The organism is Streptomyces tritici (assembly GCF_048500665.1).
Lineage (GTDB): Bacteria > Actinomycetota > Actinomycetes > Streptomycetales > Streptomycetaceae > Streptomyces > Streptomyces tritici.
In genome coordinates this window covers 3,181,204-3,222,500 of record NZ_CP183183.1, presented here as the reverse complement: position 1 = coordinate 3,222,500, position 41,297 = coordinate 3,181,204, and the positions used below count along the sequence as shown (strand labels likewise).

Below are 41,297 nucleotides of genomic sequence, written 5' to 3'. Positions count from 1 at the left end.
AGTACCTGAAACCGTGTGCCTACAAGCCGTGGGAGCGTCGGGATCTTCGGATCCTCGTGACTGCGTGCCTTTTGAAGAATGAGCCTGCGAGTTTGCGGTGCGTTGCGAGGTTAACCCGTGTGGGGAAGCCGTAGCGAAAGCGAGTCCGAACAGGGCGATTCAGTAGCGCGCTCAAGACCCGAAGCGGAGTGATCTAGCCATGGGCAGGTTGAAGCGGAGGTAAGACTTCGTGGAGGACCGAACCCACCAGGGTTGAAAACCTGGGGGATGACCTGTGGTTAGGGGTGAAAGGCCAATCAAACTCCGTGATAGCTGGTTCTCCCCGAAATGCATTTAGGTGCAGCGTCGTGTGTTTCTTGCCGGAGGTAGAGCACTGGATAGGCGATGGGCCCTACCGGGTTACTGACCTTAGCCAAACTCCGAATGCCGGTAAGTGAGAGCGCGGCAGTGAGACTGTGGGGGATAAGCTCCATGGTCGAGAGGGAAACAGCCCAGAGCATCGACTAAGGCCCCTAAGCGTACGCTAAGTGGGAAAGGATGTGGAGTCGCAGAGACAACCAGGAGGTTGGCTTAGAAGCAGCCACCCTTGAAAGAGTGCGTAATAGCTCACTGGTCAAGTGATTCCGCGCCGACAATGTAGCGGGGCTCAAGCGTACCGCCGAAGTCGTGTCATTGCAGCAACAGGGCCAACGCCCGCTGTGATGGGTAGGGGAGCGTCGTGTGCCGGGTGAAGCAGCCGCGGAAGCGAGTTGTGGACGGTTCACGAGTGAGAATGCAGGCATGAGTAGCGATACACACGTGAGAAACGTGTGCGCCGATTGACTAAGGGTTCCTGGGTCAAGCTGATCTGCCCAGGGTAAGTCGGGACCTAAGGCGAGGCCGACAGGCGTAGTCGATGGACAACCGGTTGATATTCCGGTACCCGCTTTGAAACGCCCAATATCGAATCAGACGATGCTAAGTCCGTGAAGCCGCCCCGGAGCCTTCGGGCAAAGGGGAGTGGTGGAGCCGACGAACCAGATCTGTAGTAGGTAAGCGATGGGGTGACGCAGGAAGGTAGTCCAGCCCGGGCGGTGGTTGTCCCGGGGTAAGGGTGTAGGGCGTTGTCCAGGCAAATCCGGACAGCACATAGCCTGAGACCTGATGCCGAGCCGATTGTGGTGAAGTGGATGATCCTATGCTGTCGAGAAAAGCCTCTAGCGAGTTTCATGGCGGCCCGTACCCTAAACCGACTCAGGTGGTCAGGTAGAGAATACCGAGGCGTTCGGGTGAACTATGGTTAAGGAACTCGGCAAAATGCCCCCGTAACTTCGGGAGAAGGGGGGCCACACCTGGTGATCGGATTTACTCCGTGAGCTGGGGGTGGCCGCAGAGACCAGCGAGAAGCGACTGTTTACTAAAAACACAGGTCCGTGCGAAGCCGTAAGGCGATGTATACGGACTGACGCCTGCCCGGTGCTGGAACGTTAAGGGGACCGGTTAGCTGACTTTCGGGTCGGCGAAGCTGAGAACTTAAGCGCCAGTAAACGGCGGTGGTAACTATAACCATCCTAAGGTAGCGAAATTCCTTGTCGGGTAAGTTCCGACCTGCACGAATGGCGTAACGACTTCTCGACTGTCTCAACCATAGGCCCGGTGAAATTGCACTACGAGTAAAGATGCTCGTTTCGCGCAGCAGGACGGAAAGACCCCGGGACCTTTACTACAGTTTGATATTGGTGTTCGGTTCGGCTTGTGTAGGATAGGTGGGAGACTTTGAAGCAGCCACGCCAGTGGTTGTGGAGTCGCCGTTGAAATACCACTCTGGTCGTGCTGGATGTCTAACCTGGGTCCGTGATCCGGATCAGGGACAGTGTCTGATGGGTAGTTTAACTGGGGCGGTTGCCTCCCAAAGGGTAACGGAGGCGCCCAAAGGTTCCCTCAGCCTGGTTGGCAATCAGGTGTTGAGTGTAAGTGCACAAGGGAGCTTGACTGTGAGACCGACGGGTCGAGCAGGGACGAAAGTCGGGACTAGTGATCCGGCGGTGGCTTGTGGAAGCGCCGTCGCTCAACGGATAAAAGGTACCCCGGGGATAACAGGCTGATCTTCCCCAAGAGTCCATATCGACGGGATGGTTTGGCACCTCGATGTCGGCTCGTCGCATCCTGGGGCTGGAGTCGGTCCCAAGGGTTGGGCTGTTCGCCCATTAAAGCGGTACGCGAGCTGGGTTTAGAACGTCGTGAGACAGTTCGGTCCCTATCCGCTGTGCGCGTAGGAATATTGAGAAGGGCTGTCCCTAGTACGAGAGGACCGGGACGGACGAACCTCTGGTGTGCCAGTTGTCCTGCCAAGGGCATGGCTGGTTGGCTACGTTCGGGAGGGATAACCGCTGAAAGCATCTAAGCGGGAAGCCTGCTTCGAGATGAGTATTCCCACCTCCTTGAGAGGGTAAGGCTCCCAGTAGACGACTGGGTTGATAGGCCGGATGTGGAAGCCCAGTAATGGGTGGAGCTGACCGGTACTAATAGGCCGAGGGCTTGTCCTCAGTTGCTCGCGTCCACTGTGTTAGTTCTGAAGTAACGAACTCGCCATCGCCGGCTTGAGTTCAACTTCATAGTGTTTCGGTGGTCATAGCGTTAGGGAAACGCCCGGTTACATTCCGAACCCGGAAGCTAAGCCTTTCAGCGCCGATGGTACTGCAGGGGGGACCCTGTGGGAGAGTAGGACGCCGCCGAACAATTCTTCGCCTCAACCCCTGGACCTGGTCCGGGGGTTGAGGCATTTTTGCGTTCATGTGCGTTTCCACCGCGCCGGCGGAGTTCACCGGCACCACCTTGTACGCGGGACGGCAGACCCATCCCGAGCACGGGCTGATCCACGTCCTGGGCTATCAGAACACCGCCGTGAATCACGCCGACGGACCGAACGCGATGCTGCTGCATCTGCCGGCCGTGGGAATGACACCGCAGAATTTCGTGTCCGTGGGACAGCACGCCGACATCCTCAGCCGCATGGTCGAGGCCGTCCGGCCCCCGGTCGCTTCCGACGAGGCCGACGACGGCATGGCGTGGATGGGATACGACGAACCGCCCGCCGTGCACGTCTTCGAGCACGACGTCTACACCGTCGTCCTGGCCCAGGACCCCACCCTCGTCCCCGCCGCCCTCGCACAGGTCCCGTTCCACAAGCGCCCGGTGCTGTCGCCGGAGCTGTTCGCGTTCTACGCCGAGCACTACCCCGACCACGCCATCGCCGTCTGCTGCTTCGACAACGCCCAGGCCCGGCACGCCAAGCCCCTGCTCGTCTGGTACGAGCCCCTCGACGCCGACGAGTTGTGGCTCCCGGCCCTCGACTGCCACACCGGCTCCGCCCCCGACCTCGACGCCCGCGTCCCGACCGACCACTGGCTCCTCTTCGGCAGCGACGAGGCGCCCGCGGACTGGGGCGTGCCCGTCTCGTACGGGCCCAAGCTGCGGCACGCGCTGGAGCGGTACCTGCCGGGGCGGGTGGTCGGCACGTACTGCGACGAGCCGCTGCCCAACGGGGACTTCGTCCTCCGGCACGACGACCTGCTCGCGGGCAGGCTCGACGCCGTCCGCCGGGTCGGGCCCGCGGCGAGCCGCCCCTAGGATCCCCGCATGCAGAACCACGCCGACCGGCCCTCCACCGAGGACATCCTCGCCGCCGTTCCCGGGCTCGCCCCGTACGCCCGTCCCGCGACGGTGTTCCTGCCCGAGAAGGGGGAGCCGGGGGTGCGGGAGAGTTCCGTCGGCGGGCCTCTGCTCTGGCCGGCGGACGAGCCCTGGCCGTGCTGCTCGTACGGCGACGAGCAGGGCGGCCCCGGGGAGCTCGACGCCTCGGCCATGGTTCCGGCCGTGCAGGTCTTCAAGGAGGACGCCCCGGGGCCGTGGTGGCCCGACGGGGTGGACGTCTTCCAGTTGCTGTGGTGTCCCAACGCGCATCTCGATCCGCCGCCGCCGCACGAGGACGCCTCGCCCGTGGTCGAGGTGCGGTGGCGGCGGGCGGCGGACGCCGTCGACGTGCTCGTCGAGCCGCCGGCGCCGGTGCGGCAGGAGGACGAGGACTACGGGTTCTCGCCGCGGGCCTGCACGCTCACGCCGGTCCCCCTCGTCGACTTCCCGTCCACGTACGAGCTGCCCGACGCGCTCGTGCCGGCCGTCGAGGCGCTCGTGGCGCGGACCGGGGACGAGGGCTCGGACGTCGTCACGCGGGTGGCCGGGTTCAAGTTCGGCGGCTGGCCGTCGTGGGGGATCACGGATCCGTACGAGTGCCGGTGCGACACCTGCGGCAGCGTCATGCGGCTGCTGTTCACCGTCGCCAGCCATGACGTCGCCCGGATCACCGTGGGGCGATGGGGTGACCTGCGCGTGTTCGCCTGCCCCGAGGACGTCATGGGGCACGGGTACTGGTTCGACGTCCAGTAGGCCGGTGCGGGCGTCCAGGGCGGGGGCGCGTACGGGCCGTCGCGGAAATGGGTTTGTCGGCGTGTGCGCCCGCCGGTGAGGATCGGCGGATGAACGACTACCTCATCCGCACCGTCCGCGCCGACGAGTGGCGACAGGCCCGTGCGATACGGCTCGACGCGCTGCGCGATCCCGCCGCCCCGATCGCCTTCCTCGACACGTACGAGGCGGCCGTCGACCGGCCCGACGAGGGCTGGCAGGAGTGGTCCGGCCGGGTGGCCGAAGGCAGTACGAGCGGGCGGCAGTTCGTCGCCGAGGCTCCCGACGGCAGCTGGGCGGGCACGATCACCGTGCTCGTCGAGCGGCCCTCGGACGAGGTGCGGTTCGGCGAGCCGGCGAAGGCCGACCAGACGCACATCGTCGGCGTGTACGTCCGCCCGGAGGCCCGGGGCGCGGACAAGGGCGTGACCGAGGCGCTGTTCCGGGCCGGCGTGGAGTGGTCGTGGTCGCTGCCGGAGCCGGTGATCCAGCGGGTGCGGCTGTACGTCCACCAGGACAACGAGCGTGCCGCGGCCTTCTACCGGCGCTTCGGGTTCGTGGCCACGGGGGAGAGGGTGGCGATGCCGGGGACGGACGGTGTGTGGGAGCTCGAGCACGAGATCCGGCGGCCGGCCGCCTGAGGTGGTTGACTGGTCCCCGAGTGCGGTGGCGGGTCGAACTCGGGCGCCGTGGAGGAGTTGAGGCCGGAGGATCCGGCGGCGATCGGACCGTACCGGCTGTCCGCGCGCCTGGGGGCGGGCGGGATGGGTCGGGTGTACCTGGGCCGGTCGGCCGCCGGGCGGCGGGTCGCGGTCAAGGTCGTACGTCCGGAGTACGCGGCCGATCCGGGGTTCCGGCAGCGGTTCCGCCGTGAGGTGGAGGCGGCCCGCGCGGTCGGCGGCTTCTGGACGGCGCCGGTGGTGGACGCGGACCCGGAGGCGGAGGCGCCGTGGGTGGCGAGCGCGTACATCGAGGCGCCGGACCTGGGCCGGCTCGTCGAGACGCGCGGGCCGCTGGGGGAGCCGGAGCTGCGGCACCTGGCGGCCGGGCTCGCCGAGGCGCTGGAGGCGGTGCACCGGGCCGGGCTCGTGCACCGGGACCTGAAGCCCTCGAACGTGCTCGTCACGTCGGACGGACCCCGGGTCATCGACTTCGGCATCTCCAAGGCCCTGGAGGGGGCGACGCAGCTGACCGGCTCCGGAACGGTGGTCGGCACGCCCGCGTTCATGTCGCCGGAGCAGGCGACCGGGGAGGCGGTGGGTGCGCCGAGCGACGTGTTCGCGCTCGGCTCGGTGCTGGTGTTCGCCGCGACGGGGGAGGGGCCGTTCGGGACGGGCAGCGCCCCGGCGCTGCTGTACCGGGTGGTCCACGACGCGCCGCGCCTCGACGGGGTTCCGGAGGGGCTGCGCGGGGTGCTGGGGGCGTGCCTCGCCAAGGACCCGGCCGCGCGGCCGACGCCGGCGGAGCTGTTGGGGCTGCTGGGTGTGGGGGCGGACATGGACCTGGACGCGGGCGTGGACGGTGGCGAGCCGAGGGAGCCTCTGCGGTCGTCGGAGGGCCGGGGTGCGGCGCGTACCGCCGTGGCGACGGCTCTCGCGTCACCCACCCCCGCGCCGCCGGAGCCGTCGCCCGCCGCGCGGACGGAGGTGCCCCCGCAGCCCGCCCCCAGGGGCGGTGACCGGCAGCGGGTGGAGATCCGGGCACGGCTCGCCCGGCGGCCCGGTGACAGGATAAGCGGCTGGGGATACCAGGCATTTGGGCTGGTGGCTGCCATGTCCGGGCTGGCCGGCGTTTCCAGCTGGCATTCGGACGTACTGCCCTACCTGGTTATCGCCTGTGGGCTCGGCCTCATCGCGTACGGGTACCTCGAGGGCGAGACGGGCCCCCTGCCGGAGACCGCGCTGTGGGTGAACGGCTGGGGGCTGGGCTTCGCCTTCCGCAAGGCGTCCTGGAACACGCCGTGGGGCGATGTCGCCGAGGTGGCTATGGAGCTGCGGCCCGGCAAGGACGACCAGGTGGTGTGCGTCGTGCTTGTCGTACCGCAACCGGGCAGGCCCCTGCCGAAGGTGTTCCGCGAGCGAGGCCACGCCGGTACGGCCGTAACGGCGGTGCCGTTCCAGAACCGGGACGCCGCCCGTCCTCAGGTCACGCGTCTCGACGCGGCGCTGCACCGTCACGCGGCGGGGAAGTACCGCCGCGACCCGTCCCTGGCCGCGCTCGTCGACTTCTGAGCCGCTGATACGTCAGAGCTGGGGCAGCGGCTGGGTCCAGCGGGAGCGGGCCTGTTCCTGGGAGCGGAGGAGGGCCACCGTGGGGAGGCCCCGGTCGTGGCCGTCGGTCAGGAGGTCCGGGAGCTGCGGCAGGGGGGCCACCGCGGCGACGTCGTCGAGGACGAGCGTCAGTGGTGGGTCGAGCCGACCGTCGGATGACCGTGCGGCCATGCGGCGGCCGTGCTCGACCACGCTTGCGGTGAGGGCCGTGAGCAGCGGCATCGCGCCGGGGCGGGTACGGGGGTCCTCGATCGGTTCACCCACCACGTAAAGGGTGCCCCCTTCGCGTACGAATGATTCCAGGACGAGCGCATCGGCTCGGTTCGGCGTGCAGGCGTCCCGGATGTGCACCGACGACAGCGCGGACAGCGCCCGTGCCGTCAGTTCCTGCGCGACGTCGCGGCGTTCGGCGTGCGCGGTCAACTGTGCCTCCAGCAGGCCCGCGTAGCCGCTCGCCGCCTTCGGGTGGGTACGCAGGATGCGTACCGCCTCGTGGGCGCCCGTGCCCTGCGCCCAGCGGTGCAGCTGCTTGAACGGCCGGCCGTCCACCGCGGCGGCGTGCAGCCAGCAGCGCAGGAGCGTTTCCGCGGTCTCCGCCACCGCCGCGTCGAGCCGCGACGGCGGCCGTACGGGCGCGAGCAGCGCGGCCGCGCGTTCCTGCGCCGTGGCCGGGTCCTCGCAGCCGCTGATGGGCGCCCAGTGGAGCCGGGCGGGGGTGTCGCAGAGGTGCCCGGGGTCGTAGAGGAGGACCGGGCCGAGCTTCGCCCGCGCGTCCTTCGTGTCGTCCCAGAGGCTCGTGTCGGACGTGACGACGAGCGCGGCGCCCTCCGCCTCCTGCACCGCCCGCAGCGCTGCCGGCCGCCGCGCCGCCGCCGCACCGTAGACCAGGCGGGGCGCGCGGGGAGCGGGGAGGAGGGGGGCGGGGACGGCTTCGTACGGGGCGTCGGGGACGGGAGTGGGGGTGGGTGCCGGTGCCGGTGCCGGCGCTGCGGGCTGTGCCTCCGGGGCGGGGGCGGGTTCCGCAGCGCGTACGGGTTCCGGCTCGCGTGCGGGCTCCGGGGCGCGGACGAGTTTCTCGTCGCGTACCGGCGCGGGCTCCGCGTCCCGTACGCGCTCCGGCGCCGGGGTTCCCGCGCCGGTCTTCGTGGCCGCCCGTGCGCGGACCGCTCTCCAGCGGGCCACCGTGCCCAGGGCGAAGACGCCCAGGACCGTGGCGAGCATCAGCTCGCCGATCAGCAGGCCCCAGAAGAGGCCGTAGCCCGAGAGCTGGCCCGGCGGGGTCGTCGGCCAGGCCGCCGCCAGGTCGCGCGGGTCGCCCAGGAGGGCGCGGGCGGCCAGCGGGGTACGGGTGAAGGTGACCCCGTCCGGCCAGGCGCCGTGGGCGAACAGGCCGGCGAGGCCCGTCGCCGTCCAGATCAGGACCGTGAGCGCGACCAGGAAGCCCAGCAGGGCGACCAGCAGGCCGTCCGGGATCCCGCCGCCCTCGCGCCGTTCGACGTTCCGTTCTCCGCGCCGTTCCACCGCCACCGCCGTACCGTCCCGTGCCGTCCCCGTCTGCCTGTCCCGGCGCCGGTTCGCCTGCCCCTGCGCCGTTCGCGCGCCCCCGCGCCGTCCGTCGCTCGTCTACGCCACCGTCGACTCGGAGGACTCGCCGAGTTCCGCCCGCTGCTGCTGTTCGATCAGCGCGGCCCGGCGTTCCGCCTCCCACTCCGCCGCGCGGACGTCCTCGGGGAGTTCGAGCGGGGAGGACTCCGTCATGGCCCGGTCCGTGTAGACCAGGGGCCGTTCGGCCTCGGTGATCAGGTGCTTGACCACCTGCACGTTGCCGTTGACGTCCCAGACGGCGATGCCCGGGGTGAGCGTCGGGATGATCTCGACCGCCCAGCGGGGCAGGCCGAGGACCCGGCCGGTGGCCCGTGCCTCGTCCGCCTTCTGGGCGTAGATGGTCCGGGTGGAGGCCATCTTCAGGATCGCCGCGGCCTCCTTCGCCGCCGCGCCGTCCACCACGTCGGAGAGGTGGTGGACGACGGCGACGAAGGACAGGCCGAGCCGCCGCCCGAACTTGAGCAGCCGCTGGAACAGCTGCGCCACGAACGGGCTGTTGATGATGTGCCAGGCCTCCTCGACCAGGAAGATGCGCTTCTTCCGGTCGGGGCGGATCCAGGTGTGCTCCAGCCACACGCCGACGATCGCCATCAGGATCGGCATCGCGATCGAGTTGCGGTCGATGTGCGAGAGGTCGAAGACGATCAGCGGCGCGTCGAGGTCGATGCCGACGGTCGTCGGCCCGTCGAACATGCCGCGCAGGTCGCCGTCGACGAGCCGGTCCAGGACGAGGGCGACGTCGAGGCCCCAGGCCCGTACGTCGTCTATGTCGACGTTCATCGCCTCTGCCGACTCGGCCTCGGGGTGGCGGAGTTGCTCGACGATGTCGGTGAGGATCGGCTGCCGGTCGGTGATGTGCTCGTTGACGTACGCGTGCGCCACCTTCAGCGCGAAGCCGGAGCGCTCGTCGAGGCCGTGGCCCATCGCGACCTCGATGATCGTCCGGAGCAGCGCGAGCTGGCCGGTGGTGGTGATCGACGGGTCGAGCGGGTTGAGCCGGATGCCGTCGTCGACGGCGACCATCGGGTCGAGCCGGATCGGCGTTATCCCCAGCTCCTGGGCGATCAGGTTCCATTCGCCGACGCCGTCCTCGCCCTGGGCGTCGAGCACGACGACCTGCCGGTCGCGGAAGCGGAGCTGGCGGAGCACGTACGTCTTCTCCAGCGCCGACTTGCCGTTGCCGGACTCGCCGAGGACGAGCCAGTGGGGCGCGGGCAGCTGCTGGCCGTACAGCTGGAAGGGGTCGTAGATGTAGCCCTTGCCGCTGTACACCTCGCGTCCGATGATCACGCCCGAGTCGCCGAGGCCGGGTGCGGCGGTCGGCAGGTAGACGGCCTGGGCCTGCCCGGTGGACGTCCGTACCGGCAGCCGGGTCGTCTCGACCTTGCCGAAGAGGAACGAGGTGAAGGCTTCGGTGAGGACGGACAGCGGATCTCGCATCAGGATCAGGGCCCCTATCAGCGCTAGGCCGCGCTCAGCGGCGGATGCCGGTCGCGAACGGCAAGGTGTTCACAAAGGCCCGGTGGTGCTCGCGGTCGCACCACTCCAGCTTCAGATACGACTTGCCGGCGGAGGCCCTGATCGTGCGCTTGTCCCTGGCCAGGGCCTCGGGGGAACGCGACGACACAGTGATGTACCCGACGAGGTTGACTCCTGCCGCGCCGCTGGCGAGATCTTCACCCCGCTGGTCGAGCCGGCCGTGCGCGGCGATGTCGCGCGGGTCGACGGTGCGGTTCATCTTGGCGGCGCGGTTGGCCTCGGCCTCGTCGTTCGTCTTCTCGGTGAGCATCCGCTCGATGGCGACCTCGGTGGGTTCGAGGTCCATGGTGACGGCGACGGTGCGGATGACGTCGGGGGTGTGGACGAGCAGCGGGGCCAGGAAGTTGACGCCGACGGGCGTCATCGGCCACTCCTTCACCCAGGCCGTGGCGTGGCACCAGGGGGCGCGGGTGGAGGACTCACGGGTCTTGGCCTGGAGGTACGTCGGTTCGACGGCGTCCAGTTCGGCGGGCCAAGCGTTTCGTTTCGTCATCGCCTGGATGTGGTCGATGGGGTGGTCAGGGTCGTACATGGAGTGCACGAGGGACGCGAGGCGGGACTGGCCGAGGGGCTGGCGGACGCGGATGTCGGCCTCGGCGAGCCGGGCGCAGATGTCGGTGAGTTCGCGGGCCATGACGACGGCGAGGCCGGCGTCCTGGTCGAGCTTCCTCGCGCCGGTGGCCTGGCGGGCGGCGCGGGCCATGGCGTTGGCCTCGGCGGCGAGTTCGCGGGTGTAGTGCATGCACGCGACGAGGTAGGCGCGGTGCTGCTCGCTGGACGTGGACACCATGGACTGCAGCTGCTCGTAGGACTGCTGGAGCCAGGCGGGGGCGTTCGGGTCGCCGCGCTGGGCGACGTCCTTGGCGTGGGCGTCCGGGTCGGCGGGCAGGGTGCGGGCCAGCATCTGGAGGCGGGTGACGAAGCCGTCGCCGTTGGCGACGTGCTTGAGGAGGGTGCCGAAGCGGTCGACCAGGGCCTCCTGGTCCTCGCTGTCGCGCAGGCCGACGCCGGGGCCCTCGATCTCGATGGCGGCGGTGACGGTGCGGCGGTCGGCGTGGAGCAGGACGGCGATCTCGTCGGGGCCGAAGGGCGCGGAGAGCCAGTTGATGCGGCCGATGCCGGGCGGGGGCCCGATCTCGACCTCGCGTCCGTCGAGGCGGGTGCCGGCCTCGACGGCGCCGGAGCGGTAGGCGGTGCCCTGCTTGAGGATGCGCTTGTAGCTGCGGTTGATCTCGAACCACTTGTAGAAGGTGCGGCGCTTGTACGGGACGTACACGGCGGCGAGCGCCAGCATCGGGAAGCCGGTGAGGAGCACGATGCGCAGGGACAGGACGGGGACCAGCAGCCCGCTCATCATGCCGAGGAACGCGCCCGCGATGATCAGCGCGATCTCGCCGGTCTCGCGGTTCTTGCCGACGATCGCGTTCGGCCGGGCGCGGCCGATGAGATACGTGCGGCGGGGCGCGACCGAGTGGGACTGGGTCGTCAACGCCCTCCACCTCCTGTGCTTCCGGTGCTGTTGCTACTGCGGTTGCTGTGCGGGGTGCCCGCGGTCGGGGCGGTGCCGCCGCTGCTGCGGCGGGGTGGCGGCGGGGGTGCGGCGGAGGGGACAGATCCGCCGCCGCCCCCGCGGCTGCTGTGGGCGGCGACGCCGCCGGTGAGGGGGTTGGCGGGGCGGGTGTTGCCGGCGTTTCCGCTGTTGTTGCCGCCGCCGTTGTCGCGGGTGCTGTGGGTCTTGATGCCCTGGGAGACGAGGGAGGCGGGGGAGGAGATGACCGCGGCGGCGGCGTTCTCGCCGGCGCGGTGGAGGCGGTTGTTGCGGGAGGCGACGATCTCGTCGCCGAAGCCCGGGACGAAGCGGTAGATCATCGCGGAGGCGAAGATCGCAAGCAGGATGATGGCGAGGCCGGAGACGACGGCGGAGAACGCGTCGGGGCCGGTGCCGGAGGAGAGCGCGCCGGCGAGGCCGAGCACGATGACGATGACCGGTTTGACCAGGATCACCGCGATCATGATGCCGGCCCAGCGGCGGACGTGGCCCCACATGTTCTTGTCGACGAGGCCGGAGTAGACGACGACGCCGAGGAGGGCGCCGACGTAGAGCAGGACGGCGCGGAGGAACAGCTCGAGGAACAGCACGCCCGCGGCGAGGACGGTCACCAGGGACACGATGATCAGCATGATCGGCCCGCCGCCGATGCTGTCGCCCTTCTGCAGGGCCTGCTTGAAGCTGCCGAAGAAGACGTCGGTCTGCTGGTTGGTGCCGGACGCGATCACTTCGGTGACGGCGTCGGTGGCGGAGACGACGGTGTAGAGGATCAGCGGCGTGAACGCGGAGGCCAGGACGGTGAGCCAGAGGAACCCGACGGCCTCGGAGATGGCGGTGGTCAGCGGCACGCCGCGGATGGCCCGCTTGGCGACGGCGAGCAGCCAGAGGAGGAGCGTGAGGAAGGTGGCGGCGGCGAAGACGACGGCGTAGCGGGCGAGGAAGGCGGGGTTGGTGAAGTCGACGTCGGCCGTCTCTTTGACGGCCTTCGCCAACGCGTCCACGATCGCCACGGCGGCGTCGGCGCATCCCCGGGCGAGGGAGGTGAGGGGGTCGAGGGCGGAGGTGGGGTCGGGGGCCGTGGTGGTGCCGCGGCCGGGTTGGCCGTTTTCGCAGTACTCGCGTGCAGGTCCGGCGATGAGCGCGCATGGATCGTTGCTGGCGCCCGGGGACGGGGTGGGCGTCGGGCTGGGGGCCGCGGCAGCCCTCGAAGCGAGAGAGAACGCGGCGACCTGGACAGTGACCAGAGCGGCGAGAGCGGAGCGGGTACGCCGCGGGCTAGCGGGCATACGTGAACCCCCCGAATTCCTTGACCGCGTCGGCGATCTCCTCGGACCCGGACACCGGGTTGTCTCCGGTCACGGGCGTCGGACCCGTCTTCTGGCTGGTGGACACGACCTTCCAGTCGGAGTCGGTCCACTGCAGCTTGAAGCTCACGGTGAACCAGCTGCTCGTCACGGGCTTCGTGGACTGCTCACCCGTGAGGCCGAACAGGCCGACGCACCAGACGTCGATCTCCGCCGTGTCGCCGCCGAACTTCTTCACCTTCGCCCCGGTCGGGACCGTGCGGTTCACGAACGTCGCGCCGGCGGGTGCACTGCCGTCGGCGTTGAGCCCGATCTGAGAGAGGAATGCCTGCGAGTAGTCCGCGTCGAAGCCGGACTTCAGGGTCTCCATCGCGCTCGGGTGCGCGAGTGAACGCACGATCTCGTGGCGGCGCTCCGTGTTGAACATGCCGTCAGAGCCGAGCGCCACCGCGTAGTTCGCCGCCGCGCTCTGCGCGCCCTGTTCGTCCTTCGCCCAGCCCTTGCCCACCGGGCTCACGCCCGTGGCGGAGGTCGGGGCGGCGGCGCCGGGGTTCTTGGCGTTCGGGGTCGCGGCTCCGTCCGCCTCCCCGTTGCCCCGGTTGGCGAAGGCGATCGCGGCGATCAGGAGGACCACCACGCCCACCACCGTGATCAGCGAGCGCGAACCGCGCCCCGCGGGGCGGCGCCCGCCGTACGGGTCGCCGGTGGCGCCCTCCGGGAGGCGCGTACGCGTCTGGCCCGCGCCGCCCACACCGCCCTCGTAGCCGTCGTTCTGGTCGCCGAGGCTCATGCCGGGTACGCCCCCTCAACCCTTCGCGGGTTCGACAGTGGTCGTGCTGCTCTCACGGTGCGGTGACTGGACATCAGGGGCGGTCAGACAGCCATTCCGTACACGATGGTGAACAGCGTCCCCAGCGACCCGATGATGAAGACGCCGGTCAGGCCCGCCACGATGAGGCCCTTGCCCTGTTCGGCGCTGAACGTGTCCCGGAGGGCGGTCGCACCGATGCGCTGCTTGGCCGCGCCCCAGATCGCGATGCCGAGGCAGATCAGGATGGCCACCGCCATCACGACCTCGATCATCACACGCGCCTCGTTGCCCAGGCTTCCGAAAGGCCCCCAGTTGGGAGCGATTCCGCCGATGATGGTGGTGATGTCGCCCTTCTCGGCCGCCAGGTACATGTAACTCACCGCCCCTATTGGGTAGTTCGTCGCCCCTGCCGGATGGCATGGGTCATCGCCCTATCTTCGCTGATGAAACCGCCCGCGTGTGACGGCTTGGCCGCTCTCTTTACCCGATCCCCGCACATTTGACCGAGCCCGGTGCGCTGACCTGCGGTGGCGCGGGCTGGTTGTATGCGAAGACGCGTATCGTCACTCTGTGTATCACGCAGGGTGACTCCGGGCAATCACTGTCGTTGTTACACCTCAGGGCGTGTGCACGCCCGGGAGAGGCCTTCGAGGGGGCATTCGGCGCCGGCGTCCGGCGGCGGTTTTCGGAAGGGGCGGGCGGTGGAAACCGGGTGGTGGCGGAAAGGTGATTCTTGTGGGGCTCGGACCTCTCGCGAGAACTTGGCCGTGCGCTCGACTGGTTGAGCGCGTGACGACCGAGCACCACGACCGAGGGGGAAAATCATGCGCAAGATCGCGACGGCTGCCGCAGGGCTGTCTCTCGCCCTGGGGGCCGGACTCGCCACGGCACCTGCCGCGCATGCGGCGACGCCTTGTCCCAGTGGCGCAGTCTGCATCCGCGAGACCGACGGCTCGATCCTGAGCAGGAACATCTTCTACAGCTACGGCTACCACAACCTGTCGAACGTCACCGGCTACCGCGTCATCGTCAACAACCAGACCGGCGGAGCGGGCTTCCAGGTCTGCTACGAGTACAACGGCGGCAACTGCTCCGACGTCGCCCGCGACACCGGCGAGTACGCGCCGTACAACATGACGCCGATCGACTCCGTGGTCCTCGTCCGGTAGGTGTTCCGTACCGGGATGCTCTGGTGCGTGCGGCCGTCGCTTCGTCGGGAGCGGCGGCCGCACGTGCGTCGGGGCGTTGGGGTGTCGGGGTGTCGGGGCTGGGTTCTCGGGGCGGAGGTCGCTCGTGGGCTTCTGGTGCGGCCGCCCTCTTTCCGAGTGTGGCCCCCGGAGCCGGGCCGTCAAGGGCGCTCCTTGCGTCGCGTCGCTTCGCGATTCCGCTGTCGCTCCACCCTTGACGGCCCGACTCCGGGGGCCTTTTCCCACTCGGAGGGCGGCCGGGGGGTGGGGGTCCGCGCAGGGGGCCTCCGACACTCCGGCGCCGTGGGCGGCCGCCGGCCCGGTGGACGGTGTTGCGCGGCAGTGGAGTGGGGTGCCCATTGCCGTCTCGGCGGCCTGACGGCCGTCGCGGGGTGCGGTGCATGCCTCGCTGGTCATTGCCGGTGGGGGGCCGGGAGTGCGTGCGGGCAGGCGGTGTGGGCGAGTGCGGGGCGTCAGTCTTGTTGCCGCTGGGGGGACGGCCAGGTGGCACGCTGGGGCTGGCCGGCGGGACGGAGGTCGACCAGATCGAAGCCGTACTCGTGGCGGACGAGATGTCGGACCTGGCCCTGGACCGAGTCCCGTACGAATCCGACCCAGCCCACCGTCGTGCCGTACTGCAGCAGCCACGTGACCACGTCCATCGTCACCCCGAAGTCGTCCTCGTGGACGCAGGTCCGGACGGTCAGGGCCCACGGTGCGCTGCCGTCCCGACTCGGCTTGTCGAGCGCACGGACCAGCAGGGAGACATCGGCCCCGTCGAACCCTGGGCTCGCCGCCCCACCGGCGAAGGCCTGCCAGGGACCGCCCCACGACTCCCAGTCCGTCGCATGCAACTCCGCGGGCCTGTCACCTTCTCCCAGGAGCCATCTCAGTTCCAGAAGCACCGGCTCGGGCAGGTCCGGCACCAGGTCCACGGCCAGGAACAGGTCGTAGTAGTCACTCATGCCGGGGACCCTAAGGCCAGCGGGGGGAGAGGCGGAGGGCGACTTTTCGGTGCCACTAACGCGGGGAGTTGTGGCTCCTGAGTCACACGGGTTTTGTTGCGTCACTTCCGTACCCCGACAGGGCCTTGAGAGCACAGAAAAGTTTGGGGGAGGCTCCCTTCCCCGGTCCGGGGTGCGGCTGCTGGGGTGGGTGTGGCGTGAGGGGTGGCCTCCCTGCCCCACCGGGCAGTGACCAGCGGGGCATGAAGCGCTCCCCGCGACGGCCCCCATGTCGCCGAGACGGCAATGGGCACCCCACTCCACTGCCGCGCCCCCAGCCACCCACCCAGCCCGACAGCCGCCCACGCACGCCAGGAACAAAGCGCGCCCCTGCGCGGACCCCCGCCCCCGGCCGCCCTCCGAGTGTGAAAAGGCGGGCGGAAGGGGTGGGTCAAGGGTGGAGCGACAGCGGAATCGCGAAGCGACGCGACGAAGGAGCGCCCTTGACGCGCCCCTTCCGCCCGCCACACTCGGAAAGAGGGCGGCCGCACCAGAAGCCCACCGGAAACCTCCGCCCCGAGAACCTCACCCCGGCTGCGAAGATCGTCCGTCGCACGACGACGAACGACGAAGCACGGGGTGAACGGACTTGAAGTACTGCAGCACGGGAGTACGAGCGACCGCGCTTGTGGCGCTGGCGGTGTTCGCCGCCGCCTGCGGGGGCGGTGGCTCCGGCTCGGCAGACCGCGAGCCGCCGGCCACGGGCGGTACGACCTCCGCCCCGGGCCGTGCGTCGGGCGGCTCCCCGACGGGCAAGCAGTCCGGCAGCGGCAAGGAGTCCGGCAGCGGCGGCGAGGAATCCGGCAACGGCGGGTCCGGCTTCGCGACCGTCTTCGACACCGAGGCGCGCTTCGTGCAGGCGTTTCCGGCGCCGTCGGCCATGGCGGGGTGGACGCCGGACGGGGGGTCCGTGGACCTCGACGAGGCGCCCGCCGGTCCGGCCGAGTGCCTTCCCGCGGCGGAGAAGCACTGGGACTGTCTCGCCACCGCCGACGGCAAGGCCGAGTACGAGGCGTTCGGCGAGGAGGTGGACTTCGAGCTCTACGCCTACCCGGACCGCAAGACCGCCCAGGCGGCCTGCCGCCACGAAAAGGCGTGGTCGAAGGGCTACGCGAAGGCGCAGGTGGGCGCCGTCCCCGGTGCCGAGGGCCACGCGTACTACCGCAACGTCGGTGGCGAGGACGGCCTCTACGTCGCCCTCTGCCTCGGTACGGTCATCGCCGAGGTGACCCTGGCCGGCCCGAACGGCGATCTGGACCCCAAGTCGGCTCACATTTTCTCCCGGATGTTCGTCGAGAACATCAGGAAGGCCGCCGCGGCGCCCTGAGGGCGTCGGGGGCGGGGGTGGCGCGACCCGGCCGTGGAAGGTCGGGATCGCGCCATGCATCGGCACGGCTCTTTCGTGCCGCCTGCCCCGGGTGGTCCTCTTGCGCCTGGCTCGACATCGTCACACAAGCAACATCAACCACTCACGCAACATTCACAGGGGAGGAAAGACCATGTTCACGCGCAAGCTCACCCCCGTCTCCGCCGCCGCGGTGGCCCTCGGCTCCACCCTGCTCCTCGCGCCCGCCGCTTCCGCCGCCTCCGCCGCGCCCGCCGAGGCGACCGCGACCTGCCGGACGGTCAAGGACAGCGCCCGGTTCGGGGCCTCCTGCTTCGACGCCGGCCTCTACCGGGCCGTGGCCCGGTGCGCCGACGGCAGCACCGTGGCCGGTCCCTGGGTCCGCGACCAGTCGTGGTCGTACGCCTACTGCAGCAGCGTCGGCTCCACGGTGCTCGGCGGTTACGTCCAGACGGCCTGATCGCCCGACCGGCCCCCGCTCAGCCGCCCGTCGTGCCCACGCACGCCTCGTTGCCCTCCGGGTCCGCCAGGACCCAGTGGCCCGGGGCGTGCTCGGCCGACACCAGGGTGCCCCCGGCCGCGAGCGCCGCGGCGATACGGGCCTCCGCCCGGTCGTGGGGCACCCACACGTCCACGTGCACCCGGTTGCGCTGCGGGCGCGGCGCGTCCATCTGCTGGAAGTAGAACGGCGCGCCGCGGCCCTGCGGGTCGACCAGGTCCTCCGGGCTGCCGGCCCGGTCCTCGTAGCCGAGCAGTGCCCGCCAGAACGGCGTCACCTTCCCGGCGTCCAGCGCGTCGACCGTGACCTGCACGGTCTGTACGGCCGACGGGTCCGGCCGCGCCCCCAGCTCGCGCGCGAGGGCGGAGATGCGGCGCGCCAGTCCGATGTACTGCCGCGTCAGCCCGTAGTAGTCCTCGGTCAGCGTGATCAGACGGACCGTCACGCCCTCCCGCCGCAGGTCGACGTCCGGGCCCTCGCCGATCCGCGCGCCCAGCTCCGCCACGAACCGGGCTCCCGCCGCGAACGAGCCCGTGCGGAAGTACGCGCACGCCCCCTCGCCCAGGACTCGCCAGTCCTCCGTCCCGGCGGCCTCGTGGAACTGCCGTGGCCGGATCCGTACGAGGTCGTCCCCGAGGTCGTCCCCGACGGGGTCCACCAGGGGGTCCACGAGGTGGTCGAAGTCGCCGTTCCGCGCGCCCCGGGCGAAGGCATCCCCACGCCGCCCGCGTCGTCGTCACCACCGACTCCGAGCCCGACTCCGAGCCCGACCCCGAGCCCGACCCCGGCTGCCCACCTGGCTCCCCCTCCACGTCCCGCAGGCTCACCACGTCCCCCGGCCCCTCCACCACCCCGACCCCCTCCACTCCCTCCACTCCCTCAGCCCCCGCCCCGCCCGCCCGAAGGGCGTCCAAAAGCGCGCGGAAGCGGGCGCGGGTCGTGGTCAGCACCGCACCGGCCGGGGCGTCGGAGGCGGTGAGGAGCAGCCGGCCGTCGTCGGCGGGGGCGACGAGGACGCAGGCGGCGTCCTCGTCGCAGAAGGACGACTTCTGCCAGGTCTTCGTGGTCGTCATCGGGTTCCTCTCGCACAGCGACGGTTTCCGGTCCGTGGACGGCGCATGAACAGCCGCGGCCAAGGTACGCACCCGACACGGGAGTTGGCAGCTCGCGCGTTACGTTGGCGGGGTGACGGACATCGAATCGCGGATCGACACCACCAGGCCCCACACCGCCCGCATCTGGAACTACTGGACCGGCGGCAAGGACAACTACCCGGTCGACCGTGAGGCCGGCGACCGGATCCGGGAGCTGCACCCCGGGATCGGGGAGTACGCCAAGGCCGACCGGCTGTTCCTCGGGCGGGCCGTCCGGCACCTGGCCGCCGAGGCCGGCATCCGGCAGTTCCTGGACATCGGGACCGGGCTGCCGAGCGCCGACAACACGCACGAGGTCGCGCAGCGCGTCGCGCCCGAGTCCCGTGTCGTGTACGTGGACAACGACCCCCTGGTCCTCGCCCACGCCCGCGCGCTGCTCGTCGGCACGCCCGAGGGGCGCACCGACTACCTGGACGCCGATCTGCGGGACGTCGACGGCATCCTCGCCGCCGCCTCGAAGACGCTCGATCTGTCCCAGCCCGTCGCGCTGATGCTGCTCGGCGTCGTGATCTTCATCGAGGACGACAAGGAGTCGTACGCGGTCGTCCGCCGGCTGATGGACGCCCTCGCGCCCGGCAGTCACCTCGTCCTGTCCCACACGGTCACGCACCCCGGGATGCCGGACGTCGACGCGGCGGTGGCGTTCTGGAACGAGCACGGGACCCCGAAGCTCACGCAGCGGACGCCGGCGCAGATCGCCCGGTACTTCGACGGCCTGGAGCTGCTGGAGCCGGGCGTCGTCTCCTGCTCGGCGTGGCGGCCGGAGTCGCCGGCGGCCGATGTGGCGATGTACGCGGGCGTGGGGCGGAAGCAGGCCCCCCGGTAGGCCCTCCAGCAGGCCCCCCAGCAGGCCCTGAGTACCTCCCGGCCCGCCGTCTGAGTACCCGTACCGACGCGCCGTGCCCCCGTTCCGCGGTGTCATGGCGGCATGACGACGAAGCAGTGGGACGCCGTGTACGCCCGGGCGCAGTGGGCGGCGCAGCGCAGGGCGCCGCGGCGGCCGGAGGAGCGGGACGCGCAGGCGTGGACGCCGTCGCTGGCGGTGGGGGCGGTGGCGCTCGCCGGGTTCGGGCTCGTCCAGCTGGTGTACGGCTTCTCGGCGATGGCCACGGATTCCTGCGGGCCCGACCACTGCCCGCCGGGCGTCGCGTGGCCGCTGACGGCGATGTCGCTGGGGTACTTCGGGATCTTCGTGCTGACCCCGCTCGCGATGCTCGCCGCGCTGGCGCTGCCGTGGCGGATCCGGTGGCGGCGGGCCCGGATCGTGGTGGCCTCCGTGGGGCTGTTGCCGCATCTGACGGTCATTCTGAGCCTCGTCGCGCTTCTGGCCTTCGGCTGACCCTCCTGCCCGCCTATTCTGGGCGGGATGGACTGCCAAGACCCTAGGGGTGGTTGACGGTGCGTAGGGCGTGGGTCGTCGCCGGTGTCTCGATCGGCGCCTGCCTGAGCTTCGTCGCTCTCCTTCTGGTCGGCACGTACTCGGCCGCCGCCGGGCTGATCGGCGGCGCGGGCGGCGGCAAGAACGGGACGGTGGCGCTGGCGAAGGGCGCGGTGCCGGCGGCGTACCAGGCGCTGGTGCAGCGGTGGGGGAATCTCTGCCCGGCGATCAATCCGGCGCTGCTGGCCGCGCAGCTGTACCAGGAGAGCGGCTGGAACCCGCGGATCGTCAGCCCGGCCAACGCGCAGGGCATCGCGCAGTTCATCCCGGGCACGTGGGCCTCGCACGGCATCGACGGCGACAAGGACGGGGACCGGGACGTCTGGGACCCGAACGACGCGATCCCGAGCGCGGCGTCGTACGACTGCGAGCTGGCGGGGTACGTGAAGAACGTGCCCGGCGATCCGACGAACAACATGCTGGCGGCGTACAACGCGGGCGCCTATCGGGTCATCAAGTCGGGCGGGGTGCCGCGGATCCGCGAGACGCAGAACTACGTGCGCATCATCCGGGAGCTGGAGAAGAGCTTCGCCCGGCCGGTGGGCCGGATCGAGCCGTCCCGGCAGGCCGCCGGCGCGATCTACTTCGCGCAGCAGAAGCTGGGCACGCCGTATCTGTGGGGCGGCAACGGCACGCCGGAGCAGGGCGGCCGGTTCGACTGCTCGGGGCTGACGCAGGCCGCGTACCGGACGGTGGACATCGAGCTGCCGCGCGTGGCCAACGACCAGTACAACGCGGGTCCGCATCCGTCGCGGGACGAACTCCTTCCGGGGGACCTGGTCTTCTTCTCGGACGATCTGAGCAATTCCCGGGCCATCCGGCACGTGGGGCTGTACGTGGGCGGCGGATACATGATCAACGCGCCGTACACTGGGGCCGTCATCCGGTTCGACAAGATCGACACGCCGGACTACTTCGGCGCGACGCGGGTCACCAAGGACGGGGCCGCGGCGCTGCCGACGGGTCTGCCCCGCGCGTGACGCGGGTTCGGGCCCGCGGTGCGGGACTCTCCGTGAGGCGCGCCCCTGAGCTGCGACGACACATCACTCTTCGATAACGTCGCGGTGATCTTTCGGGGGACGGTGGAACGTCTGAGCGGAGCGCCTCGTTCCCTGTTCTGACCGACCGTATCCGAATCCGACCTCGGGGGCCGGACTACAAGGCAAGGGGCCGCAGCAGATGGCTGGACTCGCATCGGACGGTTCGAACCCCGATGTCAGCCTGCTCTTCGACATCAACGGGCTCGCGAGGTCCGCACCCCCGTGGTTCGACCGGGTCATGGAGTTCACCGGCGAGTGGGGCATCATGCTCGCGATGGTCCTGGTGGGCCTGGGCTGCTGGTGGAGCCTGCGTCGCCGCGGTTCGCTCGCGGACTCGGTCTCCGGGCTCGCCGGGCTGATCTGGGCGCCGCTCGCCGCCGGCGTCGCCCTGCTGGTGAACATCCCCATCCGCGGTTTCGTCGAGCGGCCCCGCCCGTTCCGGGACCACGAGGGGCTGGAGGTGCTGATCGGCGGGAAGACGGACTACTCGTTCGTCAGCGATCACGCCACCCTGGCCATGGCCCTGGGGGTCGGACTCTTCGTGGCGCACCGGAAGTTCGGCGTCGCCGGGATCGCCCTGGCGCTCGCCGAGGGCTTCTGCCGCGTGTACATGGGCGTGCACTACCCGAGCGACGTCATCGGCGGTTTCGCGCTGGGCACGGCCGTGGCGCTGCTGCTGGCCCCGCTGGCGCTGGCGCTGCTGACCCCGCTGGTCTCGGCCGTGGCCCGGTCGGGCGCCGCCGGGCGGCTCGTGCGCTCCCGTGGGGCGGACCGCCGGGCCGTCGCCGGGACGGTCGGCATCCCCGAGCCCCGTACGGAGGGGCCGGGCAGCGGGGAGAACGGCCTGGCGGCCTGAGGGGCCGCCCCCGGTCTCAGAGCCGGTCGGGGGCCATCAGAGGCTGATTGCTGTGCGGCGGCGCCACGTGCGCCGCCGCGTCCGTTCGCGCCCGTTCCCGTGATCTGCGGGCCGGTCCCGTCCAGCCGCAGCTGCAGCGGGCGAGCGCGAAGGAGCCGCGTTCCGTAGTGGTCGTCTCATGGCGGGGCTGGTCCTGCACGTCTCCACGGTACTGCGCGTGACGGCGACCCCAGGCCGTCGTTAGGACGGCTGGGTGGGTTCGGGCAATCCGCAGGACCGCGTTGGGGGTTGGCAGGCGATGACAGAGCAGCAGCACAGGCTCAGGAGCGCGGCGCTGGCCGTCGCCGCGGTGGTCGGGGCGTCGGTCCTCGGCGGTTCGCTCAGCGGCTGCGCGGACGGCCGTGCCGACGCGCGCACCGGGGAGGTGGACCCCGTGCGGGCGGTACGGGACGCCTCGGCGGCGCTGTCCCGGGCCGGTACGTCGAAGGCCCGGACGTCGATGGAGATGGCGGCGGGCGGCACCCGGGTGACGATCCGCGGCGAGGGTGCGTACGACTTCCGGCAGCGGGTCGGCCGGCTGAAGGTGGTGCTGCCGCAGGACGCCTCCGGGGCGGAGGAGCACCGGCCGATCATCGAGCTGCTCGCGCCCGGCGCGCTGTACATGAAGAACCGCGGCGCGGGGGTGCCGGCCGACAAGTGGGTGCGGATCGACACCCACGAGCTGGTCGACGGCAACCTCGTCACCGGCGGGGCGACCGACCCGGCCGCCGCCGTCGAGCTGCTGCGCGGGGCGTCGGAGGTGCGGTACGTGGGCGAGGCCGAGCTGGCGGGGGTGAAGGTGCGGCACTACCGGGGCACCACGGACCTCGCGCGGGCCGCGAAAGTGGCTTCGCCGCAGGTCAGGGGGGCGCTGGCGGCCGCGGCGAAAGGGTTCGCCAGGGACGAGGTCCCGTTCGACGCGTACCTGGACGAGGAGGGGCGGCTGCGGAAGGTGCGGCACCGGTTCAGTTATCCGAGCCAGGGGCGTACGGTCGCGGTCGCGTCGACGACGCTGCTGTACGGCTTCGGCTCGCCGGTCGAGGTGCGGCTGCCGCACGCGCGGGACATCTACGCCGGGCGGATCGAAGCCTGAGGCACGTGCCGGGGCGGCGAGCCGGGCGGGACTTTCCGGGCCTCCCCAGGGGGCCAGGGCGCAAATGGTCCGGACGTGCCATGCGCGGTGCGTGTCGTGCTCCCTACGCTAGGAGACCGCACCGCAGGCCGGCAGGAAGAGGTGAATGCGCGTGGCTCCGCCCCCTTCGACCATAGTCCTGGACCACGATCACATCGCCCTCGCCGAGATCGAGCTGTGCGGCGAGCTCATGATCGCGGCCTCCGCCGCGGACGGGGAGCGGCTCAGCGCGGACCGGATCGACGAGGTCCTGCGCGTGGTCCCCGACCGCGTCGCTCCCGATCGCGTGGTCCCCGACCGGGTGGTCCCCGGTCGCGTCTCCGCGTGCCGCGCCCTCGCCCGGGATGGCCGGATCTAGCCGTCCCCGGCCGTGTCGGGCGCCCGCGGCGCGCCTCAGGTGCGCATCATGCGGGCGATGGCCTTGGTGGCCTCCTCGACCTTCGCCTCGATCTCGTCGCCGCCGGTGCGGGCCGCGTCGGCCACACAGTGCCGCAGGTGCTCCTCGAGGAGCTGCAGCGCGAAGGACTGCAGGGCCTTGGTGGAGGCGGACACCTGCGTGAGTATGTCGATGCAGTAGACGTCCTCGTCCACCATGCGCTGGAGGCCGCGGATCTGGCCCTCGATCCGGCGCAGCCGCTTGAGGTGCTCGTCCTTCTGCTTGTGGTAGCCGTGCACTCCGTGGGCGTGGTCGGTGGGCTCGACGGCCTCGGGGGTGACCTGGTCCGCCTCGGTGGTCGTCATCGCGTCCTCCCGCTGTCCAGAAAGGGGGGGTATACCCCTCGTGGGTATATGGTACCGGGCCTGGCGAAAAGCGGCCGGGGTCCCGTACAGATCACTGTGCCTGATGGGCGACACTGAAAGACGCCGGTTAGCCGTGGCCGGATGATGCGCCTAGCATCAGCCTGACCGAAACCCAGCACCCCGAGGACCCCTTGTGCGCTTTCGTCTGACCCCCAGGGAGACGAGCTTCTACGACATGTTCGCCGCGTCCGCGGACAACATCGTCACGGGCTCGAAGCTCCTGATGGAACTGCTCGGTGCGGAGTCCTCCGCCCGGGCCGAGATCGCGGAGCGGATGCGGGCAGCGGAGCACGCGGGCGACGACGCCACCCACGCGATCTTCCACCAGCTGAACTCCTCGTTCATCACGCCGTTCGACCGCGAGGACATCTACTCCCTCGCGTCGTCCCTCGACGACATCATGGACTTCATGGAGGAGGCCGTCGACCTGGTCGTCCTCTACAACATCGAGGAACTGCCCAAGGGCGTCGAGCAGCAGATCGAGGTGCTGGCCCGGGCGGCGGAGCTGACCGCCGAGGCCATGCCGCACCTGCGGACGATGGACAACCTCACGGAGTACTGGATCGAGGTCAACCGGCTCGAGAACCAGGCCGACCAGATCCACCGGAAGCTGCTCGCCCACCTCTTCAACGGCAAGTACGACGCCATCGAGGTGCTCAAGCTGAAGCAGATCGTCGATGTGCTGGAGGAGGCGGCCGACGCCTTCGAGCACGTGGCGAACACCGTGGAGACCATCGCGGTCAAGGAGTCCTGAGGCGTCGTGGACACCTTTGCTCTGGTCGTGACCATCGGTGTCGCGCTCGGCTTCACGTATACGAACGGCTTCCACGACTCGGCCAACGCGATCGCGACCTCGGTCTCGACGCGGGCGCTGACCCCGCGGGCGGCCCTGGCGATGGCGGCGGTGATGAACCTCGCCGGCGCCTTCATGGGCAGCGGGGTCGCCAAGACCGTCAGCGAGGGCATCATCCAGACGCCCGAGGGCAGCAAGGGGATGGGCATCCTCTTCGCGGCGCTGGTCGGCGCGATCGTGTGGAACATGGTCACCTGGTACTTCGGCCTGCCCTCGTCCTCGTCTCATGCGCTGTTCGGCGGCATGGTGGGCGCGGCGCTGGCCGGCGGGATCGACGTGATCTGGTCGGGTGTGGTCGAGAAGATCGTCATCCCGATGTTCATCTCGCCGTTCGTCGGTCTGATCCTCGGCTACCTGGTCATGTGCGTGATCCTGTGGCTCTTCCGCAAGGCCAACCCGCACAAGGCGAAGCGCGGCTTCCGTATCGCCCAGACGGTCTCGGCGGCGGGCATGGCGCTCGGCCACGGCCTGCAGGACGCGCAGAAGACCATGGGCATCGTGGTGATGGCCCTGGTGATCGCGGACGTCGAGCAGGCGGGCGACGAGATCCCGGTGTGGGTGAAGATCGCCTGTGCGGTGATGCTGTCGCTGGGCACGTACGCGGGCGGCTGGCGGATCATGCGGACGCTGGGCCGGCGGATCATCGAGCTGGACCCGCCGCAGGGTTTCGCGGCGGAGACGACGGCGGCGTCGGTGATGTACACGGCGTCCTTCATGTTCCACGCGCCGATCTCGACGACGCACGTGATCACCTCGGCGATCATGGGCGTCGGCGCGACCAAGCGGGTGAACGCGGTGCGCTGGGGCGTCGCCAAGAACATCGTGCTCGGCTGGTTCATCACCATGCCGGCGGCGGCGCTGGTGGCGGCGGCGAGCTATTTCGTGGTGAAGCTGTTCTTCGGCTAGCGACGCCGGTCCGGGCCGCGGTCCGGGGAACGCAAGTGGGCCCGGTTCCCCTGTGGGGGAGCCGGGCCCTCGTCCTGCGGTGGCACCGCCATGCAGCACCGCAGGACGGCCACGCGGCCAGGCCGCATGGTGTCTCTTAGCCGAAGCGGCCGGAGATGTAGTCCTCGGTCGCCTGGACGGACGGGTTGGAGAAGATCCGCTCGGTGTCGTCGAGCTCGATCAGCTTGCCGGGCTGGCCCACGGCCGCCAGGTTGAAGAAGGCGGTGCGGTCGGAGACGCGCGCGGCCTGCTGCATGTTGTGCGTCACGATGACGATCGTGAAGCGCTCCTTCAGCTCGCCGATCAGGTCCTCGATCGCCAGGGTCGAGATGGGGTCGAGCGCCGAGCAGGGCTCGTCCATCAGCAGCACGTCGGGCTCGACCGCGATCGCGCGGGCGATGCACAGACGCTGCTGCTGGCCGCCGGAGAGGCCGGAGCCCGGCTTGTTCAGGCGGTCCTTGACCTCGTTCCAGAGGTTCGCGCCCTTGAGGGAGCGCTCGACGATGTCGTTGAGCTCGGCCTTCTTGTAGCTGCCGTTGAGCCGCAGGCCCGCCGCCACATTGTCGAAGATCGACATGGTCGGGAACGGGTTCGGACGCTGGAACACCATGCCGACCGTGCGGCGGACGGCGACCGGGTCGACACCCGGGCCGTACAGGTTCTCGTCGTCCAGCATCACCTTGCCCTCGACCCGGCCGCCGGGGATGACCTCGTGCATGCGGTTGAGGGTGCGCAGGAAGGTGGACTTGCCGCAGCCGGAGGGGCCGATGAAGGCCGTCACGGAGCGGGGCTCGACGGTCATGGAGATGTCGTCGATCGCCTTGTGGGAGCCGTAGTACGCGGAGAGGCCGCTGACGTCGATTCGCTTGGCCATATCAATCACTACTTCCAGAGTGCCGCGTCAGCGGCCGGTCTTGGGGGCCTTCCAGCGGGCGATGCCGCGGGCCACCAGATTGAGGATCATGACGAAGGCGATGAGGACGAGCGCGGCGCCCCAGGCGCGGGCCACGGCGGCGTCGGTGCCGACCGCGTACTGCTCGTACACGTACAGCGGCAGGGAGGACTGCGCGCCTTCGAAGGGGTTCGGGTTGATGAGCTTCGTACCGAACACGAGGAGGAGGACGGGGGCCGTCTCACCGGTGATGCGGGCGACCGCGAGCATGACGCCCGTGGTGATGCCGCCGATCGCGGTGGGCAGGACCACCTTCAGGATCGTCCGCCACTTCGGGACGCCGAGGGCCAGGGAGGCCTCGCGCAGCTCGTTCGGGACGAGCTTCAGCATCTCCTCGGTGGAGCGCACCACGACCGGCATCATCAGGATGGCCAGGGCCATCGCGCCGGCGAACCCGGAGGGGCCGAAGCCCAGGATCAGGTTCCAGGTGGCGAGGATGAACAGACCCGCGACGATCGACGGGACGCCCGTCATGACGTCGACGAAGAAGGTGACCGCGCGGGCGAGCTGCCCGGTGCCGTACTCCACCAGGTAGATCGCGGTGAGCAGCCCGATGGGCGCGGCGATCACGGTGGCGATGAGCACCTGCTCGATGGTGCCGAGCAGCGCGTGGTAGATGCCGCCGCCGGCGTCGGCGTCGAGGACGCCGTTCATCGAGTGGGTCAAGAAGTACGGGTCGACGACCTCGATGCCCTTGCTCACGGTCGTCCAGGCCAGCGAGAGAAGCGGGACGACGGCGAGGATGAAGCAGACCCAGACGATGCTGGTGGCCACCCGGTCCTTGGCCTGGCGCCGGCCCTCCACCTTGGCGGTGACGGCGAACGTGGCGAGGACGAAGAGCAGCGCGGCGATCAGGCCCCACTGGAGGCGGCTGTGCCAGCCGGCGCCGAGGCCGATGCCGATCGCGGCGGCGACGGAGCCGGCGGCGACGGCGAACGGGGTCCAGCGCGGCAGACGCGCGTGGCTCAGCGGGTCGTGGACGACGTCGACCGCGGGACGGTCCTGTACGACGGTCATGCTGTGCCTCCTTCGTTCGCTTCTCCGCCCGCGCGGCGCAGAGGTGCGGCTGTCGTCCCTGTCTGCGGCCCGGTGGCCGCGCGTGCGTCGCTCACGCGTTGGCCCCCGAGTACTCCTTGCGGCGGGCGATGATCCAGCGGGCCGCGCCGTTGACCAGCAGGGTGATGGCGAAGAGGACGAGACCGGAGGCGATCAGCGCGTCACGGCCGAACTCGTTCGCCTCGTTGAACTTGGAGGCGATGTTCTGGGCGAAGGTGCCGCCGCCCGGGTCGAGCAGGTGGCCCGAGATGACGAAGCTGGGGGAGAGCACGACGGCGACGGCCATGGTCTCGCCGAGTGCGCGGCCGAGGCCGAGCATCGAGGCGGAGATGATGCCGGAGCGGCCGAACGGCAGCACCGCCATGCGGATGACCTCCCAGCGCGTGGCGCCGAGGGCGAGGGCGGCCTCTTCGTGCATCCGGGGGACCTGGAGGAAGACCTCACGGGTGACGTTGGTGATGATCGGCAGGATCATGATCGCCAGCAGGATGCCCACGGTGAACAGGGAGCGGGCGGGGCCGTCGCTGGACTTGTCGAAGATGTACGTCCAGCCCATGTACTCGTCGAGCCACTTGTTCAGGCCGTCGAGGTACGGGACCAGGAAGATCGCGCCCCAGAGGCCGTAGATGATGCTGGGCACGGCGGCGAGCAGGTCGACGACGTACGCGAGCGGGGCGGCGAGCTTGCGCGGCGCGTAGTGCGAGATGAACAGCGCGATGCCGATGGCGATGGGCACCGCGATCGCCATGGCGATGATCGAGGAGACGATCGTGCCGAAGACGAGGACGGCGATGCCGAAGACCGGCGGGTCGCCGGCCGGGTTCCACTCGGAGGTGGTGAGGAAGTTCGTGCTGTCCTGCGAGATGGCGAGGACGGCGCGGTAGGTCAGGAAGACCGCGATGGCGGCCATGATCACCAGCAGGGTGATGCCGGAACCGCGGGAGAGACCGAGGAAGATCCGGTCTCCGGGGCGGGTGGCGCCCTGGGGGCGCTCGTTCTCTGTCGGTGGTGGTGTCGTCGTGGTCGTAACCATGGGACTCTCCGGTCTGCGGAACCCCGGGGGGTTCCTGGCGGCGGTGCACCGGATACCGGGGCCGGCCCGTCAGGGGTGCTGGACGGGCCGGACCCGGTCGGGAATCAGGACAGGGTCGGGACGATCGCGCGGACCTTGGCGGCGATCTCCGCCGGGAGCGGGGCGTAGCCGGCCTCGGCGAGGACCTTCTGGCCCTCCTCGCTGACCGTGTAGTTCAGGAACGCCTTCAGGGTCGGCAGGGTCTCCGCCTTGTTGCCCTTGTCGCAGGCGATCTCGTAGGTGACGAGCATCAGCGGGTAGGCGCCCTCGGCCTTGGTGGCGTAGTCGAGGGACAGGGCCATGTCGGAGCCGGTGCCCTTGATCTTGGCGGCGGCGATGGCCTTGGAGGCGTTCTCCGGGGTGGCCTCGACCGGGGCGGAGGCGCCGGTGTTCAGCTTGACCGTGGAGATGCTGTTGGAGGTGGCGTAGGAGAGCTCGAAGTAGCCGATGGCGCCCTCGGTGCCCTTGACGGAGGTCGCGACGCCGGAGGAGCCGTTGGCGGCCTGGCCGCCCTGGGCGGGCCAGGACTTCGACTTCGGGTCGTGCTTCCAGTCGGCCGCGGCGGCGGTCGAGAGGTACTTGCCCAGGTTCTGGGTGGTGCCCGACTCGTCGGAGCGGTGGAAGGCCTGGATGGTGGTGGCCGGCAGCTTCGCGCCCGGGTTGAGCTTGGCGATCGCCGGGTCGTTCCACTTGGTGATCTTGTTGTCGAAGATCTTGGCGATGGTGGAGGCGTCCAGGACGAGGTTGTCCACGCCGCTCAGGTTGTAGCCGATGGCGATCGGGCCGCCGACCATCGGGAGGTTGACGCCCTTGCCGCCCTTGCAGATCTTCTGCGACTCGGCGACCTCTTCGTCCTTCAGGGCGGAGTCGGAGCCCGCGAAGGCGACCTGGCCCTGGTTGAACTTGGTGATGCCGCCACCGGAGCCGATGGCCTGGTAGTTGACCTCGACGCCCGAACAGGCCGCCTGGAAGTTCTTGACCCACAGGTCCATGGCGTTCTTCTGGGCGGAGGAGCCGGCGGCCAGGAGCTGGCCCTTGGCGCCGTCGCACTTGATGTTCGACGCCGCGGTCGTCTTCTTGTCGCCGCCGTCGGCGCCGCCGGTGTTGTCGTCCGAACCACACGCCGACAGGACCAGGGCGCCGGAGACGACGAGGGCACCGATCGCGGAGGCGCGAAGCCCGTTCTTGCGCGAAAGCTTCACTTTTCGGGTGTTCCTTCCAGAAGCCGCCCGCCTCGGCCTTGGTGCCGGGGCTTTCCGTGGCGGCGTGTGTCGGGGTCGGTGTGACGGCGCATGCCGTTCACCTCGTACGGCCGAAATTAGGCAGAACAGGTGAAGCGGTCGACGGAGGAGAGTGAACGGCAGGTGAACCGTGCTGTAAGGCCGGGTGCCGCCGGTCACCGCCGGTCCGGCGCGTGCGCCGGGCCGCTCCCCGTACGCCTCCTCTTCAGCGTGCGACGGAGGCGGGCAGGGCGTCCAGCAGGTCACGGTCGCGCGCCTGGGTGAGGCGGCGGCGGGCGGCGGCCGGGGGCAGCCAGACCAGCCGGTCGACCTCATGGGTGGGCGTGAAGACACCGCCGAGGGCGCGGGCCGCCCAGTACTCGACCTCCTTGGGGCGCCCCGACGCGGTGTAGCGGATCGTGGGCAGGCGGGCGCCCAGCGCGCACGCCTGGCCGGTCTCCTCGCGGACCTCGCGCAGGGCGCACTCCTCGGCGCTCTCGCCGCGCTTCCGCTTGCCCTTGGGGTGCGACCAGTCGTCGTACTTCGGCCGGTGGATCAGGGCGATCTCGACGCCCCCGCCCGCCGCCGGCCGCCACAGCACACAGCCGGCGGCCAGGACGGGGGCGGGGGCGGAGCTCATGAGACGGTCGCCGCGGCCCGCTGCCAGGCCCGCTGGAAGGCGAAGCGGGCCGCCTCGACCTCGTGCCGCTGGTCGGCGTGGAGCACGCCGAGCGCGTACGCGGTGGCCGGGGCGATCCGCGGGGTACGCGCCGCCGTGGCGGCCGCGGCGGCGGCCTCGGCGGCGTCCCGGTGCCGGTCCAGGGCGCGGCCCGCCTCGTACAGGACCGGGTCCGCGGCGGTGTCCGGATGCCGCAGGGCCTCCAGGGCGTACCGGTGCAGCCGCAGCAGCTGCCGGGCCTGGTGCCAGGGCGCGTCCTGCGCCTCCCCGGCGGCGAGCTCCAGGGCCTCCGCGTTGTACGGGTGCGCCGCGCGGGCCAGCGGCAGCGCGGCGACCGCGTCGGACAGGCGCCGCTCCACGACCTCGGCCGGCGCGTCCAGGACCTCGGCGGCCGGGGCCGAGCCGGCCGGGCCCAGCGGCACCTCGGAGGCCAGCAGCGCCACGGCGTCGGCGACCGCGTGGAAGCGGGACGAGCCCAGGGCCTGCAGCGCCGCGGAGTGGGCCCGGGTCCGGGCCAGGGTGAGCTGCCGCTCCAGGAGCGCCCCGGCCCGTGCCGCGCCGACGGTCAGACCGTGCGCGCCGCCCTCCGCGGCGCGGGCGGCCGGTACGGCGCTGCCGTCGGCGCCGGCGCTCCCCGCGCCGCCGGCGCCCGACAGGCGGGCCAGCGCGTCCACGAGCCGGACGAGCCGTGAGGTGCAGGCGTGCTCCAGGGCCAGGGTGCCGGAGAGCCAGGCCAGCTCGGTGCGCAGGCCGTCGGCCCAGCCGGGGTCCAGGAGCACCCGGAAGGTGTGCAGGGTGCCGCTGATCCGGCGGGCCGCGCCGCGCAGCGCGCGGGCGGCCTCCTCGGCCCCGGCCGTGTCCGCGCCGCTCTCGGCGTGCAGCCTCAGGCTGCGCAGGAAGTCACCGGCGCGGGCGTGCAGGTACGGGGCGAGCACCTCGCCCGCCGTGAGGTCCCCGGCGCCGGGGTGTCCGGCGCCGGGGTGCCCGCCGCCCGGGTTCCCGGCCGTCGGGCCCCGGGGCGGAAGCGCCGTCGGCTCGCCCGCCGTGACGTCCCGGGCCGTCAGGTCCCGGCCCGCGAGGTCCCGCGCCGTGAGGTCCCGTGCGGTGAGCCGTCTCGCCGTGATCCCTCCCGGCGCCGGTTTCGCCGCCGTCGCGTCCGGGGGGTATTCAGGGTTGTGCACGCCGGCGCCTCCGCGCGTCGATGAGCATCTCCTGGACGTGCCGCAGCGGCTGGCCGTCCGGGTCGGTCGCGTGCCGCGTCCAGTTCCCGTCCGGGCCGAGGTGCCAGGAGGAGGTGGTGTCGGACATCCCGGTCTCCAGGAGCCGGGTGAGGGCGGCCCGGTGGGCCGGGTCGGAGACCCGGACGAGGGCCTCGATACGGCGGTCCAGGTTGCGGTGCATCATGTCGGCGCTGCCGAGCCACACCTCCGGCTCGCCGCCGTTGCCGAAGGCGAAGACCCGGGAGTGCTCCAGGAAGCGGCCGAGGACCGAGCGGACCCGGATGTTCTCCGAGAGGCCGGTGACGCCGGGGCGGATCGCGCAGATGCCGCGGACCCAGACGTCGACGGGGACGCCGGCCTGCGAGGCCCGGTAGCAGGCGTCGATGATCGCCTCGTCGACCATCGAGTTGACCTTGATGCGCACGTACGCGGGGCGTCCGGCGCGGTGGTGGGCGATCTCCTTGTTGATCCGCTGGATCAGGCCGTCGCGCAGCGACTTCGGCGCGACGAGCAGCCGCCGGTAGGTCTCCCGGCGGGAGTAGCCGGAGAGCCGGTTGAACAGGTCGGACAGGTCCGCGCCCACCTGCGGGTCGGCGGTGAGCAGGCCGAGGTCCTCGTACAGCCGGGCGGTCTTCGGGTGGTAGTTGCCGGTGCCGACGTGCGAGTACCGGCGCAGCGTCTCGCCCTCCTGGCGGACCACGAGGGACAGCTTGCAGTGGGTCTTCAGGCCGACCAGGCCGTAGACCACGTGGCAGCCGGCCTCCTCCAGCTTGCGGGCCCACTTGATGTTGGCCTGCTCGTCGAAGCGGGCCTTGATCTCGACGAGGACGAGCACCTGCTTGCCGGACTCGGCGGCGTCGATGAGCGCGTCGACTATCGGCGACTTGCCGGACGTCCGGTACAGCGTCTGCTTGATCGCGAGCACGTCCGGGTCGGCGGCCGCCTGCTCCAGGAACGCCTGGACGGAGGTGGAGAAGCTGTCGTACGGGTGGTGCAGCAGCACGTCCCGCTCGCGCAGCGCGGCGAAGATGTCCGGAGCGGAGGCGGACTCCACCTCGGCGAGGTCGCGGTGGGTGCCGGCGACGAACTTCGGGTACTTCAGCTCGGGCCGGTCCTGCGAGGCGATGCCGAACAGGCCGGTGAGGTCGAGCGGGCCGGGCAGCGGGTAGACCTCGGACTCGGAGACCTTCAGCTCGCGGACCAGCAGGTCCAGCACGTACGGGTCGATCGACTCCTCGACCTCCAGGCGCACCGGCGGGCCGAAGCGGCGGCGCAGCAGCTCCTTCTCCAGGGCCTGCAGGAGGTTCTCGGTGTCGTCCTCCTCGACCTCCAGGTCCTCGTTCCGGGTCACCCGGAACATGTGGTGCGCCAGCACCTCCATGCCGGGGAACAGTTCCTCCAGGTGCGCCGCGATGACGTCCTCCAGGGGGACGTAGCGCTGCGGGGAGGCCTCCAGGAAGCGGGTGAGCAGCGGCGGGACCTTGACGCGGGCGAAGTGCCGGTGGCCGCTGACGGGGTTGCGCACGACGACGGCCAGGTTCAGGGAGAGGCCGGAGATGTACGGGAAGGGGTGCGCGGGGTCGACGGCCAGCGGGGTGAGGACCGGGAAGATCTGCTGGCGGAACAGCGTGAACAGGCGGGCCTGTTCCTTCTCGGTGAGCTCGGGCCAGCGGATCAGGTGGATGCCCTCGTCGGCGAGGGCCGGGGCGACGTCCTGCTGGTAGCAGGCGGCGTGCCGGGCCATCAGCTCGCGGGAGCGGGTCCAGATCAGGTCGAGGACCTCGCGGGGCTGCAGCCCGGACGCGGAGCGGGTGGCGACGCCGGTGGCGATGCGGCGCTTGAGGCCGGCGACGCGGACCATGAAGAACTCGTCCAGGTTGGACGCGAAGATCGCGAGGAAGTTCGCCCGTTCGAGGAGGGGCGTGTTCGGGTCCTCGGCGAGTTCGAGGACGCGCTCGTTGAACGCGAGCCAGCTGCGTTCGCGGTCGAGGAACCGCCCCTGGGGGAGTTCCGCCCCCTCGCCGTCGTCCTCGTAGGCGTCGGGGTCGGCGTCGAGATCGGGCTCCAGGTCGGACACCCGGCCGTTGGGGTTGACGGCGTGCGGGCGGTGCGCGGCTATGGAACCGATCGACGGCTGGGCGGTCGGCTGGGCGGAGTTCTGGACCGGGACCTCGGCGGGCTGCTGGCTCATGGCCCCATTCTTCCGCGCGAAGGGGTGAACGAGCGCGTCGGAGCGGGCCGTGGTGGAGGGAAGTCTCCCCAGGGGGAGGTCGGGCACGGCGGGCTTCATTGAGTGAGCGTCGCAAGCGCGTCTGAATGGCGGGTGACGACGACATGTCGTGACGGCGACCGCGGGCGGGGCCGCGGGGGCCACGAGGCCCCCCGCGACCCGCTGCGGGTCGCCTCAGGCGTGCCGCTTCCGGAGCACCCGGAAGGCGGTGTACAGCGCGAGCGCGGCGAGCGCGAGGCAGATGGCGGTCTCGACGAGCTGGATGGGCCAGAAGTGGGAGGCCGGGTGGTACTCGATGAAGTCGGTGACGCCGCCTCGGTCGGCGAGGCACTCGCGTACGCCGTCCGGCCTGGCCGCGAGGCAGTCGTCCCAGCGGAGGCGTTCGCCGGAGGCGGTCAGCATGCCGGCGTCCAGCGCCCAGTCCTTGGACGCGCGCAGCGACAGGTCGTGGCCGGTGAGGAGGCGGGCGGGCCACAGGCCCGGACGCGCCCAGGCGAGGACGGCCAGCGCCGCGCCGGTGACCAGTGCGGTGACGCTCATGGCGAGGACGGTGCGCCGGACGAGCATGCCGGCGGCCGCGCCGACGGCGAGGCCGAGCAGAGTGTGCGCCACGGGCACGACGCCGTGCGAGGCGAACATGATCGGCTCGTACCAGTACGTGGGGTAGTCGTGTGCGGGACCGGTCGTCCAGGCCCAGTAGAAGACCGCGCTGAGCAGCGGAACGCCGACGAGCGCGAGCACCCCGGGCACCGCCAGCTTGGCCGCGAGCCAGCGGGACGGGCGCACGCCCTGCGTCCAGGCCAGCTTGTACGTCCCGGACTCCAGTTCCCGGGCGAGCATCGGGCCCGCGACGAAGGCGCCGAGCAGCGCGGGCAGGGCGAGCATGCCGAGGGCCGCGTACTCGACGACGTGCCGGACGGCCCACTGGTCGTCGAGGTAGTCGCGGGTGGGCTGAAAGCACTGCTGCTTCTCGCTGCTCACCGTGCAGCCCGCCGCGCGCAGCGCCTCGGCGGCGGCGTCCGACCACAGCCGGGAGGTGACGAGACCCACCACCGCGATCCCGGCGAGCGCCAGCGCCACCCACAGGGCCTTGCGGTGCTGCCGGACCGTCACCCAGGTCGGGCCCTTCAGCGTGACCAGGCTCATGCGGGGGCTCCTTCGGGGGTGCGGAGGTGGGCCAGGAGGAGGTCCTCCAGGGTGGGTTCGGCGGTCTGCCAGGGGCCTTCGACGGGGCCCTCGTGGCGGACCAGCGCCGTGAGCTGACGGCCCGTCGTGCGGGCGGAGACGACCGTGTGCGGGGCGAGGTCCGCGACCGGTCCGGTCAGCAGCGTGTGCGCGGCGAGGAGGTCGTCGATCGGGCCGTCCAGCCGGACGCGGCCCCCGTGCACGAGGAGCAGGTGGTCGCAGACGCCCTCCAGCTCGGTGAGGATGTGCGAGGACATCACCACGCTCGTGCCGTGCTCCGCCGCGTCCGCCATCAGCGCGCCCATGAGCTCGCGCCGGGCCAGCGGGTCCAGGTCGGCCATCGGCTCGTCGAGGAGCAGCAGTTCCGGCCGCTTGCCGAGCGCCAGGGCGAGGGCGAGGCGGGTGCGCTGGCCGCCGGACAGCGCGCGCACCTTCGCGTCGGCGGGCAGTACGGCGGCGATGGCGGCGGCCGCTCCGTCGTCCCAGCGCCCCGGGTTCAGCTCGCGCCCCATGCGCAGCGTCTCCGCGACGGTGAGCTGCCCGTACAGCGGCTTGTCCTGGGCCACGTACGCGATCCGCTCCCGGGCGGGCGCGGCGATCCGGCCCTCGGTGGGCCGCAGCAGTCCCGCCGCGAGGGCGAGCAGTGTGGACTTGCCGGCGCCGTTGTGCCCGACGAGGGCGCAGATCCGCCCGGTGGGCAGGGTGAAGCCGCAGTCCTTGAGCGCCCACCCCCGGCGGCGGCTGTAGCGCAGGCCGAGGCCCTCGGCCTCGATGACCGGTGCGGTCATTGGTCGTCCCCCTTGAAGTGCTGTTCCAGTACGGAGGTGAAGAGCGCGGCCACGTCCTCCCGCTCCAGTCCGGCCGCCCGGGCCCGGCGCGCCCAGTCCGTCAGCTCGGCCCGCAGGGGCGAGTCGGCGGCGCCGGCGGTGCCGAGGGTCGCGCGGACGAAGGTGCCGAGGCCGCGGCGGGCCTCGACCAGGCCCTCGCGCTCGAGCTCGCGGTACGCCTTGAGCACCGTGTTCGGGTTGACGGCCGTCGCCTCGACGACCTCGCGCGCGGTGGGCAGGCGGTCGCCCGGCTCCAACAGGCCCATGCGCAGGGCCTGCTTGGTCTGCTGGACGATCTGGAGGTAGGTGGCGACGCCGCTGCGCCGGTCGATGCGGTACTCGACCATCCCTTCCACCACCCTTTCACTAATCGAATAGTGAAAGGGTGGTGGAAAGGAGGGGGCGGTGTCAACCGCCCCCCATCGCCCGGCCCTTGGGGTCGTCCGTCCCCTACGGTCGTCCGTCCCTACGACTCCGTGCGGTACATCAGGTCCACCTCGTGCGTCGCGAAGCCCAGGCCCTCGTACACCCGCACCGCCGCCGTGTTGTCCCCGTCGACGTACAGCATCGCCGTCGGCAGCTGCTGCGCCGCCAGGTGCCGCAGTCCGATGGCGGTCAGAGCCTTCCCGAGGCCGCCGCCCTGCGCGTCCGGCAGGATGCCGACCACGTACACCTCGCCGAGCTGCTCCTCCGCGTGGACCTTCGTCCAGTGGAAGCCGACCAGCCGGTCGTCCTTCTCCGCGAGGAAGAAGCCCTTCGGGTCGAACCACGGCTCGGCCATCCGGTCGTCCAGGTCCCGCTGGGTGAGCGAGCCCTGCTCGGGGTGGTGCGCGAAGGCCGCCGCGTTGACCGCGAGCCACGCCGCGTCGTCCTGGCCCGGGACGAAGGTGCGGACCGTGACGCCCTCGGGCAGCACCGGCTCGGGGATGTCGAGCGGGGTCAACGGGCGGCGCATCTGGCGCAGTTCCCGGAACAGGGTCAGCCCGAGGACCTGGGCCAGGTGGCGGGCGGACGCCTTGCCGCCGTGCGCCCAGACCCGCAGGCGCTTGCCGGAGGCCGCGAGCAGGGCGCTGCCGAGGGCCCGGCCGTGCCCGCGGCCCCGGTGGCCGGGGTGCACGACGAGCTCGGCGGCCGGGGCCTCGATCGGGTCGGTGTCCTCGAGCTGCGCGTAGCCGCGCAGTTCGGGGCCGACGGTGAGCAGGAGATGGCTGATGCCCTCGCGCCTGCCGTGCCGCAGATACAGCCGGCCCTGCTCGGACACGGCATGCACCCCGTCGACGCGGTCGGCCTCCGCGAGCAGGTCGAGGACCTCGTCGATCTGCTCGGGGGAGAGCGCGTCGTAGGTGCGGATCTGCCGCCCGGGCTCCAGGGCCGGCGTCGGATCAATCGTCATGGGTACGAGCCTACGGCGACCGGCCGGTCCCGTCGGCGAAGCGACGGAACGCGAGAGGCAACCTCCTCGTAACCTGCCCACCCCTGTTGCGCTACGCGCGTTGACTCTAGGCTGCATCGCTGGGCCGAGAGTCAAGCGACGCCGCACAAGGGGCGCGGGGGCCCAAAAGGGGAGACATGGCTACGAGACAGAAGAAGAACAAGGCGGTCCGCCGGGCGCTGGCCGTCGGGGCGGGGCTCGCCACCGCGGGCGCGCTCGTCGCGGCGCTGCCCGCCGGGGCCTCGGACACCAAGGGCGGCGGCGGGTACGGCCACGGTCGGTACGTCGACGTGCAGCTGCTGTCCTTCAACGACCTGCACGGCAACCTGGAGCCGCCGACCGGCTCGGCCGGCCGCCTCACGCACCTCAACGAGGACGGCACCACCAAGACCATCGAGGGTGTCGGCGGCGTCGAGTACCTGGCCACCCACCTGCGGCAGGCCCGCCAGGGGCACCCGTACTCCGTCACGGCCGCCGCGGGCGACATGATCGGCGCCTCGCCGCTGGTCTCGGGCCTGTTCCACGACGAGCCGACCATCGAGGCGCTGAACAAGCTGAAGCTCGACGTCAGCTCGGTCGGCAACCACGAGTTCGACGAGGGCGCGCGCGAGCTCGCCCGGATCCAGAACGGCGGCTGCCACCCGACCGAGGGCTGCTTCGAGGAGGGCAGGACCTTCGAGGGCGCCGACTTCCCCTACCTCGCGGCCAACGTGACGGACGAGAAGACCGGCCGTCCGATGCTCGACCCGTACTTCGTCTGGGAGAAGGACGGCGTCCGGATCGGCTTCATCGGCGTCACCCTGGAGGGCACGGCGAACATCGTGTCCGCCGAGGGCATCAAGGGCCTGAAGTTCGGCGACGAGGTCGAGACGATCAACAAGTACGCCAAGGTGCTGGAGCGCAAGGGCGTGAAGTCGATCGTGGCCCTGCTCCACGAGGGCGGCGCGCCGGCCTCGGGCGCGTACAACTACGACTGCGACAGCCCGGGCCCGGGCGACGGCATCTCCGGTCCGATCGTGGACATCGCGAAGAACGTCACCCCGCAGGTCGACGCCCTGGTGACCGGCCACACGCACCAGGCGTACGCGTGCACCATCAAGGACCCGGCGGGCAAGCCGCGCACGGTCACCTCGGCGGCCTCGTTCGGCAAGCTGTACACGGACACGACGCTGACCTACGACCGCCGTTCGAAGGACATCGTCCGCACCGCCGTCGCCTCCGCGAACCACGTCGTCACCCGTGACGTGGACCCGGCCGACGACATGAGCGACCTCATCAAGCGCTACAAGGCGCTGGCCGCGCCGATCTCGGGCCGTCCCGTCGGGCACATCTCCGCGAGCATCGACAACCCGCAGCCCGACCCCAAGGACCCGGCGATCGGCATCGAGCGGCCGCTCGGCAACCTGATCGCCGACGCGCAGCTGGAGGCCATGGCCCCGGCCGACAAGGGCGGCGCCCAGCTCGCGCTGATGAACCCGGGCGGCATCCGGATGCCCCTGACGTACGCGCAGTCCAACGGCGAGGGCGACGGCGTGGTGACCTACGGCGAGGCGTACAACGTCCAGCCGTTCACCAACATGATGTGGGCGGTCGATCTGACCGGCGCCCAGCTGATCACCACCCTGCAGCAGCAGGTGAGCGGTGCGAACCTGGGCTCCCCGAAGATCCTGCAGGTGTCGAAGAACTTCACCTACACCCTGGACCTGACCAAGACCGGCGCGGACCGGATCGTGGTCGACTCGGTGCGGCTGAACGGTGAGGCGATCGACCCGGCGAAGACCTACCGGGTCGCGATGAACGAGTTCCTGACGGGCGGCGGCGACGGCTTCGCCGTGCTGAAGGAGCACAAGAACAAGCTGGTCGGCTCGTCCGACCTGGACGTGTTCACCGCCTACCTGGGCGCCCACTCCTCGGCGAGCGCCCCGCTGGCGCCGCCGGCGCTGGGCCGCATCACCATCGTGAAGTAAGGCGCTGTGCGCAGGGGGCGGCGGACCGTTTCGGCGGGCCGCCGCCCCTTTCGCGGCCGCACGACCCTGGTCGGGATTGACGCGTACGCGTCATACTCCGCGCATGGACCGACGACGCTTCCTCGCGGGAGCCGCGGCAGTCTCCGCCTCCGTCCTGCTCGGGGCCCCGTCCGCACGGGCGGCCGTCTCGACCCAGGACTGGATGGCCGGCCACGGCGACCCCACCCCGCTCCAGCGGCTCACGATCCCCGGCACCCACGACTCCGGCGCCCGCTTCGGCGGCTGGTGGAGCGAATGCCAGAACACCACCATCGCCCAGCAGCTCGCCTCCGGAATCCGGTTCCTCGACATCCGCTGCCGGGTCACCGGCGGCTCCTTCGCCATCCACCACGGCGCCTCGTACCAGAACATGATGTTCGGCGACGTGCTCGTCGCCTGCCGGGACTTCCTGGCCGCCCACCCGTCCGAGACCGTCCTCATGCGCGTCAAGCAGGAGTACTCCACCGACTCCGACGCCACCTTCGGCGCGATCTTCACCGACTACCTCGACCGGCGGGGCTGGCGCCCGCTGTTCCGCATCGGCGACACGCTCCCGCTCCTCGGCCAGGCCCGGGGCAAGGTCGTCCTCATCGCCGACAACGGCGGCCTGCCGGGCCTGAAGTGGTGGGACGGCGCGGCCCTCGCCCTCCAGGACGACTGGAACGCCCTGCCCAACGACAAGTACCCCAAGATCGAGGCCCACTTCCGCAAGGCCGTCGAGCAGCCCGGCAGGCTCTACATCAACTTCGTCAGCACCTCGGCGTCCCTGCCGCCGCGCTGGAACTCCGACAACCTCAACCCGCGCGTCCACGGCTTCCTCGACGGCACGGCGAGCGGCTGGAAGGGGCTCGGCATCGTCCCCATGGACTTCCCCAACACCCGCTCAGGACTGGTCGAGTCCCTCATCCGCCACAACTGACGGCGGCGGCGTCGGCGCCCCCGGCAGGCGGACGGTCGCCACCGTGCCACCGCCCTCCGCCGGGGCCAGCGCCACCGTCCCGCCGGACCGCTGCACCGTGCGCGCCACGATCGACAGGCCCAGCCCCGAACCGGGCAGGCTGCGCGCCGACGGCGACCGCCAGAAGCGGTCGAAGACGTGCGGCAGCTCCTCCGGCGCGATGCCCGGCCCGTGGTCCCGCACGGTCAGCACCCCGGCCTCCGTCAGCACGACCTCGACCTCGCCGCCCGGCGGCGAGAACTTCACCGCGTTGTCCAGCACGTTCACCAGCGCCCGCTCGAGCCCGGCCGGCTCCGCCCGCACGTACCAGGGCGCGATTTCCGTGACGAAGCTCAGCTCGGGCCCGCGCAGCCGCGCCCGGCCGAGCGCCGAGCGCAGCACCTCGTGCAGCGCCACCACCTCCAGCGGACCCGGCGCCACCGCATCCGGCCGGGCCAGCTCCTGCAGGTCGCCGATCAGCGCGGCCAGCTCCGTCATCTGCGCCGTCACCGAGGCCATCAGCGCCCGGCGGTCCTCCCGCGGCAGCGCCCGCCCGGTCTCCTCGCTGCGCGCGAGGAGTTCGACGTTGGTCCGCAGCGAGGTCAGCGGCGTCCGCAGCTCGTGCCCCGCGTCCGCGATGAGCTGCGCCTGCCGGTCCCGCGACGAG

General features: G+C 71.0%; 38 protein-coding genes, 2 rRNA genes and 1 pseudogene (2 of these 41 only partly in view). 19 read left to right on the top strand and 22 right to left on the bottom strand.

All coding sequences use genetic code 11. From position 1 onward, the window contains the following. The 6 genes from ACNJ93_RS14795 to ACNJ93_RS14770 form a co-directional block, all read left to right on the top strand. A 23S ribosomal RNA gene (locus ACNJ93_RS14795) occupies window positions 1-2,525 on the top strand (it extends 590 nt beyond the left edge of the window). A gap of 75 nt (window positions 2,526-2,600) precedes the next feature. Further along, window positions 2,601-2,717, top strand: a 5S ribosomal RNA gene (rrf, locus tag ACNJ93_RS14790). Between the two features lie 55 nt (window positions 2,718-2,772). Next, complete coding sequence (locus ACNJ93_RS14785) at window positions 2,773-3,609, top strand: hypothetical protein (protein WP_418957883.1); 837 nt, start codon at window positions 2,773-2,775, stop codon at window positions 3,607-3,609. Window positions 3,610-3,618: 9 nt separating this feature from the next. Next, window positions 3,619-4,425 carry a hypothetical protein gene (locus tag ACNJ93_RS14780; RefSeq protein WP_418957882.1) on the top strand — a complete coding sequence of 269 codons (807 nt, stop codon included), beginning with the start codon at window positions 3,619-3,621 and terminating at the stop codon, window positions 4,423-4,425. Between the two features lie 89 nt (window positions 4,426-4,514). Continuing rightward, on the top strand, window positions 4,515-5,084 hold the full coding sequence (locus ACNJ93_RS14775; RefSeq protein ID WP_418957881.1) for a GNAT family N-acetyltransferase: 570 nt from the start codon (window positions 4,515-4,517) through the stop codon (window positions 5,082-5,084). A gap of 48 nt (window positions 5,085-5,132) precedes the next feature. After that, a complete protein-coding gene (locus tag ACNJ93_RS14770) occupies window positions 5,133-6,674 on the top strand; it encodes a serine/threonine-protein kinase (protein ID WP_418957880.1) in 1,542 nt (513 codons plus the stop codon). Window positions 6,675-6,686: 12 nt separating this feature from the next. Here the strand turns inward: ACNJ93_RS14770 and ACNJ93_RS14765 are convergent, their stop codons facing one another. The 6 genes from ACNJ93_RS14765 to ACNJ93_RS14740 all read right to left on the bottom strand — a co-directional run bounded on the left by ACNJ93_RS14765 (window position 6,687) and on the right by ACNJ93_RS14740 (window position 13,892). Continuing rightward, window positions 6,687-8,234: a type IV secretory system conjugative DNA transfer family protein gene (locus tag ACNJ93_RS14765; protein ID WP_418957879.1), complete on the bottom strand. Its 1,548-nt coding sequence runs from the start codon at window positions 8,232-8,234 to the stop codon at window positions 6,687-6,689. A 102-nt stretch (window positions 8,235-8,336) separates the two neighbouring features. Continuing rightward, entirely contained in the window at window positions 8,337-9,758 is a 1,422-nt protein-coding gene (locus ACNJ93_RS14760) for an ATP-binding protein (RefSeq protein WP_418957878.1), read from the bottom strand. A 34-nt stretch (window positions 9,759-9,792) separates the two neighbouring features. Next, complete coding sequence (locus ACNJ93_RS14755; protein ID WP_418957877.1) at window positions 9,793-11,346, bottom strand: SCO6880 family protein; 1,554 nt, start codon at window positions 11,344-11,346, stop codon at window positions 9,793-9,795. After that, window positions 11,343-12,692 carry a hypothetical protein gene (locus tag ACNJ93_RS14750; RefSeq protein WP_418957876.1) on the bottom strand — a complete coding sequence of 450 codons (1,350 nt, stop codon included), beginning with the start codon at window positions 12,690-12,692 and terminating at the stop codon, window positions 11,343-11,345. Before ACNJ93_RS14750 ends, ACNJ93_RS14755 begins: the two co-directional genes overlap by 4 nt. Further along, the gene (locus ACNJ93_RS14745) at window positions 12,682-13,500 is read right to left on the bottom strand and encodes a hypothetical protein (RefSeq protein WP_418957875.1); all 819 of its coding nucleotides are present in this window, start codon (window positions 13,498-13,500) and stop codon (window positions 12,682-12,684) included. The genes ACNJ93_RS14750 and ACNJ93_RS14745 overlap by 11 nt, the downstream gene beginning before the upstream one ends. Window positions 13,501-13,583: 83 nt before the next feature. Beyond that, window positions 13,584-13,892, bottom strand: a complete 309-nt coding sequence (locus ACNJ93_RS14740; RefSeq protein ID WP_406865364.1) for a hypothetical protein — start codon at window positions 13,890-13,892, stop codon at window positions 13,584-13,586. A 453-nt stretch (window positions 13,893-14,345) separates the two neighbouring features. Between ACNJ93_RS14740 and ACNJ93_RS14735 the strand changes: the two genes are divergently transcribed. Continuing rightward, a complete protein-coding gene (locus ACNJ93_RS14735; protein ID WP_418957874.1) occupies window positions 14,346-14,690 on the top strand; it encodes a hypothetical protein in 345 nt (114 codons plus the stop codon). Between the two features lie 491 nt (window positions 14,691-15,181). On the opposite strand, the gene ACNJ93_RS14730 is transcribed toward ACNJ93_RS14735, so the two are convergent. Next, window positions 15,182-15,673 carry a hypothetical protein gene (locus ACNJ93_RS14730; RefSeq protein ID WP_418957873.1) on the bottom strand — a complete coding sequence of 164 codons (492 nt, stop codon included), beginning with the start codon at window positions 15,671-15,673 and terminating at the stop codon, window positions 15,182-15,184. 628 nt (window positions 15,674-16,301) lie between these two features. Here ACNJ93_RS14730 and ACNJ93_RS14725 point away from each other — a divergent pair. Together ACNJ93_RS14725 and ACNJ93_RS14720 are read left to right on the top strand one after the other, a co-directional pair. Further along, window positions 16,302-17,039: a hypothetical protein gene (locus tag ACNJ93_RS14725; protein WP_418957872.1), complete on the top strand. Its 738-nt coding sequence runs from the start codon at window positions 16,302-16,304 to the stop codon at window positions 17,037-17,039. A 172-nt stretch (window positions 17,040-17,211) separates the two neighbouring features. Next, entirely contained in the window at window positions 17,212-17,517 is a 306-nt protein-coding gene (locus tag ACNJ93_RS14720; RefSeq protein WP_418957871.1) for a hypothetical protein, read from the top strand. 19 nt (window positions 17,518-17,536) lie between these two features. Here ACNJ93_RS14720 and ACNJ93_RS14715 read toward each other — a convergent pair whose 3' ends face one another. After that, complete coding sequence (locus ACNJ93_RS14715; RefSeq protein ID WP_418957870.1) at window positions 17,537-18,214, bottom strand: VOC family protein; 678 nt, start codon at window positions 18,212-18,214, stop codon at window positions 17,537-17,539. Between the two features lie 301 nt (window positions 18,215-18,515). Next, window positions 18,516-18,629 (bottom strand): annotated as a pseudogene (locus ACNJ93_RS14710) (DUF397 domain-containing protein); the annotation flags it as partial. Window positions 18,630-18,741: 112 nt separating this feature from the next. Between ACNJ93_RS14710 and ACNJ93_RS14705 the strand changes: the two are divergent. The 6 genes from ACNJ93_RS14705 to ACNJ93_RS14680 all read left to right on the top strand — a co-directional run bounded on the left by ACNJ93_RS14705 (window position 18,742) and on the right by ACNJ93_RS14680 (window position 23,573). Further along, a complete protein-coding gene (locus ACNJ93_RS14705; protein WP_418957869.1) occupies window positions 18,742-19,536 on the top strand; it encodes an SAM-dependent methyltransferase in 795 nt (264 codons plus the stop codon). A 102-nt stretch (window positions 19,537-19,638) separates the two neighbouring features. After that, complete coding sequence (locus ACNJ93_RS14700; protein WP_418957868.1) at window positions 19,639-20,049, top strand: hypothetical protein; 411 nt, start codon at window positions 19,639-19,641, stop codon at window positions 20,047-20,049. Window positions 20,050-20,108: 59 nt separating this feature from the next. Continuing rightward, window positions 20,109-21,128: an NlpC/P60 family protein gene (locus ACNJ93_RS14695; protein ID WP_418961408.1), complete on the top strand. Its 1,020-nt coding sequence runs from the start codon at window positions 20,109-20,111 to the stop codon at window positions 21,126-21,128. Window positions 21,129-21,327: 199 nt separating this feature from the next. Beyond that, window positions 21,328-22,044 (top strand): phosphatase PAP2 family protein, encoded by a 717-nt coding sequence (locus tag ACNJ93_RS14690; protein ID WP_418957867.1) that lies wholly within the window; start codon window positions 21,328-21,330, stop codon window positions 22,042-22,044. Window positions 22,045-22,342: 298 nt separating this feature from the next. After that, a complete protein-coding gene (locus ACNJ93_RS14685) occupies window positions 22,343-23,176 on the top strand; it encodes a hypothetical protein (RefSeq protein ID WP_418957866.1) in 834 nt (277 codons plus the stop codon). 145 nt (window positions 23,177-23,321) lie between these two features. Further along, a complete protein-coding gene (locus ACNJ93_RS14680) occupies window positions 23,322-23,573 on the top strand; it encodes a hypothetical protein (protein WP_418957865.1) in 252 nt (83 codons plus the stop codon). 35 nt (window positions 23,574-23,608) lie between these two features. On the opposite strand, the gene ACNJ93_RS14675 is transcribed toward ACNJ93_RS14680, so the two are convergent. Then, window positions 23,609-23,956: a metal-sensitive transcriptional regulator gene (locus ACNJ93_RS14675; RefSeq protein ID WP_418957864.1), complete on the bottom strand. Its 348-nt coding sequence runs from the start codon at window positions 23,954-23,956 to the stop codon at window positions 23,609-23,611. 193 nt (window positions 23,957-24,149) lie between these two features. Between ACNJ93_RS14675 and ACNJ93_RS14670 the strand changes: the two genes are divergently transcribed. Continuing rightward, window positions 24,150-24,770, top strand: coding sequence for a DUF47 domain-containing protein (locus ACNJ93_RS14670; RefSeq protein WP_226728848.1), 621 nt, complete (start codon window positions 24,150-24,152; stop codon window positions 24,768-24,770). Between the two features lie 6 nt (window positions 24,771-24,776). Beyond that, on the top strand, window positions 24,777-25,775 hold the full coding sequence (locus ACNJ93_RS14665; RefSeq protein ID WP_418957863.1) for an inorganic phosphate transporter: 999 nt from the start codon (window positions 24,777-24,779) through the stop codon (window positions 25,773-25,775). Between the two features lie 136 nt (window positions 25,776-25,911). On the opposite strand, the gene pstB is transcribed toward ACNJ93_RS14665, so the two are convergent. From pstB to mshD, 11 genes are all read right to left on the bottom strand, one after another. After that, window positions 25,912-26,688, bottom strand: coding sequence for a phosphate ABC transporter ATP-binding protein PstB (gene pstB / locus ACNJ93_RS14660; RefSeq protein WP_418957862.1), 777 nt, complete (start codon window positions 26,686-26,688; stop codon window positions 25,912-25,914). Window positions 26,689-26,715: 27 nt separating this feature from the next. Next, window positions 26,716-27,783, bottom strand: coding sequence for a phosphate ABC transporter permease PstA (gene pstA / locus ACNJ93_RS14655; RefSeq protein ID WP_418957861.1), 1,068 nt, complete (start codon window positions 27,781-27,783; stop codon window positions 26,716-26,718). 91 nt (window positions 27,784-27,874) lie between these two features. Beyond that, window positions 27,875-28,855, bottom strand: a complete 981-nt coding sequence (pstC, locus tag ACNJ93_RS14650; protein WP_418957860.1) for a phosphate ABC transporter permease subunit PstC — start codon at window positions 28,853-28,855, stop codon at window positions 27,875-27,877. A 104-nt stretch (window positions 28,856-28,959) separates the two neighbouring features. Continuing rightward, complete coding sequence (pstS, locus tag ACNJ93_RS14645) at window positions 28,960-30,096, bottom strand: phosphate ABC transporter substrate-binding protein PstS (protein WP_418957859.1); 1,137 nt, start codon at window positions 30,094-30,096, stop codon at window positions 28,960-28,962. A gap of 244 nt (window positions 30,097-30,340) precedes the next feature. Continuing rightward, a complete protein-coding gene (locus tag ACNJ93_RS14640; protein WP_418957858.1) occupies window positions 30,341-30,754 on the bottom strand; it encodes an NUDIX hydrolase in 414 nt (137 codons plus the stop codon). Further along, window positions 30,751-31,728 carry a CHAD domain-containing protein gene (locus ACNJ93_RS14635; RefSeq protein WP_418961407.1) on the bottom strand — a complete coding sequence of 326 codons (978 nt, stop codon included), beginning with the start codon at window positions 31,726-31,728 and terminating at the stop codon, window positions 30,751-30,753. Before ACNJ93_RS14635 ends, ACNJ93_RS14640 begins: the two co-directional genes overlap by 4 nt. A gap of 232 nt (window positions 31,729-31,960) precedes the next feature. Continuing rightward, complete coding sequence (locus ACNJ93_RS14630; protein WP_418957857.1) at window positions 31,961-34,204, bottom strand: RNA degradosome polyphosphate kinase; 2,244 nt, start codon at window positions 34,202-34,204, stop codon at window positions 31,961-31,963. A 213-nt stretch (window positions 34,205-34,417) separates the two neighbouring features. After that, the gene (locus ACNJ93_RS14625) at window positions 34,418-35,389 is read right to left on the bottom strand and encodes a hypothetical protein (RefSeq protein ID WP_418957856.1); all 972 of its coding nucleotides are present in this window, start codon (window positions 35,387-35,389) and stop codon (window positions 34,418-34,420) included. Beyond that, window positions 35,386-36,216 carry an ABC transporter ATP-binding protein gene (locus ACNJ93_RS14620; protein ID WP_418957855.1) on the bottom strand — a complete coding sequence of 277 codons (831 nt, stop codon included), beginning with the start codon at window positions 36,214-36,216 and terminating at the stop codon, window positions 35,386-35,388. The genes ACNJ93_RS14625 and ACNJ93_RS14620 overlap by 4 nt, the downstream gene beginning before the upstream one ends. Beyond that, window positions 36,213-36,602 (bottom strand): GntR family transcriptional regulator, encoded by a 390-nt coding sequence (locus tag ACNJ93_RS14615; protein WP_418957854.1) that lies wholly within the window; start codon window positions 36,600-36,602, stop codon window positions 36,213-36,215. The genes ACNJ93_RS14620 and ACNJ93_RS14615 overlap by 4 nt, the downstream gene beginning before the upstream one ends. Before the next feature lie 119 nt (window positions 36,603-36,721). Next, window positions 36,722-37,648 carry a mycothiol synthase gene (gene mshD / locus ACNJ93_RS14610; RefSeq protein ID WP_418957853.1) on the bottom strand — a complete coding sequence of 309 codons (927 nt, stop codon included), beginning with the start codon at window positions 37,646-37,648 and terminating at the stop codon, window positions 36,722-36,724. Window positions 37,649-37,824: 176 nt separating this feature from the next. On the opposite strand from mshD, the gene ACNJ93_RS14605 reads away from it, so the two are divergent. Then, entirely contained in the window at window positions 37,825-39,654 is a 1,830-nt protein-coding gene (locus ACNJ93_RS14605) for a bifunctional metallophosphatase/5'-nucleotidase (protein ID WP_418957852.1), read from the top strand. 103 nt (window positions 39,655-39,757) lie between these two features. Next, complete coding sequence (locus ACNJ93_RS14600; RefSeq protein ID WP_418957851.1) at window positions 39,758-40,612, top strand: phosphatidylinositol-specific phospholipase C; 855 nt, start codon at window positions 39,758-39,760, stop codon at window positions 40,610-40,612. On the opposite strand, the gene ACNJ93_RS14595 is transcribed toward ACNJ93_RS14600, so the two are convergent. After that, on the bottom strand, window positions 40,577-41,297 hold the end of the coding sequence (locus ACNJ93_RS14595) for a sensor histidine kinase (protein ID WP_418957850.1). Its footprint extends 722 nt past the window's final position; 721 of the gene's 1,443 nt are visible here — the last part of the coding sequence; its start codon lies beyond the right edge, outside the window; it ends in the stop codon at window positions 40,577-40,579. The genes ACNJ93_RS14600 and ACNJ93_RS14595 overlap by 36 nt on opposite strands.

What these genes read in the sequence shown, in the direction of transcription:
- ACNJ93_RS14730 (WP_418957873.1), bottom strand. Translation starts at nt 15,673, where the DNA reads ATGAGTGACTACTACGACCTGTTCCTGGCCGTGGACCTGGTGCCGGAC.
- ACNJ93_RS14605 (WP_418957852.1), top strand. Translation starts at nt 37,825, where the DNA reads ATGGCTACGAGACAGAAGAAGAACAAGGCGGTCCGCCGGGCGCTGGCC.
- ACNJ93_RS14600 (WP_418957851.1), top strand. Translation starts at nt 39,758, where the DNA reads ATGGACCGACGACGCTTCCTCGCGGGAGCCGCGGCAGTCTCCGCCTCC.
- ACNJ93_RS14760 (WP_418957878.1), bottom strand. Translation starts at nt 9,758, where the DNA reads ATGCGAGATCCGCTGTCCGTCCTCACCGAAGCCTTCACCTCGTTCCTC.
- ACNJ93_RS14750 (WP_418957876.1), bottom strand. Translation starts at nt 12,692, where the DNA reads ATGCCCGCTAGCCCGCGGCGTACCCGCTCCGCTCTCGCCGCTCTGGTC.
- ACNJ93_RS14625 (WP_418957856.1), bottom strand. Translation starts at nt 35,389, where the DNA reads ATGAGCCTGGTCACGCTGAAGGGCCCGACCTGGGTGACGGTCCGGCAG.
- ACNJ93_RS14640 (WP_418957858.1), bottom strand. Translation starts at nt 30,754, where the DNA reads ATGAGCTCCGCCCCCGCCCCCGTCCTGGCCGCCGGCTGTGTGCTGTGG.
- ACNJ93_RS14720 (WP_418957871.1), top strand. Translation starts at nt 17,212, where the DNA reads ATGTTCACGCGCAAGCTCACCCCCGTCTCCGCCGCCGCGGTGGCCCTC.
- ACNJ93_RS14700 (WP_418957868.1), top strand. Translation starts at nt 19,639, where the DNA reads ATGACGACGAAGCAGTGGGACGCCGTGTACGCCCGGGCGCAGTGGGCG.
- ACNJ93_RS14675 (WP_418957864.1), bottom strand. Translation starts at nt 23,956, where the DNA reads ATGACGACCACCGAGGCGGACCAGGTCACCCCCGAGGCCGTCGAGCCC.
- ACNJ93_RS14780 (WP_418957882.1), top strand. Translation starts at nt 3,619, where the DNA reads ATGCAGAACCACGCCGACCGGCCCTCCACCGAGGACATCCTCGCCGCC.
- ACNJ93_RS14785 (WP_418957883.1), top strand. Translation starts at nt 2,773, where the DNA reads ATGTGCGTTTCCACCGCGCCGGCGGAGTTCACCGGCACCACCTTGTAC.
- mshD (WP_418957853.1), bottom strand. Translation starts at nt 37,648, where the DNA reads ATGACGATTGATCCGACGCCGGCCCTGGAGCCCGGGCGGCAGATCCGC.
- ACNJ93_RS14745 (WP_418957875.1), bottom strand. Translation starts at nt 13,500, where the DNA reads ATGAGCCTCGGCGACCAGAACGACGGCTACGAGGGCGGTGTGGGCGGC.
- ACNJ93_RS14735 (WP_418957874.1), top strand. Translation starts at nt 14,346, where the DNA reads ATGCGCAAGATCGCGACGGCTGCCGCAGGGCTGTCTCTCGCCCTGGGG.
- pstC (WP_418957860.1), bottom strand. Translation starts at nt 28,855, where the DNA reads ATGGTTACGACCACGACGACACCACCACCGACAGAGAACGAGCGCCCC.
- ACNJ93_RS14690 (WP_418957867.1), top strand. Translation starts at nt 21,328, where the DNA reads ATGGCTGGACTCGCATCGGACGGTTCGAACCCCGATGTCAGCCTGCTC.
- ACNJ93_RS14740 (WP_406865364.1), bottom strand. Translation starts at nt 13,892, where the DNA reads ATGTACCTGGCGGCCGAGAAGGGCGACATCACCACCATCATCGGCGGA.
- pstA (WP_418957861.1), bottom strand. Translation starts at nt 27,783, where the DNA reads ATGACCGTCGTACAGGACCGTCCCGCGGTCGACGTCGTCCACGACCCG.
- ACNJ93_RS14630 (WP_418957857.1), bottom strand. Translation starts at nt 34,204, where the DNA reads ATGAGCCAGCAGCCCGCCGAGGTCCCGGTCCAGAACTCCGCCCAGCCG.
- ACNJ93_RS14680 (WP_418957865.1), top strand. Translation starts at nt 23,322, where the DNA reads ATGCGCGTGGCTCCGCCCCCTTCGACCATAGTCCTGGACCACGATCAC.
- ACNJ93_RS14615 (WP_418957854.1), bottom strand. Translation starts at nt 36,602, where the DNA reads ATGGTCGAGTACCGCATCGACCGGCGCAGCGGCGTCGCCACCTACCTC.
- pstB (WP_418957862.1), bottom strand. Translation starts at nt 26,688, where the DNA reads ATGGCCAAGCGAATCGACGTCAGCGGCCTCTCCGCGTACTACGGCTCC.
- ACNJ93_RS14775 (WP_418957881.1), top strand. Translation starts at nt 4,515, where the DNA reads ATGAACGACTACCTCATCCGCACCGTCCGCGCCGACGAGTGGCGACAG.
- ACNJ93_RS14685 (WP_418957866.1), top strand. Translation starts at nt 22,343, where the DNA reads ATGACAGAGCAGCAGCACAGGCTCAGGAGCGCGGCGCTGGCCGTCGCC.
- ACNJ93_RS14620 (WP_418957855.1), bottom strand. Translation starts at nt 36,216, where the DNA reads ATGACCGCACCGGTCATCGAGGCCGAGGGCCTCGGCCTGCGCTACAGC.